The following is a 57671-nucleotide window of genomic DNA, read 5'->3' as shown; positions in this document are numbered from 1 at the left end:
CGATCGCTTGTTTATTCGTGCTGAAATGTGGGATTTGCTGCTGTCATGTCGCCAAAATTCACAGTTCCCCGGACATCCTGGGGAATTTATGGCTATGCTGAATGCGTTGGCTTTATTTGAGCGCCACGGACTAGAAATTGGTTCTGTAAATACACAATTCCCAGATTCTTGTTTGTGGGTGTTGTACCAGGGTGAGTTGCTGAGTTCTGAGGGTAAGTCTTTTACAGCGGGGCAAATTTCCGGGGAACTGAAACAGGGGACTTGGCAAGCGATACAACCCACCATTGCTTATATCCTTAAAAGTTCTCACTGGCAAAAGGCCGTGGAACATTGTCAAGGTCTAGGTTTTTTTCTTTCTGACTATGAACATCACCAGAGTTTAGCACCTGAAAATCACAGGGCAAAACCACGCCAACATTCTGGGGCTAGGGTTATACCTTTCCCCCAGCCAGGAGCAAAATCAACAGCCAGGGACAATCAACCACGCCCGTACTTTCCCAGCCCAAAGGTGCAAATGGGGCATTGGTGGAAGCGTTTGAGTAAAAGCTATCCTTTCTATGCTCAACAAAGTGCGACGGATTGTGGCTCGGCTTGCTTGGTGATGATTGGTAAGTATTGGGGTAAGCACTTTAGTGTTAATCGCTTGCGGGATATGACCAATGTTAACCGCAGTGGTGCATCTCTACGCGCTTTAGCCGCCGTGGGAGAAAACCTGGGTTTTGCTACTCGTCCTGTGAAGGCGACTTTTGATAAGTTGGCAGAACAATCTCTACCAGCGATCGCTCACTGGCAAGGTAATCATTTTATTGTTGTATATGAGATGACTAAGAAGCGGGTGATTGTGGGTGATCCTGCCATTGGTCAACGCAGTTTGACGAGAAGGGAATTTAATAGTGGTTGGACTGGTTATGCTTTGTTACTGCAACCCACAGAGCTACTGAAGGCTAGTGAGAATCAGAGTGCTAGTTTTTGGAAGTTTTTTGAGTTAGTCAAGCCTCATTATTGGGTATTGCTAGAAGTTTTTATTGCCAGTGTGTTGATGCAGGTATTTGGACTAGTAACCCCAGTGTTTACTCAGTTATTACTGGATCGAGTGCTGGTACAGCGCAGTATTCCCACTTTAAATGCTGTGGGTGTGGGGATGATTGTGTTTGGTTTGTTCGGTATTGCTATGAATGGAGTACGGCAATATCTGTTAGCTCATACAGCCCATCGTGTGAGTGTTTCTTTACTGGTGGGATTTATTAAACATACTTTCCGCTTACCTTTGGCTTATTTTGAGTCTCGTTATGTGGGAGATATTATTTCTCGCATTCAGGAAAACCAAAAAATTCAGCGTTTCTTAACTGGGGAAACTCTATCTATCATGCTGGATATGCTGACATTAGCAGTTTATCTGGGCATTATGTTTTGGTATAGCTGGCGTATGACTTTGTTTGTGTTGTTGACAGTGCCACCTTTTTTTATTTTGGCGCTGGCTAGCACCAACATTTTGCGGCGTATTTCTAGAGAAGTTTTTAATGCTGGAGCTAAGGAAAATAGTTACTTGATTGAATCTCTCACTGGTGTCCGCACGGTGCGTTCATTGGCTATTGAACAAACTGTACGCTGGCATTGGGAAGAACTACTGAATGATTTGGTGAAAAAAGGTTTTCATGCCCATGTGATTGGGAACCGTTTGCGAATTGTCAGTGGTATTATTCAAACTTTTGTCAATGCTGCTTTGATGTGGTTTGGAGCATGGCAAGTTATCCAAGGGGATTTGACTATGGGGCAGTTAGTTGCTTTTAATATGTTGGTGGGTAAGGTTTTGAGTCCTTTCCAACGGTTGTCAATGTTGTGGAATGGATTACAAGAAATTATTATTTCTACAGAAAGAATTAATGATGTTTTAGATGCAGAACCAGAAGAAAATTTGCTAGATAAACCCCGTAAGGTTTTGGGTAAATTGCAGGGGCATATTTGCTTTGAAAATGTCAGTTTTCGTTATCATCAGGAAAGTGAGAGTAATGTGTTGCAAAATATTAGTTTTGAGATTAAGCCTGAGCAAATGATCGCAGTGGTGGGGCGCAGTGGTTCGGGAAAAACAACTTTGACTAAGTTGATTCTGGGTTTATATCCACCAACGGAGGGCAAAATTTTGATTGATGGTTTTGATATTACTAATATTTCTTTGCGATCGCTGCGTTCTCAAATAGGTGTTGTTGATCAAGATACTTTTCTTTTTGGGGGGACGATTCGCGAAAATATAGCCATTGCTCACCCAGAGGCTTCTTTAGCAGAAATTACTCAAGCAGCACGATTAGCAGGGGCTGATGAATTTATTCAGCAATTGCCTATGGGTTATGAGTCCCAAATTGGTGAAAGTGGAGGAATGCTCTCTGGTGGACAACGGCAACGTTTAGCTATTGCTAGGGCTTTAATGGGTAACCCCCGGTTATTACTTTTTGATGAAGCTACTAGTCATTTAGATTCGGAATCAGAAAGGATTATTCAGAATAACTTAAAAAGTATTCTCCAAGGACGTACAAGTGTAATTATTGCTCATCGCTTATCTACAGTCCGTAATGCTGACGTAATTTTAGTTTTAGATCGGGGGGTATTAGTAGAAAGCGGGACTCATGAGGAATTAATTGCTAAAAAGGGACATTATTACTATCTGAATCAACAACAATTAGCTGAAGTAGTTTGATGTTATCAATAATTCTCCATTTATAAAACTCCAATTATGCCTCATACCTCTCCCAATTCTTCCTCTATACTTGTGAACCAAGAACAGGATGAGTATAAAAATTATATTCAACCTGGTGAAGAAACTACTAAATTTAATCAAACAATTTCAGAAAGTAATACGGAGGATTTATATTATGGTACTGAAGAATTACTAGATGGTTTACCTAGGGTCTGGACTCGCGGTGTGTTTTATACTCTGTTGGGCTTTGCATCTCTGGCTTTACCTTGGGCAAGTTTTTCTAGGGTGGATGAAACTGGTAGCGCCAGAGGACGTATAGAACCTAAAGGAGCAACTCAAAAGTTAGATTCCCAAGCGGGGGGAAGTGTTAAAGCTGTGAAGGTAGCAGAAGGGGACACTGTCACTAGGGGACAAGTGCTGGTAGAACTTGACTCTGATATTTTGCAAACTGAACTTCAGCAAGCTGAAGCTAAGTTGTCTGCATTGCTTAATCAAGCCGCGCAGTTTGATGTGCTGAAAACTCAATTACAGTTAACTATGAGTATTCAGAAACAACAAAATCAGTTTCAAGCTTTAGAAAAAATGTCCCAACTGAACCAGGCTAAACAAAACCTACGTTTTAAACAAAGTGTTTATGATCTGCAAAAGTTGGAAAAACAGGCACTAATTAAGCAAGTGCAGGAGCAGATTAAAATTGCTGAAAATGATTTACAGGCAGCCCAGGAGCGCTTGAGTATAGATTCCCGGCAAGTACAACGCTTTGAGCAACTTGTCAATGATGGTGCGGTTTCGGTTTATCAAGTTGAGCAATTGAAAAAAGAAGAACAAGAAAGCAGACGACTCTACACCAAGGCGGAATCTGATGTTCAACAAGCAAAGTTACGGTTAGCGGAAGAAACTAACCGCTATGAAGCAAAAATGAGTCAGTTACAGTCTGATATTGAACAAGCAAAACATCAAGTGCAAGGGGAACAAAATAGTTATCAAAGTTTACTACAGTCTGGTAAGTTGGCGCTACTTAAATATCAGGAACAACTCCAGGAACTAGAAACACAACTTACTAATTTACAAGCTAGTATCGCTCAAACTCAAAGCAAAATTACATCTTTAAATCTACAAATGCAGCAACGAGTGGTGCGATCGCCTGTTGATGGGATAATTTTTGAGTTACCAGTTAGTAAGCCGGGACAAGTGGTACAGGTTGGTCAGAGAATTGCCGATATTGCACCTAAAAATACCGAAATTGTCCTTAAAGCTCATATGCCCATTGAGGACAGTGGCTTTTTAAATGTGGGAATGCCGGTAAAAATTAAGTTTGATGCCTACTCATTCCAGGAATACGGCATTATACAAGGGAAAGTGACTCGTATTTCTCCCGATGCTAAGGTAACTCAAACACCCCAAGGAAATATGGAAACCTATGAGTTAGAAATTACTTTAGAACAGAAGTATATTGAAAGCGGTACAAAACGTATTCCTTTAACTCCAGGGCAAACAGCAAACGCGGAAGTTATTGTGCGTCAACGACGGGTAATTGATTTTGTTTTAGATCCGTTTAAGAAGTTGCAGGAAAATGGTTTAGAGCTTTAGTGATGGTTTATTAGTGAGATGAGCATGGGAGTTATATTATGTCTCAAATTTTGACTATTTCTGGTTCAGATATTATTCGCAATCTGAAATTATCTTCTCAAGTTCCTGGTATTGTGGAGGCGATCGCATCTCAAAAGATTATTGCCGAAGTAGCCCAGAAATCAGGAATTACAGTTACACCAGAGGAAATCCAGGAAGAAGGAGATAATTTACGTTTAGCTAAAAAGCTTGTCAAGGCTGAAGATACATTATCATGGCTAGAGAAACATTATCTTTCTATACCTGAGTTTGAGGAATCAATCTATAATAAAGTTTTAGCTCAGAAGTTAGCTCATTATTTATTTGCCCCTCAAGTTGAACGTTTTTTTTATCAACACCAACTAGATTATCTGGTTGCCATTACATATCAAGTGATTTTCGATGATAAAGACTTGGCTTTAGAACTGTTTTATGCTGTGCAGGAGGGAGAAGTTACTTTTCCAGAAATTGCTCGTCAATATATTCCTGAACCAGAATTTAGTGGTAATTATGGATATCAGGGAAGACAACATCGCAAAGATTTTCGCCCAGAAATTGCTGCTGCTATATTTGCAGCAACTCCGCCGCAGATTCTCAAGCCCATTGTTACTGTAAAAGGAGTTTATTTAATTTGGGTGGAGCAAATTATTCAACCCCAATTAGATGAGTCGATAACGGAAAAAATAATTACAGAATTATTCACTGCTTGGTTAAAGCAACAAATAGAGTGTCGTCAAATAGTTACTGAGCTAGATAAAGCACTACTCCCTTCTCACTAATTACTTAAATTTTTCTAGCACTTCTTAAACAGGTGAGATACAAATGTAAATGATCGTCTTGTAAGAATGTACCTTACTTGGGCAAAATTCGCTATAATCACCAACTAAAAAGGCACAGATAACAAGATATTAAGAATATCGCTTGGATGAATTTAAAATCATTCTAGCGATATATTTTTATTTGCATTTATACGTGCTTATGCTGGTTTTTTAGCTGAGAAAATATGGATTATTTTTAGAAATCATCTAATAAAAATCTAGTTAATTTATGATGGCATTTAGCTATTGTAGGGACATAACCAATCACAAACAATTGGTTATGGCAAAAGTTCTTCAAGATAACTACAACTTAGGAGAAAATCATGGTTATTTCTGATTTGAACATTTTAGAAGCTGTTGAAGGTTCTGCCATTGTTGGTGGTGGCGGTTTTAGCATCTTTAACGAGAAGTTTGAAAATATCGAGAGTGCGGTCAATGTCAATATAAATAAGGCACTTAACGTACAAGTTGACATCTTAGGCAACTTTGCTGATGCTCAAGCAGTAGCCCAAGCATACGGTAAAAACACTGATGCTGAAACTATAACCTTTGCAGAAGTAGAAGAAGGTGTTTATTCTGATGCGGCTTCCCGTTCCACAGCAGCAGCCTTCCCTGGATATGAATATGAAAACTACAATGCTTACTAAGGCATTGAGATAATTCTAGAGATAGAGAGTGACTAAAAGCCACTATCTATCTCTTTTACTGGCTCTAATCATAGTAGAAGTATAAGTGATGATTCAACAATATCTACGATTAGTGAATAAGTTTTTACTAATAGTTAGTCCGGTTTTAGCTGGTTCAGTGTTGCTGACTTCACCTAGTGAAGCTGCTACTTTTGCTTTATCTGAAGGAGAATTAATCTTTACTAACTTTAGTCAAAGTCCCAGGAGTACCTTGACTGATACTAATACTAATGCTTTGGTGGTTTCTGATGATAATAATGTATTTACTCAGGGTGAAGCCATAGCATTTTTCGGCGGTACTCCCACAGAGGCTTTAAATTTTTCTTCTAGTATTGCAAGGGGAGAAAATACAGCTTATTTAGGACTCGCTGAAAGTGAGGCTACAATTAAAGGGATTTTTGATATAAACCAAGACAGTATTTTTTCCTTTGATTTTGCCACTAATTTAAATTTAGCCACATCAGTAGATAGACCAGGAAGAGAAAGCGCCAGCGCCAGTGGTGGGTTATTTTTTGCTTTATTTGATGTTCAGGAAAATACCCTTTTAGACTATTTTAGTCTGGCGGGTGATTTAACTAAACAAGGTGATAATAACTTTGTTGGCTATGAAAATGAAGGTAATGTTATATTAAATCATGCAAAGACTGATTATGATTTTGTTGGTAATCAAAAGTTTGCCACTGCTGATGTTGACGGTTATGTAAAACGTTATTTTACTCACCCAACCACTCTAGCTTTAGTTCAGGTGAAGAGTAATGAAGTTATGGTTTCAACTCCTGAACCCTCAATCATAGTTGGTTTAATTGTTAGCACTGGTTTAATTGGTGTTGTGTTGAGACGTAATAAAAGTGTAATCGCTGATGGAAAATACAACCCATTTGATGTCAGTAGGTACACTAGCGGGGAAGATGCTGACATTACATAGTTTTGATGATTTGTATTAGTTTCTCTCTGGTAATAGAATCAAATAGTGAGAAATTGGAGCTTGATGGTTTAATGGTTAATAACACACTACTTCAATATTATGATCATCTGGGTCTAAAACAAATACTCCATAGTACTGTGAATAATAATAATGCGATCGCCAACTGGGTGAGCCATAATCTTTACCACCTACTTTAATGGCTGCTGCGTAAAAAGCGCTGACTTGATGGCAAGATTCCACTGTAAAAGCAACATGAACTTGTTGCGGTTTGTGTACTTCCCTATCAACGATCCAAAAGTCAGCTTTTCCATTTACAGCAGTTTTAACGTATTTAAACCACAGGCTGATATCTGTATTCTACCCCTGGCTCACGCTCCCTCGGCGATGGTCGCGCCTGGAGCGTGAGATATAAAAATATGGTTCATTGCTAGGAAGTTTTGTATCAATGGGGAGGAATTAAGTAGCGAAAACTTTACTCCCCTGGACTTGTTGACAACAAATTTATTTTTTCTGGGAACTGGTTATATTTCTAGCAGCAATTTCTTGACCCAAAACTTCTACAGCTTTGGCAAATTGGGGATCTGCTAGTGTGGCTAGTTTATCACGCTCATTTAACCATAATTCCTGGCGCTGCTCATCAGACAGATCCACGGTTACATCAGGATCAATGCCGTGTTTATTAATATCTTTACCATTGGGTGTGTGATATTTAGCAATTGTTACTGCTAGTCCTGAACCATCCTCTAAAGGACGCACTGATTGCACTAAACCTTTACCGAAAGTTTGAGAACCCACTATAACAGCCCGTTTATGGTCTTGCAAAGCTCCGGAAAGAATTTCACTAGCACTGGCTGATCCTTTGTCAACTAATACCACTAGGGGTTTATTAGTCAAAGCATTTCCCCTGGCTACTTCCCGTTCTTGTTCACCCTGGCGATCAATGGTGGAAACAATTGTACCTGAGTCCATCCACATACGAGCAATTTCCACACTGGAGTAGAGTAAACCACCGGGGTTACCACGTAAATCGAGGATATATCCAGCTACTCGTTTTCTTTCTAAGTCTTTAATGGCGCTCTGCATTTCTCCGCTAGCATTGGCACTGAATTGATTGAGGCGGATATAACCGAGTTTACCTGCTGGGGTTTGCCTTTCCGAATACTTGACTGGATGAATTTCAATGCGGGCCCGTGTGATTTGAAATTCCTTTACTTGACCGTCTCGTTCAATGATCAGGTTGACTTTTGTTCCTGGTTCACCACGAATCAGAGATACGGCCTGGTTAGTATCCATACCTTCAGTGCTTTGACCGTTGATTTTGATGATCACATCCTTGGCTAAAATGCCGGCTTTAAATGCCGGTGTATCATCAATTGGGGAAATGACCACAATTTGCTTTGTTTTTTCATCTTGACTGATGGTAATGCCAACACCTGTGAGTTCTCCAGAGGTGTCCACTTGCATATTTTTGAATTCTTCTGGGTCCATAAACCGGGTGTAGGGGTCATCTAGCTTGTCAAGCATTTCCCGGATGGATGTGTAGGCTTCTTCCCGACTACTGTAGGACTTGCTCAAGTACTCCTTCCGCACAGCTAGCCAGTCCACCTGATTAAAAGTACCGTCCACATATTGGCGCTGTACTATTTGCCAAACTTCGTCTACTAATTCTTTGGGACTTGCTTTAAATAAAGCCTGACCTCGGGAGTGAATGCCAAGACTAGTAACGGCAATCGTGGAAAGCGCCACTGCTGTAGCACCCAAAACAAGTCTACTTTTTGTAATCACCATAATGACAGCTGCGTCAGAGGGAGAGTTTATTGTCAGTATGCCCAATCTAACACAAGGTTGCACTGTCCAGACAAGGCACGTGTTACTAATTTCGTTAAAATACTCGACGATCCGGGGGATTGATATCTCCCCTGGTTGAAACACGGGGGATTCTAAACTGATATTGCTACGCGGTCATCAGACGCGCTAGGCAACGTTTACGATATGATTTAATAAATGATATTGTCTTGGGAGTGTCAACGCTCCCCTACTCATCTTGACTTAGATTATACTTAGCTTTGTGACTACTTGAATTTGCATCTTATGGTTTTTTCACCAAGTGGATGTTTTTTTTATTTTAACTGAACAAAAATGCTTTTAGAATACCCATCGCCTTTTGTTAAGGATACCACAGGATAAATCATAGCTTAGGGTTTCTCACGGTCTCACTATGTTTTGATAGCATTTTGATAGCAAATGGGGAATGGGATCAAGAAGTTTGTTGATTTGTGTTCCCTAGTCCCCATTTTTGTCTTAAGGTTCTATCCAACGTCCATCTGCTTTAATCAGGTTAATCAATTCTTCAACTCCTTGTGTTTCTGGGACTTTTTTAATTTCTTCCCGTCCACGATATAAGGAAATGTAACCTGGTGTTTTGCCAACGTAACCATAGTCAGCATCTGCCATTTCTCCTGGTCCGTTGACAATGCAGCCCATAACGGCTATATCTAAACCTGTGAGGTGTTTGGTGGCTTCTCGAACTTTATGTAAAACGTCCTCTAAATTGAATAAAGTACGTCCACAAGAAGGACAGGCGACATATTCCACCATTGTTTTCCGCAGTCCCAAGGCTTGGAGAATGCTGTAACAAACGGGAATTTCTTTTTCTGGTGCTTCTGTGAGTGATGCGCGAATTGTGTCGCCGATACCATCAGCGAGTAATGTGGCTATTCCAGCTGTGGATTTAATCCGCCCATATTCCCCATCACCGGCTTCTGTAACGCCTAAATGTAAGGGATAGTCCATGTCCAGTTCATCCATGCGCTTAACCATGAGGCGATAAGCGGCTAACATCACGGGTACTCGTGAGGCTTTCATGGAAATTACCAAGTTACGGAAATCTAAGGATTCACAAATGCGAATAAACTCTAGGGCTGATTCTACCATGCCCTCTGGGGTGTCACCGTAGGTAAATAGCATTCTTTCGGCCAGAGAACCATGATTTACGCCTATTCGCATGGCTTTACCTTGATCTCGCAAGGCAACTACTAAGGGTTCCAAAGTTACGCGGATTTTGTCGCCTATTTCTTCAAATTCGCTTTGACTATATTCGGTTCTGTTGGAGTTTGGTTTTTCAAATACATACAAACCGGGGTTAATCCGGACTTTTTCGATGTGTTTGGCAACTTCCAGAGCAATTTTCATGCCGTTGTGATGGACATCAGCTACAATCGGCACATCTCGGTAAGTTTTTATTAATTTTTGTTTAATTTCCGCCATTACTTTGGCGTGAGCCATGCTTGGTACTGTGACGCGGACTATTTCACAGCCAATTTCGTGTAAACGCCGAATGGCAGCTACGGAACCATCAACATCTAGGGTGTCCTCATTAATCATAGACTGTACTACCACTGGGTGGTTACCTCCAATGGTGACATTACCCACTTTGACGGGTCGGGTTTTACGCCGCTTAATTTGGGTGTCAAAGATGGGTTGATTTGCTGCGTTATCAATGGTTGTGGGAGTTGGCAGAGTTGGCATAACCAATGAGGGTAAGTTTGCTGTGGTGGAAATAAGCTGTTACGCATTTAATCTGTATAACCGTAGCGGGTAAGACTTGTACAGAGCGCTTAGTACTGAGCGTAGTCGAAGTATAGCCATAGTATGCCCGCACTACCTGTATTGATGAAATACAGGTTACTGGATTTAGCTGCTTAATAGCTTATTAGACTGAAAGTCTCTGTCTTTCAGATTGCCACACTCAGGGGATCTTTGAACCATTCTTTGGCTTTTAATATTTCTCAAAACTTTTGAATACGGAGATTGATATTTCGGTCAATGCTGTAAATAACTTTTGGGATCTTCGGCCACCCAACCTAAATCAGAGCCAGAACGCATTTCAAAATGAAGGTGTGATTGACTGATGGTAGGCTCTCCGGTAGTGCCTACAGTGCCGAGGATGTCGCCTTGATTAACTTTTTGACCGTGGGAAACCTGAATATCACTAAGATGGGCGTAACGGCTTTGAAGACCGCCACTGTGGTTAATGATGACTAACTTCCCATAAGTACCCTGTGGTTGAGCAAATACTATAATTCCTGGGGCGATCGCTTGTACAGGACTACCCACGGAGGCTAAAAAATCCACACCACTATGAAAAAACACTTCACCAGTGCTGGGGTGGATTTGCCAGCCATAGGGAAGTGCCACAGTTGCTAATGATTGCAGAGGATACCCAGCAATGGATATTGGTTGAGTATCCCTGGGGGTGGAAGATTTGGTAATCAGTCCATTTGCTGATCTGTTGACTTCGGGAATAAAGACAATTTTGGGGTCTGGTTGACAACCATTGATTTCAAAGAGTGCATCGGCGCGAATTTGATATTTTTTTGCTAGTTCTCGCCAAGTTTCTCCCCTAGCCACTTCTACTACAATTCCATCCTGGGGAGGAATTTGCAACTCACTACCAACAGCAAGGTTTCCGTTTCTGATGACAGGATTCATGTTGATTAGGGTTGTGGGTGTGAGATTGTAGCGCTGTGCAATGGTCGCCAAGGTTTCACCGGAATTAACTTGATGGCGTTGGAAGCGAGATAAAGCTGGTGTTGGACAGTTGGCTGCTGCATGGGCGCTATTGGAGTTGATGGGTGTGGATGTTAAACCCATAGCGGCAGCTAGGCTACACAGTAACAGTAGACGATGGGGAAGATTCATAGCTGAAAGTTCACAAAAGGCTAACTCTACATTTTAGTGGGGGAATGAGGTGGTGGCAGGAACTTAGTTCTTTAAGTTTATTTATATAGGGTTTCCTAAACACGGGAGATACAAGCATAAATGATCAAAATAACTTACCTGATTTGGGCAAAATTCGCTATATGTAAATTTATATGTAAATTTATATGTAAATTTATTTGTCCACTTTTCTTTTGCTTGATTACACTTAGGAATAAGCAACGGCACTGCTTTGTCTAAACGTAATCATTATGAATTTATCCTTAAAGCAACTAGCTATTTACCTGTCTTTAGCAACCATTGGTGGTGGTGCTGGTTTTTTGGCTAGTCGTTATCTTTTGCCAGACAATGGCTCGTTTCAAGAATTAAAAAATGTGATGGTAGCTTTGCCCCCGGAGTCTGTGGTTACTAATTCGGGGAGCGGATCAGTTGGCGTTACTGGGGTTGATAAACTGAATTTTATTGCTTCGGCAGTGCAGAAAGTTGGACCAGCAGTGGTACGCATCAATGCTACCCGTAAAGTTGCTAATCCCATTTCAGATGTTTTCAAACATCCATTGTTGCGGCGATTTTTTGGGGAGGATGAGCAACCAATTCCCAAAGAACGCATTGAGCGGGGTACTGGTTCCGGTTTTATTTTAAGTGAAAATGGTGAATTATTGACTAATGCTCATGTAGTAGGGGATACTGATACTGTGCAAGTGACTCTTAAAGATGGGCGAACTTTCGAGGGCCGGGTTGTGGGAGTTGACCCGATTACAGATGTGGCGGTGGTGAAAATTCCTGAAAATAAATTACCCACGGTTAAATTGGGTAATTCCCAAAATTTAATCCCCGGACAATGGGCGATCGCCATTGGCAATCCTTTAGGTTTAGATAATACTGTGACTATCGGCATTATTAGCGCCACTGGTCGCACCAGCGCTCAAGTGGGTGTGCCTCATAAGCGGGTCAGTTTTATCCAAACTGATGCAGCAATTAACCCTGGTAACTCTGGGGGTCCTTTGTTAAATGCCCAAGGTGAGGTGATTGGTGTTAACACTGCTATCCGGGCTGATGCTCAAGGATTGGGCTTTGCCATTCCCATTGAAACTGCTGCTCGCGTTGCTCAGGAACTATTTACCAATGGGCGGGCTGAACATCCTTTTTTGGGCATTGAAATGAAAGATTTATCTCCCACTATACAACGCCGGCTGAATCAAGAAAAAAACCTCAACATTCAGCAAACAACGGGTGTTGTGATTTCGGGGGTGATGGAAAATTCACCAGCTGAGGAGTCTGGGTTACTTCCTGGGGATGTAATTGAAAAAATTAATGGTAGACCCGTAAGAACATCTGCTTTAGTCCAGAAGCAGGTTGAATCTACCACCGTGGGAGATATCTTGAAAATTCAGATCAATCGGAATGGTCAAGTTAAAACTGTGAAAGTACAATCAAGTCCTTATGCAGTTGAGAATTAGCCAGATTTATTATCAGCTGTTACACATTTAATTAGTATAATCTTTACCTCGACTACGCTGAGTATGCCAGCACTAATTATGTTTATTAAATACAGATTTTTGGATTTAGCGGCACAATAGCTATAGCGATCGCTGTGCCAGTTGCGTAAGTCCTATAATAGCTGTGAGTACTGTCTCCAAATAAAATGTGATGGTGGAATTACTACGCAAGGGTCATAAAATATTACTGACTTCTATGTTGCTGGGGTTAATGGCTTTGCTAAGTGTGGCAAGGGCAGATGAAAAAGGTATAACTGGTCTGGGAAAAACCCCTGATATTGATTCCTCTGAGTTAACACCTTCTTATCGACCAGAACCACCACCTCCGGGTGTAGAACCTTTGCCAGATGAACGGGGAATTGAGGAGCGATCGCTAGAGGTAGATTATCGTGTTAATGATCTGTTAGGGGATTTTACAGGCAATCTCTGGGTGGGGTCTTGGCGGGGATTATCGCGAATTGACCCCAATACGGGTAAAATTTTAACTCGTGTTAGTTTACCAAGTGTAACAATTGGCGCATTGGCCCAAGATAAAGTGGGTCGCTTGTGGGTAGGAACCTATGAGGGACTGAAGCGAGTAGACATGGGGACGAGTGAAATTACAGCCCAAAATTTATTTTTGCCTTCTAAACGAGTGTTGTCATTGTTGGTTGATCAACGGGGTTATTTATGGGTAGGAACTGATAATGGTTTAGCTCTAATTAGTCCTGATCAAGGGTTGATCATGACAACGTTAAAAAAGTTGCCTGGTGTGAGTGCTAACGCCATGACTTTAGATGCTCAAGGTCATCTGTGGGTGGGGACTTTAGATGGACTGGTGCGGGTAAATACCGCCAGCGCCTTAATTATGAAGCGGATTAATGAGTTACCAGGAACAACAGTACAAACATTAGCCATTAGTCCAGAAGGTTTAATTTGGGCAGGAATGCCGAATAATTTGCTGGTGATTAATCCGAAAACTGGTGCAGTTTTGCGGTCTGTAACTCCACTGCGGGGGCGAAGTGTGACAGCAGTACGGTTTGCCCAAGATGGTAGTGTATGGGTAGGGACAAATAATGGTTTATTACGATTGAATCCATATACAGGGGCTGTATTAGACATAGTAGCCGGGCTACCTTCAACCCGAGTTCTTGCCCTTGCGCCTGATGTTGGCAATAAATTATGGATTGGTACTCGTGAAGGTCTGGCTTGGTTGATGCCCAATATGGAAGGTGCAAAACCCCATCTTGCTTTTAGTCGGGCGGTAAAGTGAAGGTGAGAGTCCGGGGACAGGGGGCTGTCGAATCCTCTTACAGCAAGTGGCAAGGTAGAGTACTGAGAATCCCCGATCCTTTAAGGCGGGGAGTGTCAAATATTTGTAGTTGGTTAACCGGGGATCTGTGTGAATATGGCAATTACTGCTCAACAGTTAATTCAATGGAAACAACAGGGGCGAGCTATCGTAGCATTAACGGCTTGGGATTATGCCATTGCCCAACTTATGGACGCTGCGGGGGTAGACTTAATTTTAGTGGGGGATTCTATGGCAGTTGTGTTAGGTTATAAAACAACGCTACCAGTTACCCTGGAGGAAATGTTGCATCATGCCAAGGCTGTGGGTCGTGCTGTTAAACAGGCTCTAGTGGTGGTTGATTTACCGTTTTTAAGTTATCAAGAAAGCATCTCACAAGCTATGCACTCGGCGGGCTTAGTGTTGAAGGAAACAGGCGCGCAAGCGGTGAAGTTAGAAGGGGGTTATCCGGCTATGGTGGAAACTATTGCCAGGTTGGTACAGGCGGGAATACCAGTTATGGGTCATGTGGGTTTGACTCCCCAATCAGTGCATCAACTGGGACTGAAACAACAGGGAAAAACTGAGGACTCAGCAGAGAGAATTTTTAACGAGGCCATGGCTTTGGAACAAGCAGGTGTGTTCTCTATAGTTTTAGAGCATATTCCGGCTGATCTAGCTATGGAAATTAGTAAAAAATTGACTATTCCCACCATTGGTATCGGTGCTGGTGTTCATTGTGATGGACAGGTGTTAGTGACTTCAGATGTGCTGGGTCTAACAGAAAAGCATCCACCATTTGCCAAAGTTTATACAAATATGCGAGAAGCAATTACTAAGGCGGTTAAAGATTATATTTCTGAAGTGCGCGATCGCCGTTTTCCCTAAACCCTAATTAAACCCTAATTAAATATACTGAATACCAGGAGTAGTTTCATAGTTTTAAAAGTTCACACTCCTCAAAAAAGGGCTTAAACACAGTGTGTTCACAAATATAAATAAAATAAATATTGTAGTGCGGGCATCTTCCCTACTGCATCAAGTTCTGGTAGGATTCGCTATGGACAATCTGGATTTATAAGAAAAAGAAGGGGTCATCTGGTAGAAGAAAATCCCGTGGTGTTTATGCTCGCAAGCACTTAGAAGTAACGCCAGCAGAGATGTTCCCTCTACTTCTATTGGACGTAAGTCCAGTACAAGCAAGAAAGGTTAGTGAAGCTTGAATCCCCAGGCTAAAGTCTGGGGGAGTGTCAATAAACTAAAAAGTCTTGTGCTGCAAAGACTGTAAATTGAAAATAAACGAAGTAATCATGTCTAAAGTTATCGTCTGTGATCCCATTGACCAAGCTGGAATTGACATTCTCACTCAAGTTGCTAGTGTAGATGTGAAAACAGGTCTGCAACCAGGAGAACTGATCGAAATTATTGGTGAATATGACGCGCTAATGATTCGCTCAGGTACGCGAGTCACACAAGAAATTATTGAAGCAGGGACGCAATTAAAAATCATCGGTCGCGCCGGCGTAGGAGTAGATAATGTAGATGTCCCCGCAGCCACCCGCAGAGGAATAGTGGTTGTTAACTCCCCAGAAGGTAACACTATCGCCGCGGCAGAACACGCGCTGGCCATGATTTTATCATTATCTCGTCACATTCCTGATGCTAATGCTTCGGTGAAACGGGGCGAGTGGGATCGTAAAACCTTTGTAGGCGCGGAAGTTTATAAAAAAACTCTTGGTGTAGTGGGTTTAGGTAAAATAGGTTCCCATGTGGCTACAGTAGCCAAAGCCATGGGGATGAAACTACTAGCCTATGACCCGTTTATCTCCACAGAACGAGCAGAACAACTAGGCTGTCAGTTAGTGGACATGGATTTGCTGATCCAGCAAGCGGACTACATTACCCTACACATCCCCAAAACACCAGAAACAACCCACCTAATTAACGCCACTACCCTGGCCAAAATGAAACCCACAGCCAGAATCATCAACTGCGCCCGTGGTGGTATCATTGATGAGTCAGCCTTAGCAGCAGCAATAAAAGAAGGGCGAATTAAGGGCGCAGCCTTGGATGTGTTCGAGTCAGAGCCACTGGGTGAATCTGAATTGCGATCGCTCGGTAAAGAAATAATCCTCACCCCCCATTTAGGAGCCTCAACAACAGAAGCACAGGTCAATGTAGCTATTGACGTAGCCGAACAAATTCGTGATGTTCTCCTAGGACTACCAGCACGTTCAGCAGTAAACATCCCTGGACTTGGACCAGACGTACTAGAAGAACTCAAGCCTTATATGCAGCTGGCGGAAACCCTGGGTAAGTTAGTGGGACAGCTAGCAGGGGGGAGAGTAGAATCCCTAAATGTGCGACTACAAGGCGAACTAGCAACCAACAAAAGTCAGCCCCTAGTTGTAGCCTCACTCAAGGGACTACTTTACCAAGCACTGCGGGAAAGGGTAAACTATGTTAATGCCAGCATAGAAGCTAAAGAGCGGGGCATTCGGGTGATTGAAACCCGCGACGCATCGGCTCGGGACTACGCCGGCTCATTGCGTCTGGAAGCCACAGGTACTTTAGGTACTCATTCTGTCACAGGGGCTTTGTTAGGGGAGAAAGAAATTCATTTAACCGATGTAGATGGATTCCCCATTAATGTACCTCCCAGTAAATATATGCTTTTTACCCTACACCGTGATATGCCAGGAATCATCGGCAAACTCGGCTCACTGTTAGGCAGTTTTAATGTCAACATTGCTAGTATGCAGGTAGGACGTAAAATTGTCCGTGGTGATGCGGTAATGGCTCTCAGTATTGATGATCCCTTACCCGAAGGTATTGTCACAGAAATCATTAAAGTACCTGGAATTAGGGACGCATACACGGTAACTTTATAAAAACCCTCCTAACAAGTGTAAAAAGTGCTGAGTAATTAACAAGGTTAGGAGTAACTGAATGGTGGTAAACTCGGAAATCTCTAACACTCAGCACTTAGGAGTAAGTAATAAAAATGGCAAACACTTGGTGGGAACTACAGATTTTATGTGAACCAGCGCTGGAAGATTTAATCTTTTGGCGACTGGAAAATTTTGGTTGTCGTGGTACAGCAAGTGAAAGTAAGGGTAAGTCCAGTTTAGTTAAAGGTTACTTACCGAAAATTAAAATACACTTACTAGATTTAGCGGCTCTGTCCCTGTGGTTGCGTCAAGATGCTCTTTGTGTGGGGTTGTCTGTTCCTACTTTAGATTGGGAATTAATTGACGAGGAGGATTGGGCCACCAGCTGGAAACAATACTGGAAACCCGAAAAAATAGGCGATCGCCTCTTGATTAATCCTGCTTGGCTACCCCCACCCAACACATCAGAACGGCTTGTAATTCGTCTTGATCCTGGTGTAGCTTTTGGTACGGGAAACCATCCCACTACCCAACTGTGTTTGGAATCCCTAGAAATGCGTTTAACTGGCTTACCATGGGATGGGGTGGATAACGGCAGTAAACATCAACCCCTGGTAATTGCTGATATTGGCTGTGGTTCTGGTATACTTTCAATAGCAGCATGGCTATTGGGTGCGAAAAAAGTCTACGCAGTGGATACTGACCCGTTAGCGGTGCAATCAACTTTAAGTAATCTTGTTTTAAACAACATTAGCCCAGAAAGCTTGGTAACAGCAGAAGGTAGTGTAGATATAGTTAGTAAACTGGTGCATGAGCCGGTAGATGGTATTGTCTGTAATATTTTGGCTGATGTAATTATTCAGGTGTTACCGGAAATGAACACCATCGTTAAACCAAGTACTTGGGGAATTTTTAGTGGTATTTTAGTGGAACAGTCTAAAGCTGTTGCGGATGTATTAGAACAAAACGGTTGGATTGTTGCTACCCTATGGAAAAAGAAAGAATGGTGTTGCTTAAATGTACGGCGTTCTTAGCTGAAAACGAACAAATAGGATATAGTAACTTGAATCAACCTTCTGCACCAGAAACCCAAGAGGTAAATTTAGACCGTTCGCTAACAGGATATGATTACTCATTACCAACCGAACTAATTGCTCAAAATCCTGTATTTCCCAGAGATAGCTCCCGCTTACTAGTAGTAAATTCCCCCACAACAGGGAAAGAAACCCCACCCTTAAACCACATTTTTCGAGACCTACCAAAGTTATTACACCCTAATGACTTATTGGTAATTAATGACACAAAAGTTATTCCAGCGCGGTTGTATGGTCGTAAAACCACTGGTGCGGAAATAGAAATTTTGCTTTTAGAAGAAAAAGGATATAATCGCTGGTTAGCCTTAGTTAAACCAGGAAAACGCTTTAAATTAGGAGCAAAAATATTTTTTGCCCCCAGGGGAAAGGGAATGAAGGAAGAGCAAAACTCTGAGCCACTCCCCCAAGAATTAATCGCCACAGTAGTAGAAACAGATGCAGCCACATCCGGGCGGGTATTAGAATTTCATGTTCCTGAAGGAAAACCCTTGGTAGAAATCTTAGATCAATTCGGTGAAATACCCCTACCTCCCTACATCACAACATCAACTGCGGCTGATGAACAGTATCAAACAGTTTATGCCCAAAACCCAGGAGCTATAGCCGCCCCCACAGCTGGATTACATTTCACCCCAGAACTACTGTCAAACTTGCAAAAAAGCGGTATTAATCAAGCCTACATTACTCTACACGTTGGCGTAGGCACTTTTCGCCCTGTGGAAATAGAAGATGTAAGTAGCCACCAGATGCACGAAGAATGGATCTCCGTTCCCTCAGCAACAGTAGAACAAATCCGCGCCACTAAAGCAGCTGGGGGTAGAATTATTGCCGTGGGTACAACGGTAGTCCGTGCCTTGGAAGCAGCAGCCCAAACCGACCAATTACAACCATTTTGTGGCAAAACAGACTTATTTATATATCCCCGTTACCAATGGCGGGTAATAGATGGTTTAATTACCAATTTTCACCTACCACGTTCTAGTTTACTGATGTTGGTGAGTGCGTTGATTGGTAGAGAACGTTTATTAAATATATACCAACAAGCGATCGCCTGGAAATATCGTTTTTATTCCTTCGGTGATGCCATGCTAATTCTTCCAGAAGCCAGAGAAGAATATATCAAAAATCAAGAAAAGCCGTCCTAGAAGGACGGGGCTTGTATCCCATTCTTTTGGTCAACAGCGAGCAAGATGCTCACACCACTAGGAAACTTGAACAATTACAATTCAAAAAATGCTCTTATAGCGAATTTTGCCCAAATGAGGTACATTCTTAGCAAGCAGGACTGGTGCTACAAGACGATTATTTACATTTGTATGTCACCTGTTTAACAAATGCTATAAATGTAACTGTGGTTGCGAACTTCAAAGAGATGTAAATGCAGAAGTCAATATTTAGCAGTAAATATTTAAATCTTGCCAAGCCAACTAGGGGAGGGGATCCCTGGAATCTCTACTCTGGTTGGTGAAAACCTGAATTCGAGCAAATTCTGACTTGAAGGCGGGGAGTGTCAAAGAGTTCTCAAAAACTACAGAATAGCAGCGAGCTAGATGCTCGCACTACCACTTATGTATAAACAGCATCGAATTCGCCAGAAATTTTCCTGGTTCCATGGAGCCATCAACAAGCAGCAGTATTTAGGAGTTCTGAGTACGGCTATGGCTTGTTTGTTGTGTGCTGCGCCTGCAATCATGCAATTATCAGAAAACAAGCTACTAGCAGAACAAGCAATTTCTCAGGATTTAAAAACAGCTAGTCTTTACCAGCAAGGAGTCACACGCTATAACCGTAATGATTTACAAGGGGCGGAGTCTGCCTTTCGTCTGGCTTTGCAGAGAGATCCTAACCTGGCTCTGGCAAGGCATTATTTAGGTAATATTCTCCTGATGCAAAATCGCCTAGATGTAGCAGTGCAAGAATATGGAGAGGCGGTGAGAATTAATCCTAATTTGGGTGAAACCTATTATAACTTGGGGTTAGCTTTGCACCGACAGGGACAAAAAGAAGCAGCCATCACCGCTTATAGACAAGCATTAGTTATCGACCCCAATAAAACAGCAACTCACTATAATTTAGGATTAGCATTATACGAACTAGGAAGAATTGAAGAAGCCATCGCTGCATACCAAGAAGCGATTAAATTAGATAGAAGTAACGCCAAGGCTCAATTTAACCTAGCCATCACCCGTCAGGGACAAGGAAAAATAGAAGAAGCCATTGCCGCTTATAAGCAAGTCATAGAAATTGATCCCAAAAATGATACAGCCTATAATAACCTGGGAAGTCTGAAAGTAATTCAAGGTGACCCGGAACAAGCCATAGCTGTATATCGCCAAGCCATTCGCCAAAATCCTGAAAATGCCTCCGCCTACTATAACTTAGGAGTGCTTTTATATAACCTTGGTGAACTGAAAAAAGCCAACCAATTATTAAACCGCGCCTACACAGCATACCAGTTGCAAGGGGAATTGCAGGAAGCCGAGAAAATTGAGAAATTAAAGCAGCAAATCACTGATTTAATTGCTGAACAAGAACTACAAGCCCTCCAAACACCTACTACGGAAGGGGAACTTATCACCCCTGGTCAGGTAGTTGTTGAGACCATTCCCAGTCGTGAGTCTGATTCTGGGGGTAAATAGTCCACTGTGAGGGAAGTTAGCTAGTTAGATCGGTGTGTTGTCACCTACCACAACTCAGGTAGAATTAGTTATTTCTTCCTTCCTGGTGAAATGGCAAATCCTCATTAATAGCTGCCATTTCTTCCTCTTCTAGTTGATTGACCTCTTGAATATAACGACAAAGAATTTGTTCTAAACGATTATTGTAAAAGCGGTGTAAACTGTGATTAGGCATAGCCGGAAAACCCCGACGTTTTTTGTGTCTTCCCCCGGCCCCAGGGTCGAAGCTTTGGATATTGTGAGCGATCGCCCACTCAATGGGTGTATAATAGCAAGCGTTGAAATGTAAACAATCTATTTCCTGAAAACTGCCCCAATAGCGTCCATATAAGCGATCGCCTTTAAACAAACAAAAGGACATACCTAGGGGTTGGCGTTGGTCTTGTTCTGTATATGCAGCAAAGAACAGTACTCGATGGCGATAATTACTATGTAACTGCTCAAAAAATTGCTTAGTCAGATATTTACTACCCCACCAGCCAAACTTATCACAAGTGTCAGCATAGAAATGATACATTAAAGAAAATAAAGACTGAGGAATAGCATCACCAGTCAATGGTTGTAGTCGTAAACCAACTTTTTCTATAGCTTTGCGTTCCCGCTTAATATTACGGCGCTGATTAGCATTGAATATTTTTAAATAATCATCAAAAGTTTTAAAAGCGAGATTTTCCCAAATGTAGCTGTGGTGTAACCAAGTGCTAAAACCTTGCCGTTCTAGCACTGCTCGCCATTGGGGATCAACATAAAGAAAATGACAACCAGAAACGCCATGCTTAATGCAGAAAGAATCTATTTCATGCAGCATTATGGCTGTAATTTCATTTTCATCTTCCCCCGGGGCAATTAAGAAGCGATAACCTTCAGCCGGGGTAAATGGTGTCATTCCCAGCAACTTTGGATAATACTGTACTCCTATGCGATGAGCTAATTCTGCCCATTGGTGATCAAAAACGAATTCACCATAACTATGTCCTTTTAAATAAAGTGGAGCCACCGCAATTAAACTCTGGTCTCGCCAAAGGGTTAAATGATTTGGTAACCAACCGGTTTTAGCTATAGCACTCTGGGACGTTTCCAGATGATTTAGCCAGTCCCACTCTAAAAAAGGGGTTTTGAGTGGCATTGCTAAAGCATCCCAGGCATCTTGGGGTACTTGTGCGATTTGGTTAGCCCAAAGGCTAGAGTAGCGAGGTTTGATGTGTTCCACCTGACTGATGACCAATGACTAATGAGCAATAACTATTAGCATAGGCTAATCCGCTCAAGGTTGCAGACGATAGTGAAGAAACACCTCTTGCTCAACTTGATGTACTTCCAAAAGTTGTAACTTAGGGGCTAATTGAGATAAAAATCCTACACCTCCTACTGGTGTGGGTGCAGAAGCACCACCTAAAATCAGTGGACAAACTGTGAGCCAGAGTTCATCAATTAAATTTGATTGGAGCAGAGCAGCTACTAATTCACCACCTCCCAATACAGCTAAACGTGTTATGTGTAGAGAAACCATGTGTTGCAAAGCAGTAGATGTATCAACATTTCCCGTTGGTGCGTCAAAAACCATAATATGATTAAATTTTGGGGGAGACTTATCTGCCAGTGTTAACCCCGTTGAATCAAGTTTCTGTTCCCGTTTTTGCCAAGAACGCGCCCCCATTGTTGTTGTTAGCAACCAACGTTCTATAGGCTGTTGAAAAAACTTAATTTCCGGATCGAGGTCAGCAGATTGCGTAATGACTATATGAACTGGCTGGGGGGACTTACCCGCTTTGATTCGATGTTGCAGCAGCATTGGTTGTGATACAGTAAGTGTCGTACCGTAGGCGCGAAGAGTTCCAGCACCTAGTAAAACGGCATCAGAAGCAGCAATTTGTTTTTCCAGGTGGGCTTTATCAGCCCCTGAACCAAACCGGGCAGGCGATCGCCTAAAATCTGCTATTTTGCCATCGGCACTCATGGCTAAAACCACTGTGGTATAAGGACGATGTTGCATAATTTGGTTAGTGGGATAGTCTTGAGATTTTGGTTGTCAGTGGATTGAATGGAAAAAAATATTTCCCTGTAAGCTACTATTAACAAAAAAAACTAAGCAGCAATCTCAGCGGCTCTAACCTTCAGGCATTGTAATCTGTTGTATGATTTTATTTTTTCATGATCAATTATCTATCCACTCTTCAATTCCAGCCGCGATAGTCCTATATTTTTAAAGTGTATCCATATGCAACACCGGTTACTTTCACATCTACCCCATATGAACTTTGGTATAGCTGATTCCCGGTATATTTTCAATATTTACCACTTTTGCCACTTGACAAAAACACCCGATTACACTTAGCAGAATATCTCTGGGAGCTATTCTAATTGCATATCGTTACATTTGTGGTTTACAGATGCGAAGTGAGATACTCAATGGCTAAGGCTCGTCAATCATCCTTTCGACGTATTTTATTAACAAGAATTTTACTTGTTTTTGTCCCTGTGTTATTGCTAGGGGAGGTTGTGGCCTTGAATAAAGCAAGGTCCAGCCTATTGAAAACTGCGCGTCAAAATCTCACAGAAAGCGCTATTTTAAAAGGTGAAAAAATTACCACTGCCATTGCCACCCTCAAAACTCTTTTACTAACTGTAAGTCAAACAACAGTTACTCAATCTGGTTCGTCTTCAGAAGTAGAACAATATCTCACTAGTCTTGCCAAAAAATTGCCCACCCAGGTAGAGTGCCTGGAATTAACTGATCTGCAAAGCCGTAAAATCATCGCTAGTAGCTGTGGTAAGCAAGAAATTAGCGAAAGTAGATTAGTTATTTCTGAAAAAGAAAAAATTGATATCAAAACAATCTTACCTGCCCAGGCTGGAACCACAGGTAAAAAAAATACAGACAATCAATTGCAATTGCTGCTATCTGCCCCAGTGTATAATCGCACTGGGGAACTGCTATATGTATTGAGTATTCAATCAGGACTATACAAACAGACGAAAAATCAGCCAGGATCTTTAACAGGATCTACTCTAGTAATTGCTGAAAATGGCATGATTTTGGTACACCCATCACCAGAGTTAGTGGGCAGTAATATTCAACAAGACCCAGATGCCCTGCCACTGCGACAAATTGTTAAAAATGCCATGGCTGGAAAAAGTAACTCAATAAATTTACTTTCTCAACAAGGGCAAGAATTAATAGTTGGTTATACGGCTATTGCTAACCCTACTACACAAGAACAAGGGCAAAAATGGATAGTGTTAGCTGTGACAACTGTAGATAATGCTTTACTAGGTTTAGAAGAAATTAAACTAATTCTCATAGTTCTCACAGTTGGTTTGATTGGTGCTAGTTTGTTGGCATCTTTATATTTAGCTCCTTATTTAGCCGTTCCCTTAGAACAGCTGCGAGACTATGCTTTGAATCTTCATAGCCACCATGCTGCCCAACCTGTACCCCGCAACTTCAAAATTCGCGAGTTTAACCAACTAGCCCAGGCAATTGACCAAATGGTTGAGAGACTCAAAGCCTGGGCAGAAGAACTAGAAATTGCTTGGAAAGAGGCAAAAACCGCTAACCACGTTAAAAGTCAGTTTTTAGCCACCACTTCACATGAATTGAGAAATCCACTTAATGTGATTATTAACTGTGTGCGTGTGGTTCATGATGGGTTGTGCGATAGTCGGGAAGAAGAAATAGATTTTCTGAAACGTGCTGATGAAACAGCTATTCACTTGCTGGGTATTATTAACGATTTACTTGATATTTCCAAAATTGAAGCAGGTAAACTTTCGGTAGTGACAACACCTATTGATCTACGACAAATACTGCTGGAAGTGATTAATTTACAATCAGTTAATGTGCAAAATAAAGGTTTGCAGTTAAAAACTGACTTAGGTACTAACTTGATTCCCGTAAAAGCAGATCCAGCTAAATTAAAGCAGGTACTAATTAATATTATTGGTAATGCCACTAAGTTTACCGACGAGGGAAGCATCACTATTGCTACAGCTGTTTCAAAATATAATCATGACAAATTGCAAGTGGTTGTCAGCATCACAGACACAGGTTTAGGTATAGAACCCGCCCAGCAGCACAAACTATTTCGCCCCTTCGTGATGCTAGATGGGGGTGCAACACGCAAGGTAGAAGGTACAGGACTAGGACTAGCGATTTCCCGAAATTTAATTGAACTGATGGGAGGTAGCATTACTTTAGAAAGTGCAGGTATAAACCAAGGCACTACAGTCAAGATTACCATGCCCATGATTGATAGCTACTTATTAAATCGTCGAGAAGTTGCTGCTGAAGAAGAAATGCTGGAAGAGGGATGTGATACTGTGCGACCTAAAGGGACGCAGATTCTACATTCATCTTCAAAACTTGCTCAACCAGGCTTACGCCAAGAGTAGAAACCAAAAAAAGCCGTCCTATAAGGACCAGGTTCTAATCCCATTCTGTTGATCATAAAATTACTGTTTCGCCCCTTTGATGGAGAGATGCACTCAGACCAGACAGAATCTTTACTAAGGTAGTGCCTACCCAACCAGATGAGATGTTTGGGGCGGTGTTCTCAATAATACTGAGAATAAAGTAATGGCAAACTCGCTGCAATGGCTCCCCTGGGGTAAATTCCAGCACTTCTGGTTTTTGATTCACAGGTAAAAACTGATTTCCTTGACGTTGAAACTCACCATGTAAAAGGGTGAGGGGTGATGAAGGTGACATTTCATCGAAAATTAAGCAACCACGGCTACCCACTATTGCCAGTCTTCGCTGTTTATCAGGATTTCCCCAGCACAGGTGAATATATGCCTCAAACCCGTTAGGATATGTCAGTGTTACCCAAACTAAATCTGCCAAACCTGATGGGGGGTGTGTTAGTTCCCTATTCTCTACCGTCTGTAACCACACGGTCCCCTTAGCCTGTACTTTTAAAGGTATTGCACTCAGCCAGTGGTTAAAAATGGCAATATCATGAATGGCTAAATCCCACAAAGCATCAACATCTTGCCTCACTGGTCCTAAATGAGTTCTTGCTGCATAGCCATAGCGTAAATTACCCAGTGTACCCGCCTTAACTACAGTTTGCCCTTGCTGAACGGCTGGATGAAATAAATAAGTATGGTCAACCATGAGGATTAAACGCCGTTTTTCTGCCAGTTGGCAAAGTTCTAGACATTCTACCGGGTCTAGAGTTAGGGGTTTTTCTGCCAAAACATGGTATCCCTGGTTGAGGGCTTGCTTAATTAAAGTATAGTGGGTGGTTGCTGGGGTGGCGATGGCTACGGCTGTCAGTTCTGATATTTGCTGTAAGGCTGACCATTGAGTAGTTAATAATATGTTTTCTTCTAAGTTAAACTGCTGCTTTACCCCGGCCAGTCTTTGTGGTTGGGGGTCTACTACTGCCACTACAGTCACTTGGGGATGTGCTAAAAAATTCCGCAATAAATGTACTCCCCAGCGTCCTACACCAATAACGGCAATTTTCATAAAATGATTGATTAACTAGTTGGGTTGATATCCTGATGATTTTAATTGGGGAGGTTGTCTAAAAATATTAATCTTAGGGGTTATTTTGTTGAGAAATTCCTAGAAATGCCACTTTAGCTGCGGCTTGTTCAGCAGCCTTGATTGAGCGTCCTTTACCTTCGCCTAGTTTGTTTTCATGCAGCCAAACCTCAGCAGCAAAACGCTCTTGATTTTGGTTAGTGGGATGAACTTCAGTAATGCGATATTCAGGCAAAACTTTAAATTGTGCCTGTGTCCATTCTTGTAGGGCGGCTTTGTAGTTAAGTCTGGCGGGATCGCGGCGAATTTCGTCCGCTAGCTTTTTCATGTGAAAATCTAGCCAAGGGCGAATTAACTCCAAATTGTTGGTGCTGAGGTAAAGGGCACCCAGAACAGCCTCAAAAGCATCTGCTAGTCTTGATTCCTGCCCAATTTGATCACTTGTAGCACTGCCAGCTACCAGTAAGTATAAGTCAAAACCATATTCTCTCGCCAGTTGAGCGAGGATGCGATCGCTAACCAATACAGAACGAATGGCGGCAAAATCCCCCACTGGACAATCAGGATATGTTTCCCACAACACCACTGCTGCCGCTAGTCTGACCACTGCATCACCGACAAATTCTAACTGTTCATAATTTGCCGACTCAGAAACAGTAGGATGAGTTAGTGCTAAATCCAACAGTTCCCATTTGATGGGTAAACCTGTTGGCAAACCTAACTTTCTGACTAAGTTTTCGAGTTGTCGCTGACGACGTGGATAAACAAGTGTCATTAAGAAAGAGGGGATATAGTGAAATGCGATCGCTGAGAGAGGGGAGAGAGTCGGACATAAGCCGGGTTCTGTTCTCAGAGAGTGTTTAAAACACCTTTGAGGGCAGTTATCTATCTGGGACGTTTGTTACCAAACGCCTCTAGCGGCTCTATTTTACGAAACTGGTAAAAGACCAACCGTAGTTTCTTGTGGCCTTGCTCCCAACCGGGGTTTACCGAGCCACAACCTCTCGGTTGTGCTGGTGCGCTCTTACCGCACCTTTGCACCCTTACCATTTTTCAGTCAAAGCGACTGGAAAATGGCGGTATTTTTCTGTGGCACTATCCTCGCGATCGCTCGCACTGGGCGTTACCCAGCAAGTCTGGTCTTTAGGGAGCCCGGACTTTCCTCAAACCAGTCACCTTGACTGATCTGCAACCGCCTGCGCCTACTCTCTCCCTAACTCCAGTGTAATCCGGGATGGCGTGATGTGTCTGGTTTTGATTAATTAGTTTTAATTCCAAGGCAGAGCATAAGTCCAGGGTAATTTCCTAATGGTGAAGGGACAGTTGATGATGCACATGGGGGGGATATTAACGCCGGGGGCTAGACCTACCCGTACTTCAGAGATGCGTAGCACTAGCTGTAGTGAAAATTCCAACTTTTTCCTGCCGTTCATAAAGTCGTTATACAATTTCTTTTGTCCCTTGCTTAATCCGCTAATGTTAATGATTGGTTTTGTGGCTGAGTAAGTCCCGGTTGCTTGATCACGCTGAAAAACATCTTCTGCGGTGACGGTTTCGGAAAGGGTTTTTTGAGGTGCAATCAAACTAGGGCTTTGGGGCACTGCTAAGTCGCGGGTTAAGTCTGGTGATTTGCGAATTACCCGGCGTGATTGCTTACTATGTTCCACTACTAAAGAGCTATTGTCCCAATCAACGTATATAGCGATATCCTCAGATTTATTTTGAATACTCAGGGCTAATTCTTTGAGATCGTCCACCGGATATGAAGATTGGAATTTAAAAGCAATACCTATTTTGTCTTGGAGGTTTTGAGCTTTGAGTTGTTCATCAACCACTGCTTTTTTAAATTCAAACTTAATCTGATCGTCGATGGATTCGATCATCCGATTAAAGACGTAGGAAACCCCAATAATATAAAGGGTCAAAATTACTAAGTTTTGGTCGCCATTCCTCATAAATCAGAATATTCACTCTTGGTAATAATTTTGTGTACTTGTTTGATTTTGTCAAATTTAACATCAGTATATGACTTCTGATTATATCATATCATGTCCGGTAAATCACTGAAAATCAAAGGAAGGGCTAGCCATCAATTACGAAAAGAGTTTCCAGAGTTACTCAAGCTACCAACTCTAGGGACACCCAGATACTTTGTATCGACTGCTGGGAATATCAGTACAGAATCGGTAAAACGATATATTGAACAACAGCGCGATTGAAAACATCACAGAGGCGTAAAGGCATTAAGGCAGCTTTCATCCCTTGCCTAAAGTAGGGAATACGGGGCTACGCACCTGTTACTCAAGGGTTTTCAGCCTGCTTTCTTGATAAAAAAACAGTTTGCCGTGAGTAGGCAAACTGCCGACGAAATGTTTACATGAGCAAGCCACATGAGCAAACCACATGAGCAAGCCACATGAGCAAGCAGGGATTAGAACATACCCATGCCGCCCATGCCGCCCATACCGCCCATACCGCCCATACCGCCCATATCAGGGGCAGGACCTGCGGGTTTCTTCTCTGGTTTTTCCACCACAATGGCTTCAGTGGTAATGACCATGCCTGCAATAGAACCGGCATTTTGTAAAGCTGAACGCACTACTTTGGCGGGATCGATAATGCCAGCTGCAATTAAATCCTCAAATTTTCCAGTAGCGGCATTGTAACCAATGTTGAAATCGCTTTCCTTGACTTGAGACACAATCACAGAACCTTCATCACCAGCATTATCTGCTATTTGACGTAAAGGAGCTTCTAATGACCTTCTGACGATATCTGCCCCGATTTTCTCCTCTTCGTGAAGGCTGTCTTTGATTGCGTCTATTTTGCTAATCAAGTTAATCAAAGTTGTTCCACCACCGGGAACTATACCTTCTTCCACAGCAGCTTTAGTGGCGTTGAGCGCGTCTTCAATCCGCAGTTTGCGGTCTTTGAGTTCGGTTTCTGTAGCAGCACCCACTTTAATGACTGCCACTCCACCTGCTAACTTGGCAATGCGTTCTTGTAGTTTTTCTTTATCGTAATCTGAGTCAGTTTCTGCCAATTGCTTACGAATTTGAGCAATGCGAGTTTGTACCTGTGGTTTGGTGTCACCAAGTGCCACAATGGTGGTGTTTTCCTTGTCAAGGGTGATTTTGCGGGCGGTTCCTAGCATTTCTACCGTAGCAGTATCTAGGCTTAAACCAATTTCCTCAGAAATCATCTGTCCGTTGGTAAGGATAGCAATGTCTTGTAACAATGCTTTGCGGCGATCGCCAAATCCTGGTGCTTTAATGGCAGCTACAGCTAGAACACCCCGTGCTTTGTTGACCACCAAAGTTGCCAAAGCGTCTCCTTCTACGTCTTCAGCAATAATCAGCAAGGGTTGACCGAGACGGGCAACTTTTTCTAAAATTGGCACTAAATCCTGAATGCTGCTGATTTTTTTATCGGTAATCAGGATCCGAGGATTGTCAAACTCTACTAACTGCCGGTCATTATTGGTGATGAAGTAGGGAGAGATGTAACCCCTGTCAATTTGCATCCCTTCCACTACTTCCAGTTCCGTGGTCAGAGATTTGGACTCTTCAACAGTGATCACACCGTCTTTGGTGACTCTTTCCATAGCCTCGGAAATCATCGCTCCCACTTCTTCATCATTACCGGAGGAAACAGTGGCTACTTGAGCGATCGCACTGCCTTGTACTGGCTTGGCTGCTGTGGCAATTTCTTTTACCAGTGCTTCAACAGTTTTATCGATGCCGCGCTTTAAGCTAATGGGGTTAGTACCCGCAGCGACGTTTTTTAACCCTTCTTTAATCATGGCCTGTGCCAAAACTGTGGCGGTGGTGGTACCATCCCCGGCAATGTCCTTGGTTTTGGATGCTACTTCTTGAATTAGTCTTGCACCTGTGTTTTCTAAGGGGTCTTCTAATTCAACTTCTTTGGCAACGGTGATACCGTCATTGACGATTTGGGGTGCGCCAAATTTTTTTTCTAAAAGGACGTTACGACCTCTCGGACCCAAGGTGATTTTCACCGCGTCAGCTATGGCGTTAATGCCTTTCTCTAGCGCTCGCCGTGACTCTTCATCAAATGAAATAATCTTGGTCATGATTTATCTCTCTAGCGGTTCCATTAGACAATAATTTAGCACTCACCAGACCAGAGTGCTAATATGCCAAACAGCTTAGATTATAAATGCAAATCAAAAAATTGATTAATATTACAGTTGATACTCATATTAGGACACTAGCAGTAATGTTTGGATTGGGGGATGAATCTATACAACTTTCTTAAGTCCCTCGGCATTGCCGACCCTCGCGGTTCCGGCTGGTTGGCAGTAGTGCTGACATTTATTTTGGCTTGGCTTGTGACGTGGCGTTTGATTCCCACAGTACGCAAGTTTGCCTTGCGGGTAGGTTGGGCTGACCAACCTAATGCTCGACGACTTAACCATGAACCTTTGCCCAATGCTGGCGGTTTAGCTATTTATGCAGGAGTGATTGCCGCAGTGGTACTAGCTACCCTTTTACGACCTATCGCTCTGCAAAACGTATTGGCTCAAGTGCTAACCATTCTACTAGGAGGTTCCATCTTAGTGCTGGTGGGTTTTATTGATGATCAGTTCGGTTTACCGCCTTCTGTTCGCTTGTGGGCGCAGGTTGTCACAGCATTGTTGCTGTATGCTAACGGCATCAGCATTGAAGTTGGTCTTCACACGCCCATTGACTCCCTTTTGTCCATGTCGCTGACAACACTTTGGGTAGTGGGTATCACTAACGCCATTAATTTAATGGATGGTATGGATGGATTAGCGGGGGGGGTGAGTTTTATTACTGCTATGAGTTTGTTGGGGGTTGCAGCCCAATTTCCTAATCGAGCAGCAGCTATTTTAGTTTTGGCAGCTTTAGGGGGTGGAGCCTTGGGCTTTTTGCGTCATAACTTCCACCCCTCACGGATTATCATGGGCGACGCAGGTGCATACTTTTTTGGTTATGTGCTTGGTGCAACTAGTATTTTAGGGAACCTCCAACAAAATACGATTTTTGCTCTGGTTCCCACAGTATTATTTCTGGTCTTGCCTGTGGTAGATACTACTCAGGTATTTATCCGCAGGTTATTGGCTGGGAAAAACCCTCTCAGTACCCCCGGTAAAGACCACCTACACCACCGTTTATTGGCTTGGGGATTTTCTCAGCCGCTTGCTGCTTTTACTCTTTGGTCAATCACTCTAGTTTTTAATTTGCTGGCCATGAGAATACAAGGTGTGAATTTGGTGGTGATTATTTCCACTGCCATTAGTATCTTTTTGTTGTTGGGCTTTACTGTTTGGCACAGAACCTTGAATAATTCTTAGTTAATTCTTAGTTACATTACCATGCCACCATCAACATTAAACACTTGTCCTGTGATGTAGGCCGCAGCAGGATCGGCAGCGAGGAATCGCACCATCCCGGCTACTTCTTGCGGTTGCCCGTAACGACCTAGAGGGATAAATTTGATAATATCTTCGCTGTGGCTAAGATTGCTGGTCATGTCTGTGGCGATGAAACCGGGAGCAACAGCATTGACTGTGATACCGCGAGAGGCTAGTTCTTTGGCGACGGTTTTAGTAAAGCCAATCACTCCTGCTTTAGCGGCGCTGTAGTTGGCTTGACCAGGGTTACCCATTTGTCCGGCAACGGAGGTAATATTTATAATCCGTCCAGAACGTTGTTTGAGCATGATTTTACTGGCGGCACGTGTGCATAAGAAAACACCTGTCAAATTGATATCAATTACTGCTTGCCAATCTTCTGGCTTCATGCGTAAAAGTAGGGTGTCGCGGGTAATACCTGCGTTATTGACCAAAATATCAAGGCGCTGGAACTTTTCCATCACGGCTTTCACCAGTGTATCTACCTGATCACCTTGGGATACATCGGCTTGTAGGGCGATCGCTTGACCTCCTGCGGCAGTAATTTCTGTAACTACGGTGTCAGCCGCGCCGCTAGAACTAGCATAATTAACCACTATAACCGCTCCTTGGGATGCTAGTTCAAAAGCGATCGCCCGTCCGATGCCCCGTGAAGCACCTGTAATAACTGCAACTTGTCCCCGCAAACTTTCCATAAATTATTCCTCATGTGTTCAAATAACCGCGCTAATCATGGTCTACAGTTAAGCATTTTAGATTTACTGTCCTTCCTGATTCACACATCTATCCCTTGGGGAATAGTGGAAAATTTAGCAACAATAAAAACAAAATGATGATATGCCGATTTTTTCAACTACACATTAACATTAAAAGCAAGCAATAAAAATTTGGTGGGTGTCACATGGCGACCAAAAAACAATTCAACAGTTTTGAAGAAATGTTATCTAGTTCCGATCTACCGGTGTTAGTGGATTTTTATGCTGATTGGTGTGGTCCTTGTCAGATGATGGTACCAATCTTAGAGCAAGTTAACACCCAACTACAAAATCAATTGCGTATTGTAAAAATTGACACTGAAAAGTATCAGGGACTAGCAAGTCAGTACCAAATTAACGCCTTGCCGACATTGGTACTATTTAAGCAGGGTCAACCAATACAACGAATTGAGGGAGTGGTGCAAGCAAAACAACTGGTAGAACATCTTAAAAATTTCATATGAACTACCCAACTCTCAGCCGTTAAACCTCCAAACATAAAAATTGGGTAAATCTCCCCATCAAAAAACGGGGGCTTTTACCCTACCGGGAACAGCTATCTATTGACGAAGATAGAAATGTAGGATGGCCGTTAATCCCCACCAGCAACTATGGAATATTTATATTACCTGGCCAACGCCAGCCTCACCATGAGGATTGTACAACATCTCCACGCCAGACCTGAGATACCAGTTTCTTTCGTCACTGTGATTCATCAAATTGATGGCTGGGTTGTGAGGATAAAATTTAAAAAGCAAGTTTCCCCCCAAGAAGATGGGAACTTTCGGGCTTTTCTCAATGAATTAGGAATTAGCTATGCGCCACCCATGCGGGTACAAATGGCACTTTGGAGTTTAGAAGCAGGACAACCATCAGTGGAAGTTATGCGTCGCTACCAAGTGGCGATCGTTTCCCATGGTAGCCCAGAGAGGGAAGAAATAGAAACATTCCGACAACAATTTGTCCGGGGGTTGGGTTACTGTCCAGAAACATTGGCGTAACTCGGCTTTGTTCAAGCCATGCAATTATCAGCCATCAATTAAATCGCGTTGTATGGCATAAACGCATCAGTCAAAAGCTGCTGGTAGATATTCTTGCAGATCAAATTGGTATCCATCTGCGGATAAACTAGCTAAGGGTGGTGGAGTCCATGTCAGCTGAGTAGGCTGTTTTGATATTGGCTGATAGTACACAAGAGCAACATCAAAGCGACATGGGTAGTGGGTTTTTTCAGGATACTGAGCTAGAAATATTGTGGCGGTTTGCCAGATTTTTGCCTGCTTTTGTGGTGTGATGGCACCTTTACCCCCTAGATCCCAATTTCTTTGACTACGGGTTTTCACTTCAATAAATGCTATTGGGGGTAATTGGTTAACCAGGAGATTTGTTTCATTGTCTAGCTGTTTTTCATCAAGCTGGGCAATAATGTCTATTTCTCCCCAACGGCTGGAAAAGCGACGGTGCAAAATACTCCAGCCTGTGGACTGTAACCATTGTGTTACCAGGTCTTCTCCCAACTTACCAGTATTTAGACATTTCATAAAAATTTATAAATATTTAATTTCATACTTAAATGATAAAACTATGATGTGGTGCGCCCTGTTTTACATCATTCTTTAGGTAAACTATTTTTGAGATAAAAAGGAGGGGAGTTTACCATTGGTTAAAAATATGACCAATATATTGAGTGTATTGCTTTGCCTAGTAGTAGGCATCACAGTAGTTTTGGGGTATGCGCCCGTAGCCCTATCCCTGGAATATAACAAAGAAATTTTGACCGAGGCTGACTTTTCTGGACGTGATTTAACAGACTCTAGTTTTACCAAAGCTAATCTCCGCCAGAGTAACTTTAGCTATGCTAATTTGCGGGGTGTGAGCTTTTTTGCGGCTAATTTAGAGTCGGCAAATTTACAAGGTGCTGATCTCTCATTCGCCACTTTAGACTCAGCTAGACTTATCAAGGCTAATTTAACCAACGCAATTTTGGAGGGTGCTTTTGCTGCTAATGCTCGGTTTGATGCCGCAGTTATTGATGGAGCAGATTTTACTGATGTTCTTCTGCGTCCCGATGAGGAAACAAAATTATGTAAACTGGCTAAGGGTACTAATCCCACTACCGGGCGAGATACCAGGGATACTTTGTTTTGTCCCTAGGGAACTACTCGGTTAATTTTTTTAACCGGGGAGAGGGAAATGATTCCTCCCTCTTTCTCATTCTGTTTTCAAAAATTCAAACTGGATGGCCTGGTGATATGAGATCATTATAGAGCGTCAATATGTCAAAAGACGATTCATGCGATTTTAATAAAATGACACAAGATCAGAAGTTAACCGTCGTGATTACGGGCGCTTCCTCTGGGGTGGGTTTGCAAGCGGCGAGAGCGCTTTCCCAAAAGGGGTGGCACGTGGTAATGGCCTGTCGCAATTTATCCAAAGCAGAAAACGCTGCTAAATCTTTGGGAATGTCGCCTGAGAGTTATACAGTCTTACATATAGATTTAGCTTCTTTAGAAAGTGTTCGGCAGTTTGTCCAGGATTTTAGAGCCACTGGCAAGTCTTTGGATGCTTTGGTCTGCAATGGGGCGATTTATATGCCTTTAATTAAGGAACCATTGCGAAGCCCAGAAGGATATGAGTTGACTGTGGCCACAAATCACCTTGGTCATTTTCTTCTGTGTAATCTCCTTTTGGAAGACCTGAAAAATTCACGAATGGCTACCCCGGGTAAGGTATTAGAGCCGAGGTTGGTGATTTTGGGAACTGTCACCCACAACCCCAAGGAGTTGGGAGGGAAAATTCCCCCCCGTCCAGATTTAGGGGATTTGAAGGGTTTTACCACAGGATTTAAAGAGCCGATGGCCATGATTGATGGTAAGAAATTTGAACCTGTCAAGGCTTATAAAGATAGCAAGGTTTGTAATGTGTTGACTATGAGAGAGCTACATCGCCGCTATCACCAATCACACGGTATCACTTTTAGCTCTCTTTATCCTGGTTGTGTAGCTACCACTGCTTTATTTAGAAACCACTATCCCTTGTTTCAGAAAATTTTTCCCCTTTTCCAAAAGTATATTACCGGGGGCTTTGTGTCTGAAGAAGAGGCTGGCGATCGCGTGGCCGAAGTTGTCAGCGATGGTGCATACAGCCAATCTGGGGCTTATTGGAGTTGGGGAAACAGACAAAGGAAAAATGGTAAGTCCTTTGTTCAAGAGGTTTCTCATGAAGCCAGTGATGATAATAAAGCTGAACTTCTGTGGGAGTTGAGCGCCAAGTTAGTGGGATTGGCGTAATAGTTAAATTTACAACAGTTACCTTAGTTCCGCAATTCGTGTCAAAACCTCACCCCCAGCCCCTTTCCTCACAGGAGAGGGGCGTTTTAATATTTCACATACTCACCCACAAAATGCTTTTTTTTTACATAATTTTGGAAAAATTACGAGGGGGTAAAGGTTGATAAAAATTGTGATTTTCACTACAAAATGATATTTAACCCAAATTTAACCTAACGTTAACCTTCTCTTAACCCAAAAAAAATTAGATGATGATATTGTGGTTTGGTGTCAAAAAAAACCTTAATTTGAAAGGGCAGTCATATGTCGTTAGCCACAAAAAACACAGCCACATCATTACTACAAATCCTCAGCGAAAGAGCAGAAAGTCAACCACAGCAACAAGCTTATATATTTCTCCAAGATGGAGAAACAGAAACGGGTAGTCTAACCTACCAAGAGCTGCACCAACAGGCTATCAACATAGCCAGCCATCTCCAATGTTGGCAAGGAGAACGGGCATTATTGCTCTATCCATCCGGATTAGAATTTATCACAGCCTTCTTTGGCTGCTTGTATGCTGGGGTGGTAGCAGTACCCGTGTATCCTCCCAAGCGCAACCAGAAACTATCTCGGTTACTCTCCATTGCCCAAGATGCCCAGGCAAAAATCGCACTCACCACAGCCTCAATCCTGGGTAACATAGACAATCAGTGGCAACAATCACCACAATTAGCCCCATTAAATCTAATCGCCACAGATACATTAACTGGTCACAATGCCCAGTTTGACACACAACCAATCACACCCCAAACCTTAGCCTTTTTACAATACACATCCGGCTCCACAGGCACACCCAAAGGAGTGATGGTCACCCACGGCAACATCATCCATAACGAGGAGCTAATTAAAACCGCCTTTGGTAATACTCAAGAGAGTATCTATGTATGTTGGTTGCCATTATTTCATGACATGGGACTGATAGGAAACCTTTTACAAACAATGTACGTAGGGATTCCCAGTATTCTCATGCCCCCAGAAGCGTTTATCCAAAAACCCCTCCGTTGGTTGCAAGCCATCTCTAAATATAGAGCCACCACCAGTGGCGGACCCAACTTTGCCTATGATTTATGCACCAAAAAAATTCAGCCAGAAGAACTAGCACATCTAGACTTAAGCAGTTGGGAACTAGCCTTCAACGGATCTGAACCAGTCAGAGCTGAAACCCTCAGACAATTTAGTGAAAAATTTGCCAAATGTGGGTTTAACCACAGAGCCTTTTATCCATGCTATGGCATGGCAGAGATTACCGTATTTGCCACAGGAGGAGACAAACAGCAACAGCCAGTCATCAAGCAAATAAAAGCCACAGAGCTAGAAAAAAACCTAGCAGTACAGGCAGAAACATTATCGACAGACAGTAGAGAAATAGTAGGATGTGGTCATCCCCACCAAGACACAAACATCATCATAGTCAACCCAGAATCACTAACAGAAAATCAACCAGGAGAAATAGGAGAAATTTGGGTATCCAGCCCCAGCGTAGCCGCCGGATATTGGCAACGCCCCCAAGCCACAGCCGAAACCTTTTCAGCAGTTCTCCCAGATAACCAAGCAACAGCCTACCTAAGAACAGGAGATCTAGGATTTATCAGCGCCGGAGAATTATTCATCACCGGAAGACTCAAAGACCTGATCATCATCAGAGGGCGGAATCATTATCCCCAAGACATAGAAATAACAGTAGAAAAATCCCACCCAGCACTGAGAGCTAATAGTGGAGCCGCCTTCACAGTAGAAACAGAGGGAGAACAGAAACTAGTAGTAGTGCAAGAAATAGAGCGCACCCACCTGCGCCACCTCAACAAAGACGAAATAGTAGAAGCAATTAATCAAGCAGTAGCAACAGAACACGAACTAGCCATAGACAGCATAGTATTCCTCAAACCAGGAAGCATAGCCAAAACCTCCAGTGGCAAAATTCAGCGCCGGGCTTGTCAACAAATGTTTTTAGCCGGAACCTGGACAGAACTAGCCCACAAGCGATTATCAGTAGCTTCAGTGCCAGATATTGGTCAAACCTTAAAAAAAGAACAGGAAAAAACAAACATCAATATTGTAAACACAACCCCCACAGTGAAACCAAACCAAGAGATGCCAATGTCCCTAGACCCTAAGCAGACCCATGCCGAAGATTTGCTCGCTTGGTTACGGGAGTACGCCCGTGATCGCATCAATTCGCGCCAAATTGATGAACGCCGCAGCATTCCACCTCAAATAGTACTGGATTTTGGCCGTCAAAAGATATTTGGAATGCATATTTCCCCGGAATACAACGGACTAGGTTTACTCCATCAAGACTCACTGCGAGTGATAGCGCAACTGGCAGCCATTGATCTCACCCTGGCCGTCTTGGTGGCGCAATCCGTTTATCTGGGTATTTGGCCGATTCAAAAGTTTGCTGATCGCCACATACAAGCAGAGTTGCTACCTTTACTCGCTACAGGACAGCAATTAGCTTGTTTTGCACTTACTGAACCAGTAGCTGGCTCTAATCCGCGCGCCATTAGAACACAAGCCGTCCCCAATGCTCTCGGGGGTTGGGGGATTCGGGGCAAAAAAATTTGGATTGGTAATGCAGCTTGGGCGGGAACCATGAACTTGTTCACCCAAGTTGTGGATGGTAATGGTCTTACTTGCGGCATTACCGGCTTTGTCCTCCCTCGCCATTCCCCAGGAGTGCGAATTATTGGCGAGACCCTAACAATGGGACTGCGGGGAATGGTCCAAAATACCCTTGAGCTTGAGGATGTCCAGGTTCAACCCCACCAAATTCTGGGACATTTAGGTCATGGTTTAGAAGTAGCCAAGGATGCGTTTCAAGTTGAACGTGTGGGTGTTGGTGCCATGAGTGTTGGTGGGATGAAACGTTGCTTGCAACTGATGCATCGATATACCTCCCGTCGTTCCGTTAGTACCGGACTGCTGTTGCATAACCCAGTGACCCTGTTGAAAATGAGTGAGTTTGCAGCAGCCACAACAGCGATGGAAATTCTAATTAATCAGACCGCAATCTGGCTAGATCGTGGTATGAACTTGCCGGAGGAGGTGTCGATTCTTTGTAAGGTGGCAGGATCAGAACTGCTTTGGCAGACCGCCGACGGGCTAGTGCAACTGCTAGGAGGACGGGGCTACGACGAAAATAATCTGGTGCCGCAAATTCTCCGAGATGCTCGCATTTTGCGCATTGGTGGAGGTCCATCCGAGACCCTGACCTTATACGTGGGGGCAAGTATCTTGAATTATAAAGGCAAGCTATTTGAGTTTCTCAGAGTAACTTTGCAAAACCCAACATTAGCAGACTGGTTGGCTGGCATAATGGAACAAATTCAAGGCCGCTGCTTGAAGGCTCCAGCTGTACTGGCTGATCAACAGACAGCGTTGCAATGGGGTTATAGTCTAGCAGGAGAAATTGGCTTACAAACACTGATGTTGGCCATCATTCAATTTGCCACTGCTGCCCATCCCTCTCCTCATGAGTTGCAGGTGCAGGAATGGCTACGGCTACGCTTGGAACAAACGGTCTCTAATGTTTTAAAGGGACAACCAGCAGAAACAGCATTGCTCAACCCTAAACATCTCACAGAATTAGTTAACGGTTGGCAAACGTCCATCGGGGATGTGGAACAGTCCCTCCACCTGCAAGAAAATACTTTCGATGAAATGTTGAAGATTCAACCTCACCCGACAGTTGATAGTTTGGTCTTTAGTTCATCCCACATTAGGTCTACTGATACTGACGCAATTAATCATGATGAAGGCACTAAAGAATTATTCAACACTTCTGATTATCAAGCTTCAGAGAATCATCTTATCCATGATGTTAATCACGTGAGAAACGTAATCAAAGACACCATTGCCAAACAATTGAACATAAATGCTCAGTCAGTTAAATCTGATGCTACTTTTATTAGCTATGGGATAGATTCACTGATGGCTATAGAGTTGACACACAGTTTGGAAAAGCGCATAGGTCAGCCCTTAGAACCTACCCTAATTTGGAATCATCCCACCATTGAATTACTAGCACAATACCTAACCCAAGTTCAAGAATAGTAATGGAGGAGCGAAACGAGATTGGACTTTTCATCTTGGCGAAACTTCTGGGGGCATGAAAGCTTATAAGGAGGAGGATCGCTACAGTTTCTCATGGTTCCTATGAACTTTTCTAATCCGGGTGATAGTGTGAATCATAGTTTAAAAATATCAAAGCAAGTCTGTAATTGAGAATTGTCGCTGGCGGTCTACTTCTTGTAGCCGCATTTTTTCATGGTAAAAAGATTGATAATATGATTGCCATTTTTCTGGTTCGGCTTGTGGATCTGTTTGTTGCCAAAGTTCTAAAAAGTAACGATAGCGCTTCTCTCGCAATACTCTTTCCATACAAGCGATCGCCGCTTGAACTACTTGGGGTGTCCTCAGCATTTCTTTTTTACTGGTTTCATTGACATGAAATACATGGGACAATGATTCTATGCTTTCTGATGATTCTAAATATCTATCTTGCAAACTTGATACTAAATCTACTGCCTCAGATGTTGATTCTAAAATTTTCTGCCACAATAATCTATGGTGGGAAAGGCTAAATTCTAAATCTCGTTCTTCTAAAGTGTTTAAAATAGTTTGACGTTGTTCAGGACAATGTAAGTAAATTTTTAGCAGTAAGGCTTCTGCTGATTCTAAAAGACTACGCTCCCCTGTGACTGAAGACTGGGGTTTTCTATTAACTGGTTTTTTCTTAATTGTTAACGGCTGAGAATACCTAACAGTAGTTGGTGTAAGTTGAGTTAATAAATTTTCTACTCTCAAGGGTATGAGTCGCGCATCACCTAAACTAAGGATTTCGGCACAATGAGAAACGTAATAATTCCGTGCATCGCTATTATCTATATTTTTGAGTAATTTAACAAGCTGCTGACTAACTTGTTGAAAATCGCTAGCTTGTTTTAAATCACGTTCTTGAATAATTTGGTCAATCTGCCAGTTTAGCCACAAAGGAGCATTTGCCAATAATTTTAGATAGTCTTCTGATGTATGAGTGTGCAAGTATTCATCAGCATCTTTGCCATGGGGTATATTAAGAATCTTGAGTTTAACTTCTCCTTTGTATGCTAAGTTGGCAATTTCGCCAATGGCTCTTTCTGCGGCGATATAACCGGCTTTGTCAGCATCAAAGTTGAGGATCAGTTCTTTTGATTCTGTGTAGCGTAAAACTAACTTTACTTGTTCAATGCTTAAAGCGGTTCCCAGAGAAGCTACACCATTAGTAATACCCGCAGCATGGAGGGCGATCGCGTCAAAATATCCCTCTACCACTATGGCTTGGTCAAGTTGAGAAATCCCTGTTTTGGCTTGATCCAGAGCAAACAATGTTTTACTTTTACTAAAAAGTTCAGTTTCTGGTGAGTTTAAATATTTCGGTTGCTCTTCAGATAAAGTTCTACCACCAAAGGCAATGACTCTCCCTTGAACATCGCGAATAGGAATCATCAAGCGATCGCGGAACACGTCATAATAACCGCCTTCTTCCTTACGTGGTTTAACCAGTCCGGCTTTTTCCACTAATTGCACAGGGTAATGTTTATCTTCCACAAGATAGCGGTGCAGAGTTTCCCAACCTGCGGGAGCATAGCCTAATCCAAACTGCTGAATTGTTTCTTCTTGGATTTGGCGGTTATTTTGTAAATATTCATATGCTTTTTTGCCTTGGTTTTGTCTAAGAGCGTGCTGATAAAACTGTGTTGCAGAACCCAGAACCTGATATAACTGTTCCCGCAAAGAAACTTGACGCTGTAATTCTTGGCGTTGTTCTGGTGCGAGGGTTTGTATAGGTACTTGGTAACGTCTCGCCAAATCCAACACTACTTCTGCAAAAGACTGTTTTCCCAATTCCATTAAAAACTTAATAGTATTTCCTCCCGCTTGACAGCCAAAGCAATAGTACATTTGCTTAGACTGACTGACTGTGAAACTGGGGGTTTTTTCATCATGGAAGGGACACAAACCCACAAAATCCTTACCACGCTTGCGTAAAACCACGTGTTCGGAGACAATATCTACAATATCAGCGCGCTGTTTAATTTCCTCAATTGTGTCCGGGTGTAAGTGGGGAATTTGCATTTTAGTTCATTAGGTCGTAGTTATCACTACTTTAAATCTACTAACTCAGAGTTATTATATTCTTGCTTCCAAGGTAATAATCATGTATAAAATTTATTGAGCTTAGTTTTTAGAGCAAATACTGACTATGGGACGTATTTTTATTTCGGCTGCTCACGGAGGTAGAGAAATCGGAGGTCTTGACCCAGGCTCCATAGCAGGTGGTACAAGCGAAGCTAGAGAAATGATTCTGTTGCGAGATTTGATTGTAACAGAATTAAGGGCGCGGAGTTTTGATGTTTTGGCAGTTCCGGATGATCTCAGCAGCGCCGAGACTATTGCTTGGATTAATTCCCGTGGTCGTCGGGTTGATGTGTCCTTAGAAATTCATGCTGATACTGCGACCAGTCCTGGGGTGCGGGGTGCAAGTGTCTACTACATTGCCAATAACCTAGAGCGTAAGACTAATGGGGAATTGGTGTTAATGGGGCTGTTGCGCCGTGTAACTCAGTTACCACATCGAGGAGTCAAGCCAGATACAGATAGCGGTTTAGGGAGTTTGGCATTCTGTCGCCGACTTACCATTCCTTCTTTGTTAATGCAAGTAGGCTTTCTTAGTAATCCAGAAGATCGCTCTTTGCTGCAAAGTCGCCGTCGTGATTTTGCTGTGGGAATTGCTGATGGTCTAGCATCTTGGAGTCGGGTAATTGATCCTACTGCGCCCAGTCCTATTCAACCCACCTATCCAGGAATTAATATCAATATCAATGGGCAAAAATATGCTGAACAAGGAATATTAGTTAACGGTAATTCTTACATTCCCATTGATTTAGTTGATCAGTTACGGATTGATTTATCAAAATCACCCAATGTCAACCGCATTAGTTACCGGAGAATAGTTTATGTAAAGGCCGTGGATCTGAGAGATTTTAATGTTTCTATCGGTTGGGAAACAACAACCCGTACAATTACTTTACGCTCAATTTTATCAATATGTGTTGATAAACTTGACAAAATTATGTCACGGGGTAATACATCAGAAGTAGAGTTACAATTATTTCTGAGAAACAATAATGAAAGCGCTTTGCTGAATTTTCCTGATATCCCGAAACTATATCGAGAAGAAGGGAACGCAGAGGGGGTCAACTATGATATTGCTTTCTGCCAAATGTGTTTAGAAACCGGATTTTTACGGTTTGGTGGGGATGTCATACCTCAGCAAAATAATTTTGCTGGTTTAGGTTCTATTGGTGGTGGTGCGGAAACTGCATCTTTTCCCAGTGCTAGAATTGGCGTTAGAGCGCATATTCAACATTTAAAGGCCTATGCTAGTTTAGAACCTTTGGTTAATGAAGTTGTAGACCCACGATTTCGCTTTATCACCCGTGGAATTGCGCCATCAATATATCAGCTTTCGGGGCGCTGGTCAGTTGATCTAGACTATGGTGTAAAAATCTTAGCAATGATGAAACGATTGTATGAGTCAGCACGACTTTTATAATTTGATTTGTCATGGGGTAACCCGCTTCCTTTAGGAGGTGACCTTGCTCAACCATACCATGCAGTAGCAGTAATGAGCATCTTCGGGCTAATTCTGGTGCTGCATTTATACCTTATTCTTGCATGGTTTTTTGAGATACACAATGGCTCACAGGATTAAATAGCTGTGCCAATTTGGTTGATCATCCTGGTTATTCCGTTCAGGAATTAACAACCGCCAGCTTTTACCCTCTCGCTGAACTTGTAGATACACCTCAAAAGGTTGTTGTAGTTGTGTCAACTGTCTTTTTGGTAGATGAAAAATTAAGTCATAGGTTCCCCGGACGCGGAAAGCTGGCAAATTTTCAATAGTTAAGGGTTGTTCCTGGCGAATTTTTAGGCGTTTGATTTCAAAGCTTTGGAAATCTAGATCCAGTTTTTGGTTGAGTTGCTGCTGAGTTTGCTCTACCTGGAGTGTGAGGGCTTTTTCAACTAACTCATTATTGGGTAGCAGTCCAAGAGTTCCACAAGCTGTTAATAACACCAGCAAAACCACCATCACCAAAAGCCGCATCATATGTTTTTGACTTACCAATTACCAGCGACAGTGTACAACACAATTCTGGTTTTTGCTGAAAACTCTGGGTACTTAGGGTAAAATTAGAATTGTTCCACACCGGGAAATTTTTTCATAGTGGTATTTGCTGCTTCACCACAAGTCCGGGGGGTAGGGAATATCTTATCAGGATTTGCCAAGCCCTTGGGATTAAAAACTTGGCGTACCCATTGCATACTTTCTAAATCAGCATTGCTAAACATATCTGGCATATAGCATTTTTTATCTGCACCAATGCCATGTTCTCCAGAAATGCTACCACCTACCTTAACACAAAGCTTGAGAATTTCTCCACCAACTTCCTCAACTTTTTCTAACGCTCCTGGTACGGCATTATCAAACAGAATTAATGGGTGGAGATTACCATCCCCAGCATGAAATACATTGGCAATTTTATAGCCAAACTTTTGACTAAGCGACTCAATTTCTTGTAAAACATAGGGTAATTGAGTCCGGGGAATTACACCATCTTGTACATAATAATCTGGGCTTAAATGTCCAGCCGCAGCAAAAGCAGCTTTACGACCTTTCCAGAGTTTTAATCGTGTTTCTGGGTCACTGGCAGAAGTTACATTACGCGCTCCATTCTTTTTACAAATTTCCGCTACCCGTTGTTTATTTACCTGTACTTCCACATCTAAGCCATCAATTTCTACTAATAAAATGGCTTGAGCATCCCGGGGATAGCAATTTGTGGCCACAACATCCTCAACTGCATTGATACTAATGTTGTCCATCATTTCCATACCACCGGGAATAATACCCGCACTGATGATATCAGAAACACTTGCCCCAGCCGCTTCCACGCTGGTAAAATCTGCTAGTAAAACACAAATTGATTCCGCACTTTTAAGAATCCGCAAGGTAATTTCTGTAGCGATACCCAAAGTACCTTCAGAACCAACAAACACACCCGTTAAATCATAACCAGGCATTTCCGGTACTTGTCCACCTAAATCGAGAATTTCTCCTTCTGCGGTGACAATTTTTAAACCTAAGACGTGGTTAGTGGTGACACCGTACTTGAGACAATGCACGCCACCAGAATTTTCGGCAATGTTACCGCCAATGGAGCAGATAATTTGGCTGGAGGGGTCTGGTGCATAATAAAACCCAGCACCACTAACAGTTTGTGTTACCCAGCTGTTGATTACTCCTGGCTGTACGACAATGCGCTGATTATCTAAATCAACCTTGAGGATTTGTCGCATTAATGATGTGACAATTAACACTGAGTTTTCTAAAGGCAAAGCGCCGCCAGATAAACCAGTCCCAGAACCACGGGCGATAAAGGTTACAGAGTATTTGTTACATATTTTGACTATTTGGGCAATTTGTTCTGTGGTTCTGGGTAGTAGTACCACAGCCGGACGTTGACGATAACTGGTTAAACCATCGCACTCATAGGTAATGAGTTCTTCTCGGCGTTTTATTACGCCTTTTTGCCCAAGTACAGCCTCAAATGCTTTAATAATAGGTTTCCAGTTGTCTTGCTTTTTTTCTCGGGTAAGCATAGTTTTTTATAATGGGGGGGTAAATGTTGACATATTATTTAAGATTATAATTATTTCTGGGGTACATTTAATTTTTTAAAAATGTATTTAAAAATGTATTTAAAAATGTACATTTGTGATATGGTCATAGAGACTTGGTAGAGATGGTTATGCAGCATCTCTACACATTTTTGGTAAATTCTTCCACACGCTGCCAAACTTTGGCTAACAAATCAGGATCATCTGCGTCAAACCACTCAATTTGTGGATATGCCTTAAACCAAGTGCGCTGTCGCTTGGCAAATTGTCGCGTATGCAAAACTGTTAATTCTTTTGCTGACTCTAAGGAAATTTCATCGGCTAAATATTGCTTGATTTCTTGATATCCCAAGGTATTCAACAAAGGTAAGTCAGCACCGTATTTTTGACAAAGATACTCAACTTCAGCCACCAAACCATCAGCTATCATGTGTTCGGTCCGCCTCTGAATGCGTAACCTTAACTTTTCTACGTCGCAATCTAAACCGATTTGCAAAATAGGATAATCTGGTGGGTTCTCTCCTTGTTGCTGAGAAATTGGGGAGCCTGTAATGTAGTATACTTCCAATGCGCGTAAGGTTCGCACAATATCATGAGGGTGAATTTTCTGGGCGGCGATGGCATCTACTTGTTGTAGTATGGCATATAGGGTAGTTTGTCCCAAAGATTCCAGGTGCGATCGCAATTTTTGATCTGGTGGAACTCTGGGAATTTTCATTCCTTGAACAATAGAGCGTATGTACAATCCTGTACCTCCGACTAATAGCAATGGGGCAACAGGAAGAGTTTTAATTAAGTTTTGAGCTTGTTCCTGATAGTCTGCTACTGTCATGATGTCAGTAGGGCGGCAGATATCTATTAAATAATGTGGTACTAATTTTTGTTCTGCTGATGTTGGTTTTGCTGTACCAATATCAAATTCTCGGTAAACTTGACGGGAGTCAGCACTGAGGATGACAGAACTTAGCCCCATAGCCAAACTCAAGGCCAAGCCTGACTTACCAGTGGCTGTGGCACCACAAATGACGATTAATTTAGTCATTAGTCATTGGTCATTGGTCGTTGGTGAACATTTTTCATAGTGGCGACTCTCCAGTAAAGCTTTTGTGATAAAATCTTAAGACTTTTCTGAAAACTTTTCTCTGAGTTTTTTATGGAAGAATTTCAGCCCCGGTATTAATTTAATTTTTCGTAATTTTTCGGAAATTTTACAGCCATAAATTCCCAAAAACTTATGGGGCTATATCCCTTATATAAACTTATCATAAAATTAGTCTATATTCGCCATTAAGCCTTTTGTGCTATAATTTTGGTGTGTTTTAACTTTTTTGTTGTTAGGCGAGTTTAAACCCACGCATCAGGAGAATTTTCATGACGAGCAGTTACAGTGCCGATCAGATTCAAGTTCTGGAAGGTCTGGAAGCCGTCCGCAAACGGCCAGGGATGTACATCGGTACTACAGGTCCGCGAGGACTCCACCATTTAGTTTATGAGGTGGTAGATAACTCTGTTGATGAAGCTTTAGCGGGTCACTGTACCCACATAGAAGTGGATATCAATGCTGATGGTTCCGTGACTGTCACAGATGATGGTCGGGGTATTCCTACGGATATTCACTCACGAACAGGTAAATCAGCTTTAGAAACTGTGCTAACGGTATTACACGCGGGGGGTAAGTTTGGCGGTGGTGGCTACAAAGTTTCAGGAGGGTTGCACGGGGTTGGTATTTCTGTGGTTAACGCTCTTTCAGAAGTGGTGGAAGTGACGGTTTGGCGAGATAAAAAGGTTCATGTCCAGCGCTATGAACGAGGTATACCAGTGACTGAACTGGAAACAAAACCTGAAGAGCAGGGGAGAACCGGAACTTCTGTTAGGTTTAAGCCAGATGCCGAAATCTTCACTAATGGCACAGAGTTTGATTACATCACTTTAGCAGGTCGCTTGCGGGAGTTGGCTTATCTAAATGCAGGGGTCAAAATTACTTTTAGCGATCACCGTTTAGAACTGCTCAAAAGCGATACACCGAGGGTAGAAACCTACGAATATAAAGGTGGGATAAAAGAGTATATTGCTTACATGAACCGGGAGAAACAACCACTGCACGAAGAAATTATTTATGTCCAGGGGGAACGGAATAATGTGCAAGTAGAGGTTTCTTTGCAGTGGTGTACTGACGCTTACACAGATAATGTACTAGGTTTTGCTAATAATATTCGTACCGTTGACGGTGGTACTCACCTGGAAGGTTTGAAGACGGTTCTGACCCGGACATTAAACGCCATCGCTCGCAAGCGCAATAAAATCAAAGAGCATGAATCTAACCTCAGTGGGGAACACGTCCGGGAAGGTTTAACAGCAGTAATTTCTGTGAAAGTCCCAGACCCAGAATTTGAAGGACAAACCAAAACCAAACTAGGTAATACAGAAGTTCGGGGTATTGTTGATTCCTTAGTGGGAGAAGTTCTGACTGAGTATTTAGAATTTCATCCCGGTGTGGCTGATTCGATTTTAGATAAAGCTATTCAAGCTTTTAAAGCCGCAGAAGCAGCCCGTCATGCACGGGAGTTAGTACGACGGAAATCTGTGCTGGAATCTTCGCCATTACCTGGTAAATTGGCAGATTGCAGTTCTCGTGATCCCGCAGAGTCGGAAATTTTTATTGTGGAGGGTGACTCAGCAGGTGGGAGTGCGAAACAAGGACGCGATCGCCGTACCCAAGCTATCCTGCCTCTACGTGGTAAAATCCTGAACATTGAGAAGACTGACGACGCTAAAATCTACAAAAATAATGAAGTCCAGTCGTTAATAACAGCCCTGGGCTTGGGTGTAAAAGGGGAGGAATTTGACTCTAGCCAACTGCGCTATCACCGCATCGTGATTATGACTGATGCTGACGTAGATGGAGCGCATATCCGGACACTTTTGTTAACTTTCTTTTATCGGTATCAGCGATCGCTGATTGAGGAGGGTTTTATATATATTGCTTGTCCGCCACTATTTAAATTAGAACGGGGGCGGAATCATGAGTATTGCTATAGCGAACGGGAATTACAACAAAAAATCGCTGATTTCCCCAGTAATGCCAACTACACTATCCAACGCTTCAAAGGTTTGGGCGAAATGATGCCACAACAACTGTGGGACACAACCATGAACCCAGAAACTCGTAAAATGAAGCAAGTAGAAATTGAAGATGCGGCAGAAGCTGATCGTATTTTCACAATTTTAATGGGCGATCGGGTTGCACCCAGACGGGAATTCATCGAAACCTACGGTTCTAAACTCAATTTAACAGATTTGGATATCTAAATCTTGTGTAAATATCCAGCTAAACGGGAATTTAGATATAGCATTGATTAAACACGTGGGATACAATTCTTGTAGCGCTCAGTATAAGTAGGAGTCCTGGTTGCTAATAAGGATGTACCTCACTTGGGCAAAATTCGCTATAAAATGCAAATGGGATTAGAAGCTCGTCCTTCTAGGACGGCTTTTTTTTTGGAGGCGATCGCTGTCCCAGTTGCGTAAACCCCCTATTATAGCATTTCTTAAACAGGTGAAATGTCAGTCACTTGGGCAAAATTCGCTCTTATTTAGGCTGTATCATCTGAATATTTTTCCTAATTGGGCTAACATCTGTAATTTTGAATGTTAAATTTTAGTAGGATTGATTAAAATATTTGTGTATACAATAAAAACAGTTTGTCAACTTTCATAGGGTTGAAACCTCAGCAGTGCGCTAATGTGTGAATAAGACCAATTAGCCAAACCTTAATTGTTTGCCATTGGGTCTATTCCGCCACGTCCTCAACTCCCTAGTTTGGGCATTGGGCAAAAATAAAGTTAAATTTCTGGAAAGCATCATGTTTCTTGCTGTATTTACCGTGTAATAAACTGGTTGCAAATCTAAAGATTGAGCTATTTATCAAGGAAATGTAAAGATGGACGGATTAATATTTCTCGCTGAAGTTAACATTAACAAAAGAGTGTCTAATTAAATAATGTTGCAAATCATACACAAAATGATGTAAATGCGGGTGTATTTTCCTGGGAATGACAAGATAACGCCACTAGGATGCTAAAAACTTTGAGGAAATAGGGGTATAACTACAATTTTGTGGTGATTTACCTTACCTTGGCGGGTGGCATCATGATTAATACACAAAAATAGTGCAATTTTTGTGAAACAGGCTACAATCGGAAAAGTCTTCATCGGAAAATATGCCAAAATTCATATTACATTCATAGTTGATATGGAATGGTGGATTTTTGGGATAGACACAAGTCAGCAGTAGCTGGGACTTTGCAAACACAGTCCACCATCCTCTTATAGAGGAGCAAAACTGCCGAAAAAATTTCCGGTAAATCAGCCTAAAACCCGATTTTCGGTATTTAACTGGCTCAATTGAAAGAGCAGTAAACACATCTTGAGTAATTGATTCTGCAAGGAGCATGAGGAACGCGGCATGAACCAGGCTAACAACGTACTCGAAAGCATATATCAGCCTGACCTAGAAATAATAAATCAGCCTGATCTCGAGTTAGAACTCTTAGTCGAAGAAGAAGAAGAAGAAGAAGAGGACTTGCTGATTAACGATGATGGCGAAGAAGAGTTTTTAGAGCCTCAGTCTGATGAGGACGAAACAAAGTCTGGAAAAGCCGCTAAATCACGTCGTCGGGCGCAAAGCAAGAAAAAGCACTACACCGAAGACTCGATTCGCCTTTATTTACAAGAAATTGGTCGGATTCGCTTATTAAGGGCGGACGAAGAAATCGAATTGGCGCGGAAAATCGCCGATTTGCTGGAATTAGAAAAGGTGCGGGATAGGCTGCTGAACGAGTTGGAACGGGAACCTAAAGATAAAGAATGGGCTGAAGCTGTACAATTGCCAGAGCGAGCATTTCGTTATCGCCTGTATACTGGTCGCAGGGCAAAAGATAAAATGGTACAGTCGAACCTGCGTCTTGTGGTGTCAATTGCCAAGAAATACATGAATCGTGGTTTGTCATTCCAAGACTTAATTCAGGAAGGTAGCCTGGGTTTGATTCGCGCCGCAGAAAAGTTTGACCACGAAAAAGGTTATAAGTTTTCTACATACGCTACATGGTGGATTCGTCAAGCAATCACTCGCGCGATCGCTGATCAATCTCGTACTATCCGCCTCCCTGTTCACCTTTATGAAACCATTTCACGGATCAAAAAAACTACTAAGCTGCTATCGCAAGAGATGGGTCGCAAACCCACAGAAGAAGAAATTGCCACTCGCATGGAAATTACCATTGAGAAGTTGCGGTTTATTGCTAAATCTGCTCAATTGCCCATTTCACTAGAAACGCCCATCGGAAAAGAAGAAGATTCTCGATTGGGCGATTTTATTGAGTCTGACGGTGAAACTCCAGAGGATCAGGTTGCCAAAACTTTGCTGCGTGAGGATTTAGAAAAAGTCCTGGATAGCCTCAGTCCTCGTGAACGTGATGTCCTCAGACTCCGGTATGGTTTGGATGACGGTCGGATGAAGACCCTGGAGGAAATTGGGCAGATTTTCAATGTCACTCGTGAACGGATTCGTCAAATTGAGGCGAAAGCACTCCGTAAGTTACGCCATCCAAATCGCAACAGCGTTCTGAAGGAGTATATTCGCTAGTAACTGGTAATTAAAGAATAACAAGCAAATAAAAAAATTTGGTAGCGGTGTAATCGCTACCATTTTCTTTGGTTTCTATGTATCTATTGTGTGTAATCTAAATTACATAATGCCCCAAAAATGCAGGAACCCTTGACCGGAAAATAGCTCAATTAGCGCAGCTGCTAAAAAGCCAATCATTGCCAAGCGACCGTTCCAGATTTCGGCTTGGGGTGTGAAGCCCCAGCGCCAAGCGTTGCGATCTTCAGTTACAGGAGCATTCACGTTAGTTGCGTTAGTCATGGTTAGCACTCCAAACTAGATTTACAAAGTATTATTGCTTTATGTAAACTAATATAACAAATGTTTTGCAAAATGCAAGGTTTATTTATAATCTTGATTTGGATTTAGCATTGATAAAGCTAAAAACCTCACACGTCTAATTCGTGAGAGGCTACCATCAGTTGTAATTTTGTTTGTTGCTCCTGATTAGATTCCCGCTTCCCGGACAAAAATCTAATGACTAACGACTATTGCCATAATTCTTTCATCTCGGTTGAGATGAAGAATGCTTTTTCCTTGACTATCCCTACCCAAAATTGGCACTGTGTCTACAGGTAGCCTTACAACACGTTCTTTATTGGTAACTAGTACCACTTCAGCAGAGGCCATGGCCTGAACCATACCAGCTAAATTATCGGTTTTGCTGGCAAATTTCAGCGATTGTGTGCCTAAGTTACCCCGATCAGCCTGTTTTAAATCACTCACAGACAGACGTTTGGCATATCCTTCCTCAGTAACTAGCAACAAGTTATTGTCACCGGTTACGCTGACACAGCCTACCATTTGTTGATGTTTCAACAGGCGGAATGCTTGCAAGCCCATGGCTGTCCGCCCCATGATGGGGAGTTGTTGATCATCTGGGGCGAACTTTAATAAGCGCCCGCCGGAACTTGCTAAAATCAGATGATCTTGGGGAGTGGTTAACTGGGTAAATAACAATTCATCGTCTTCTTTGAGTTTCAAAATCGTAATTCCCCGACGGGTCAAGTTGGTCAGTTCTCCCAGAGATAGGCGCTTAATTCGCCCCTGCTTGGTTAATAGAACCATCTGCTTGATTGACAAATTTTCTGGTAGGATCAGACGACTAACCACCGATTCTTGAGCGCCTTGGGCTGTACTACTGAGCATAGTAATCAATGGTTTTCCCCGTGGAGAACGTCCACTGGTGGGGGGAATGTCTCCTACATTTACAGGGTAAACTTTGCCACTATTAGTAATTAACAGCAATTCTTTATCTGTTGTGGTTAAGTGGCTTTGGATCATGAAGTCGTGATCAGATAGATTGTTTTCAGGTTGGGATTTTTTTCCCGATGGCTGAAGGCGACGTACATATCCCCGGTGGCTAAATTCTAAAACTACTTCTTCTACTAATTCAGCAGATGGTGATTTTTGCTGACCTGTTTCGGCTGCTTTGTTGTCGGCTAATTTTTGACTACTGAGAGTTAAGAGCTTTGTCCTCCTGGGGTTGTTGTATTTGCGCTTGAGCGATCGCAAATCTTTTTTGAGTGTTTTGAGTAGTTCTCGGCGATCGCTGAGTAATCTTTGCAATAAACTAATTTGGGCGCTGAGTTGGTCAAATTCTTGCTGTAGGTTATGCTGTTCTAAACTTGTGAGTCGGCGCAATGGCATGGACAGTATAGCGTCTCCTTGTTCCTCGGTCAAATCCAGACGGCTACAAAGGTTAATTTTGGCTGTACTACCATCAGCAGCTTGGCGTAAAATTTCAATTACTTGATCCAGTTGAGATAGTGCTTTTAGCAACCCCGATACTATATGCAGCCGACTTTCTGCCTTATTTAACTCATAACTGTAGCGACGGTTGAGGGTTTGTTCGCGGAATGTCAAAAACTCTTGTAACATTTGCCGCAAATTTAGCTGGCGCGGTTGTCCATTTACTAATGCTAATAGGATAGCCCCAAAGGTAGTTTGTAAGGCAGTTTGGTGATATAAGTTGTGCAGGACTTCTTGGGGGTTAGCATCACGTTTGAGTTCAATTACTACCCGCATTCCTTCGCGATCGCTTTCGTCCCGCAGATCAGAAATTCCTTGGAGACGGCCTTGATTGACTAAATCTGCTACTTTCTCAATCCAGCCGGACTTATTCACTTGATAAGGCAATTCGGTAATAATAATTGCTGTGCGTCGCTTACTACCTTTGGCTGGTATAATTTCTTCTATCTTAGCTACACCCCGCAGGACAATTCCACCTTTACCACTGGTGTATGCTTCCCGGATTCCTGAGTTACCGACTATTTCTCCCCCGGTGGGAAAGTCAGGTCCTGGGATGAATTCCCATAATTTTTCGTCTGACAATTCTGGTTGGTCAATTAAAGCAATCAAGCCATCAACTAATTCTCCTAAGTTGTGGGGAGGAATATTAGTAGCCATACCCACAGCAATACCGGAACAGCCATTGAGCAGTAAAAACGGCAATTGAGCGGGAAGTACAGTGGGTTCTTGCTGGGAATTATCAAAGTTACCGATAAAATCCACCGTTTCATCGCCAATTTCTGCCAACATTCCTTCATGGCTGATGGGGGCGAGACGTGTTTCTGTGTAGCGCATGGCTGCTGGGGGGTCATTATCGACACTGCCAAAGTTGCCATGTCCTGCCAATAGGGGATAGCGGCTAGAAAACTCCTGCACTAATCTTACTAAGGCATCATAAACTGCTTGGTCACCGTGGGGATGGTATTTACCCAGCACATCTCCTACTACACGGGCGCACTTACGATAGGGTCTATCGGGGGTTAGACCTAGTTCGTGCATGGCATATAATATCCGCCGATGCACGGGCTTTAAGCCATCACGCACGTCTGGTAAGGCTCGCCCCACAATCACACTCATGGCATATTCTAAGTAAGATTGCTGCATTTCTGTGTGCAGGGCTGTTGTGATTACCTGTCCTGTGGGGATAAGGTTTAACTGTTTTGCCATGAGTTTTTTCCCTGAAATTTAATTACACAAATGTGGCTCGACTGGAATACTGAAGTAAATACAGCATAAGGGATAAAATGAGGTTTCTCACACAATGTAGTGGTATTATCCTTGATGAAGGGTCTGCAATTTGATAATTAAAAAGGAGTTAGACACCTGTTTTACTCTGGTTGTCTTTTCTTTTTCCTCTCTAAATAAATTTCTCATGAGAACTGTTTTGATTGTTGAGGATGATCTGATTAACGCTCGGGTTTTTTCTAAAATTTTGACCAAGCGGGGTGGATTGGATGTGAAACATACGGAAAATGTGGAAGAGGTGATAAAAATCGCCCATTCAGGAGAAGCAGACCTGATTTTAATGGATGTTTCTCTCTCCAGAAGCGTTTACCAAGGTCAGTCTGTTGATGGTATCAAAATTACACAAATATTAAAGTCAAATCCAAAAACGGCTAACTTACCTGTTATTCTGGTGACTGCACACGCCATGGAAGGCGATCGCGAGAACTTTCTCACCCAAAGCGGCGCTGATGGCTACATCTCTAAGCCTGTTGTTGATCATCAACAGTTTGTTAACCAAATCATTGCTCTTCTCCCTTGAGATATCCGCTCACAACCTACGCCACCCAACAGGAACTATTCGCTTGAGCGAATAGTTCCTGTTTTAGATAGTATATATGTACTATAAAATTGTGTGTTGCACAAGTGGCCTGATAATTTGGGATTTTGGAGTAATTTTACGGCATTCTTCAACAGGAATGAGCAATTAGCGCCTTAGCTGATTAGTTTTCCTGTTGCTGTAAAGCCGCTTGAATGGGTGGCAATTGTAAGAATTTTTTTGTATCAGATAGTAATCGTTCACCCCAGAGATTTTCTTTGAGGAAATCTAAATTACCATAGCGTTGATCAATGCGGAGGGCAGTTTCTCCCATGGATAGAGCTTGTTGGCCATTGCCTTGATTGTACAATGCCACTGCCAATGCTAATAATGGTTCTGCGGCTTGTTTATCGATGTTAACAGAAGTTCGCCACTGTTGAATGGCACTTTTTACCTCGCCCTGTTCGTATTGGACTAAACCGATGTTATTTATGGCTGGCCAGAATTTTTGATCTAGGGAAAAGGATTTATTGTACTGAGCGATCGCTTCTGACAATCGACCTAACATATAGTAAGCATTGCCTAAGTCAAACCATCCTTCTGGTTTATCTGGTTGTAACTTTAAACCGGCTTGGTAATGGGCTACTGCTGCTTGGTAATTTTGCTGCTGAAAATTAGCCGAACCCAAAGCAAACACAATGTCTGGATTTTGGGGATTGAGGGATTGTGCTTTTTTTAAGGCCACCATAGCCGCATCAAAATCTTTGGTTTGTAAATGCAAACCACCTAACAGAAACCAGACTCTATGATTATTAGGAGCCAGCTGACTGGCCAATATAGCCCTTGGTAGAGCCAACTCAAACTGCTGAAATTGTCCCAGTTGAGCCGCTTCTTGAGCCAAACTCAACCCCTGTTTTTCTAAATTTTCTGCATCTAGTTGCAGTGTAGGTGGTATCAGTGCCTGTGCGTGAACTGCTTTGGGCATACTCCACAAACCACAGACCAATAGAAAAGAAATCAAAGTTATATTTTTAGGCACACTACCGCCTCTTAGCCACAATTCAAGGATTCTTCCAGTTAGCTTATACTATCTCTACTGGAGAAGAAAGGCAAATTTGACCCTACAAGGCAAGTACAGTATTTTTGAGTTAAATTAACTACCCTACTCCAGGGGCGGGAGATGCTCCCACTAGCAAAATTAGCCTCTCAGGTGAAGACGTAAACCACGACAAAAAGGTAATATAAAGAAAGATTAAGCAACTATAAACTGTTTAGTTCATAGGCATCAGTGATATTAGTAGGCTACTGTTCATGCTTCCACAAATAGAATTTCCCCTGATTGGCAAAGTTAAATATCCATTACGCTGGGCAGTTGGGTTAATAGCTGTGGGTTCTTTGGCTGTGGGTACAACTATTACCTATAACTTAGTCAGTCAGAGAACTCGTGAAGACAATATTACTGAGTTAACTGTTCCTGTAGAAGCAGAAAATGTAACTTTACGGATTACTGCCAGTGGTAAGGTTGTGCCAATGCAAAGTGTGAATATTAGTCCGAAAAATCCCGGTGTACTAGCTAAGTTATATGTAGAACAGGGGGATACTGTGGAGCAGGGGCAAGTTCTCGCCAGAATGGATGTGGGGGATATACCGGCGCAAATCCGCCAGAGTCAGGCTAATTTAGCCCAGGCACAGGCACAATTACATCAAGCCCGTGGGGGGAATCGCCCTCAAGAAATTGCCCAAGCTAAGGCGCGTTTAACCCAGGCACAGGCGCAGTTAGATCAAGCCCGTGGGGGGAATCGCCCTCAAGAAATTGCCCAAGCCAAGGCGGTAGTGGATTCAGCCCAAGCACAAGTCAACCTGACTCAATCCCAGGTAAGGCGCTATGGGGAATTAACCAAACAAGGGGCAGTTTCTCCAGAGCAGTTAGAACGGTATATTAATGAAGATAAAAGGGCAAAAGCAAGTTTAGTAGAAGCACAAAAACGACTGTCACTATTAGAAAGTGGTAGCCGCAATGAGGAAATTGTGGTTAGGGAAGCCGCTGTCACTGAGGCCCAAGCTGCGTTGGTATTGTTGGAAAATGGCAGTCGTCCGGAAGAAATTACCCGACTTGAAGCAGTGGTAAAGGGGGCTAAAGCTCAAGTGGAAGTGGCAGAAGTGAGGTTACGAGATACCGTAATTCGTGCGCCTTTTGGGGGAATTGTTACCCAGAAATACGCTAATGTGGGTGCTTTTGTTACTCCCACAACTTCCGCTTCTGCTAGTGCGTCGGCTACTTCTAGTTCTATTGTGGCTGTAGCCCAGGGTTTAGAAGTGCTGGCCCAAGTTCCAGAAGTGGATATTGGCAGAATAAAACAGGGACAACAGGTGGAAATTGTGGCTGATGCTTATCCTGAGCAAGTATTTAAGGGGAATGTGCGCTTGATTGCTCCTGAAGCTGTGGTGGAACAAGGTGTGACATCTTTTCAGGTGCGGGTGGCTCTGGGTACGGGTACAGATAAACTGCGCTCTGGCTTAAATGTGGATCTGACTTTTTTGGGCGATCGCCTCAGTGATGCTATGGTGTTACCTACAGTGGCAATTGTTACGGAACAGGGAAAAACCGGGGTATTGATAGCAGATGAAAAAAATAAACCCCTGTTTCGTGAAGTTACCATTGGGGCGCAAGTTGAAGACAAAACTCAAATTTTACAGGGTGTGGAACCGGGCGATCGCGTGTTTGTTAACCCACCGCGAGATTACATTATTCAAAAAGCGAAAGAGGAGAAGCAGGAATAATGATACAAAGAAATTATATAGGACTTACGCATTGACAAAAAACATGATCTATGATCTCCAGATCATGCGATCGCCTACGGCACTGGCGAAGC

At 42.6% G+C, this 57671-nt stretch carries 43 protein-coding genes, 1 other RNA gene and 1 pseudogene (1 of these 45 running past the window's edge); 25 read left to right on the top strand and 20 right to left on the bottom strand.

From position 1 onward, the window contains the following. From NWP17_RS15450 to NWP17_RS15430, 5 genes are all read left to right on the top strand, one after another. Positions 1 to 2692 carry the 3' portion of a peptidase domain-containing ABC transporter gene (locus NWP17_RS15450; RefSeq protein ID WP_280655763.1) on the top strand. It extends 374 nt beyond the left edge of the window, so 2692 of the gene's 3066 nt are visible here — the last part of the coding sequence; its start codon lies off the left edge, out of view; it ends in the stop codon at positions 2690 to 2692. Positions 2693 to 2728: 36 nt separating this feature from the next. Continuing rightward, complete coding sequence (locus NWP17_RS15445) at positions 2729 to 4282, top strand: beta-barrel domain-containing protein (protein ID WP_280655762.1); 1554 nt, start codon at positions 2729 to 2731, stop codon at positions 4280 to 4282. A 38-nt stretch (positions 4283 to 4320) separates the two neighbouring features. Then, positions 4321 to 5079 (top strand): peptidylprolyl isomerase, encoded by a 759-nt coding sequence (locus NWP17_RS15440; protein ID WP_280655761.1) that lies wholly within the window; start codon positions 4321 to 4323, stop codon positions 5077 to 5079. 362 nt (positions 5080 to 5441) lie between these two features. After that, a complete protein-coding gene (locus NWP17_RS15435; protein ID WP_280655760.1) occupies positions 5442 to 5765 on the top strand; it encodes a hypothetical protein in 324 nt (107 codons plus the stop codon). An 88-nt stretch (positions 5766 to 5853) separates the two neighbouring features. Then, positions 5854 to 6729, top strand: a complete 876-nt coding sequence (locus NWP17_RS15430) for a PEP-CTERM sorting domain-containing protein (protein WP_280655759.1) — start codon at positions 5854 to 5856, stop codon at positions 6727 to 6729. Positions 6730 to 6804: 75 nt separating this feature from the next. Here NWP17_RS15430 and NWP17_RS15425 read toward each other — a convergent pair whose 3' ends face one another. The 4 genes from NWP17_RS15425 to NWP17_RS15410 all read right to left on the bottom strand — a co-directional run bounded on the left by NWP17_RS15425 (position 6805) and on the right by NWP17_RS15410 (position 11430). Further along, a complete protein-coding gene (locus tag NWP17_RS15425; RefSeq protein ID WP_280655758.1) occupies positions 6805 to 6969 on the bottom strand; it encodes a VOC family protein in 165 nt (54 codons plus the stop codon). A gap of 261 nt (positions 6970 to 7230) precedes the next feature. Further along, on the bottom strand, positions 7231 to 8517 hold the full coding sequence (ctpC, locus tag NWP17_RS15420; protein WP_280655757.1) for a carboxyl-terminal processing protease CtpC: 1287 nt from the start codon (positions 8515 to 8517) through the stop codon (positions 7231 to 7233). A 513-nt stretch (positions 8518 to 9030) separates the two neighbouring features. Next, a complete protein-coding gene (gene ispG / locus NWP17_RS15415) occupies positions 9031 to 10257 on the bottom strand; it encodes a (E)-4-hydroxy-3-methylbut-2-enyl-diphosphate synthase (RefSeq protein ID WP_280655756.1) in 1227 nt (408 codons plus the stop codon). Between the two features lie 294 nt (positions 10258 to 10551). Next, positions 10552 to 11430 carry a peptidoglycan DD-metalloendopeptidase family protein gene (locus NWP17_RS15410; protein ID WP_280655755.1) on the bottom strand — a complete coding sequence of 293 codons (879 nt, stop codon included), beginning with the start codon at positions 11428 to 11430 and terminating at the stop codon, positions 10552 to 10554. 269 nt (positions 11431 to 11699) lie between these two features. On the opposite strand from NWP17_RS15410, the gene NWP17_RS15405 reads away from it, so the two are divergent. The 7 genes from NWP17_RS15405 to NWP17_RS15375 all read left to right on the top strand — a co-directional run bounded on the left by NWP17_RS15405 (position 11700) and on the right by NWP17_RS15375 (position 20841). Beyond that, positions 11700 to 12908 carry an HhoA/HhoB/HtrA family serine endopeptidase gene (locus NWP17_RS15405; RefSeq protein ID WP_280655754.1) on the top strand — a complete coding sequence of 403 codons (1209 nt, stop codon included), beginning with the start codon at positions 11700 to 11702 and terminating at the stop codon, positions 12906 to 12908. A gap of 190 nt (positions 12909 to 13098) precedes the next feature. Beyond that, a complete protein-coding gene (locus NWP17_RS15400) occupies positions 13099 to 14199 on the top strand; it encodes a ligand-binding sensor domain-containing protein (protein ID WP_280655753.1) in 1101 nt (366 codons plus the stop codon). A gap of 135 nt (positions 14200 to 14334) precedes the next feature. After that, positions 14335 to 15105 (top strand): 3-methyl-2-oxobutanoate hydroxymethyltransferase, encoded by a 771-nt coding sequence (gene panB, locus NWP17_RS15395; protein ID WP_280655752.1) that lies wholly within the window; start codon positions 14335 to 14337, stop codon positions 15103 to 15105. A gap of 422 nt (positions 15106 to 15527) precedes the next feature. Next, on the top strand, positions 15528 to 17108 hold the full coding sequence (gene serA, locus NWP17_RS15390; RefSeq protein ID WP_280655751.1) for a phosphoglycerate dehydrogenase: 1581 nt from the start codon (positions 15528 to 15530) through the stop codon (positions 17106 to 17108). Positions 17109 to 17221: 113 nt separating this feature from the next. Continuing rightward, positions 17222 to 18142: a 50S ribosomal protein L11 methyltransferase gene (gene prmA, locus NWP17_RS15385; RefSeq protein ID WP_280655750.1), complete on the top strand. Its 921-nt coding sequence runs from the start codon at positions 17222 to 17224 to the stop codon at positions 18140 to 18142. Beyond that, complete coding sequence (gene queA / locus NWP17_RS15380; RefSeq protein ID WP_280655749.1) at positions 18097 to 19347, top strand: tRNA preQ1(34) S-adenosylmethionine ribosyltransferase-isomerase QueA; 1251 nt, start codon at positions 18097 to 18099, stop codon at positions 19345 to 19347. The genes prmA and queA overlap by 46 nt, the downstream gene beginning before the upstream one ends. A 423-nt stretch (positions 19348 to 19770) precedes the next feature. Beyond that, complete coding sequence (locus NWP17_RS15375) at positions 19771 to 20841, top strand: tetratricopeptide repeat protein (RefSeq protein WP_280655748.1); 1071 nt, start codon at positions 19771 to 19773, stop codon at positions 20839 to 20841. 64 nt (positions 20842 to 20905) lie between these two features. Here the strand turns inward: NWP17_RS15375 and NWP17_RS15370 are convergent, their stop codons facing one another. After that, a complete protein-coding gene (locus NWP17_RS15370) occupies positions 20906 to 22090 on the bottom strand; it encodes a GNAT family N-acetyltransferase (protein ID WP_280655747.1) in 1185 nt (394 codons plus the stop codon). A gap of 54 nt (positions 22091 to 22144) precedes the next feature. Next, positions 22145 to 22876, bottom strand: coding sequence for a RibD family protein (locus tag NWP17_RS15365; protein ID WP_280655770.1), 732 nt, complete (start codon positions 22874 to 22876; stop codon positions 22145 to 22147). Between the two features lie 413 nt (positions 22877 to 23289). On the opposite strand from NWP17_RS15365, the gene NWP17_RS15360 reads away from it, so the two are divergent. Next, complete coding sequence (locus NWP17_RS15360) at positions 23290 to 25272, top strand: sensor histidine kinase (protein ID WP_280655746.1); 1983 nt, start codon at positions 23290 to 23292, stop codon at positions 25270 to 25272. Positions 25273 to 25324: 52 nt separating this feature from the next. Here NWP17_RS15360 and NWP17_RS15355 read toward each other — a convergent pair whose 3' ends face one another. The 4 genes from NWP17_RS15355 to NWP17_RS15340 all read right to left on the bottom strand — a co-directional run bounded on the left by NWP17_RS15355 (position 25325) and on the right by NWP17_RS15340 (position 28326). After that, on the bottom strand, positions 25325 to 26353 hold the full coding sequence (locus NWP17_RS15355; RefSeq protein ID WP_280655745.1) for a Gfo/Idh/MocA family protein: 1029 nt from the start codon (positions 26351 to 26353) through the stop codon (positions 25325 to 25327). Between the two features lie 73 nt (positions 26354 to 26426). Beyond that, positions 26427 to 27146: a ribonuclease III gene (gene rnc / locus NWP17_RS15350; RefSeq protein ID WP_280655744.1), complete on the bottom strand. Its 720-nt coding sequence runs from the start codon at positions 27144 to 27146 to the stop codon at positions 26427 to 26429. Between the two features lie 42 nt (positions 27147 to 27188). Continuing rightward, positions 27189 to 27580, bottom strand: an RNA gene (rnpB, locus tag NWP17_RS15345) — RNase P RNA component class A. A 59-nt stretch (positions 27581 to 27639) separates the two neighbouring features. Next, complete coding sequence (locus NWP17_RS15340) at positions 27640 to 28326, bottom strand: hypothetical protein (protein ID WP_280655743.1); 687 nt, start codon at positions 28324 to 28326, stop codon at positions 27640 to 27642. 117 nt (positions 28327 to 28443) lie between these two features. On the opposite strand from NWP17_RS15340, the pseudogene NWP17_RS15335 reads away from it, so the two are divergent. After that, positions 28444 to 28590: pseudogene (locus tag NWP17_RS15335) on the top strand (transposase); the annotation flags it as partial. A 212-nt stretch (positions 28591 to 28802) separates the two neighbouring features. Here NWP17_RS15335 and groL read toward each other — a convergent pair. Continuing rightward, entirely contained in the window at positions 28803 to 30464 is a 1662-nt protein-coding gene (gene groL / locus NWP17_RS15330) for a chaperonin GroEL (protein ID WP_280655742.1), read from the bottom strand. A 162-nt stretch (positions 30465 to 30626) separates the two neighbouring features. Here groL and NWP17_RS15325 point away from each other — a divergent pair, with 162 nt between their 5' ends. After that, a complete protein-coding gene (locus NWP17_RS15325) occupies positions 30627 to 31709 on the top strand; it encodes an MraY family glycosyltransferase (RefSeq protein WP_280655741.1) in 1083 nt (360 codons plus the stop codon). Between the two features lie 11 nt (positions 31710 to 31720). On the opposite strand, the gene fabG is transcribed toward NWP17_RS15325, so the two are convergent. Continuing rightward, complete coding sequence (fabG, locus tag NWP17_RS15320; RefSeq protein ID WP_280655740.1) at positions 31721 to 32464, bottom strand: 3-oxoacyl-[acyl-carrier-protein] reductase; 744 nt, start codon at positions 32462 to 32464, stop codon at positions 31721 to 31723. 206 nt (positions 32465 to 32670) lie between these two features. Between fabG and trxA the strand changes: the two genes are divergently transcribed. Together trxA and NWP17_RS15310 are read left to right on the top strand one after the other, a co-directional pair. Next, complete coding sequence (trxA, locus tag NWP17_RS15315; protein WP_280655739.1) at positions 32671 to 32988, top strand: thioredoxin; 318 nt, start codon at positions 32671 to 32673, stop codon at positions 32986 to 32988. Positions 32989 to 33135: 147 nt separating this feature from the next. After that, complete coding sequence (locus NWP17_RS15310) at positions 33136 to 33525, top strand: hypothetical protein (RefSeq protein ID WP_280655738.1); 390 nt, start codon at positions 33136 to 33138, stop codon at positions 33523 to 33525. A 66-nt stretch (positions 33526 to 33591) separates the two neighbouring features. Here the strand turns inward: NWP17_RS15310 and NWP17_RS15305 are convergent, their stop codons facing one another. Beyond that, a complete protein-coding gene (locus NWP17_RS15305) occupies positions 33592 to 34065 on the bottom strand; it encodes a YraN family protein (RefSeq protein ID WP_280655737.1) in 474 nt (157 codons plus the stop codon). 130 nt (positions 34066 to 34195) lie between these two features. On the opposite strand from NWP17_RS15305, the gene NWP17_RS15300 reads away from it, so the two are divergent. The 3 genes from NWP17_RS15300 (at position 34196) to NWP17_RS15290 (ending at position 39909) form a co-directional block, all read left to right on the top strand. Further along, positions 34196 to 34678, top strand: a complete 483-nt coding sequence (locus NWP17_RS15300) for a pentapeptide repeat-containing protein (RefSeq protein WP_280655736.1) — start codon at positions 34196 to 34198, stop codon at positions 34676 to 34678. 155 nt (positions 34679 to 34833) lie between these two features. Next, a complete protein-coding gene (locus NWP17_RS15295) occupies positions 34834 to 35814 on the top strand; it encodes a protochlorophyllide reductase (RefSeq protein ID WP_280655735.1) in 981 nt (326 codons plus the stop codon). Positions 35815 to 36117: 303 nt separating this feature from the next. Then, a complete protein-coding gene (locus NWP17_RS15290; RefSeq protein WP_280655734.1) occupies positions 36118 to 39909 on the top strand; it encodes an AMP-binding protein in 3792 nt (1263 codons plus the stop codon). Positions 39910 to 40059: 150 nt separating this feature from the next. Here the strand turns inward: NWP17_RS15290 and dnaG are convergent, their stop codons facing one another. Next, complete coding sequence (dnaG, locus tag NWP17_RS15285) at positions 40060 to 41973, bottom strand: DNA primase (RefSeq protein WP_280655733.1); 1914 nt, start codon at positions 41971 to 41973, stop codon at positions 40060 to 40062. A 127-nt stretch (positions 41974 to 42100) separates the two neighbouring features. Here dnaG and tftA point away from each other — a divergent pair, with 127 nt between their 5' ends. After that, entirely contained in the window at positions 42101 to 43453 is a 1353-nt protein-coding gene (tftA, locus tag NWP17_RS15280; protein ID WP_280655732.1) for a hormogonium tapered terminus morphoprotein TftA, read from the top strand. Positions 43454 to 43600: 147 nt separating this feature from the next. On the opposite strand, the gene NWP17_RS15275 is transcribed toward tftA, so the two are convergent. The 3 genes from NWP17_RS15275 to miaA form a co-directional block, all read right to left on the bottom strand. Then, on the bottom strand, positions 43601 to 44008 hold the full coding sequence (locus NWP17_RS15275) for a hypothetical protein (protein WP_280655731.1): 408 nt from the start codon (positions 44006 to 44008) through the stop codon (positions 43601 to 43603). A gap of 83 nt (positions 44009 to 44091) precedes the next feature. Then, complete coding sequence (gene glcD / locus NWP17_RS15270; RefSeq protein WP_280655730.1) at positions 44092 to 45561, bottom strand: glycolate oxidase subunit GlcD; 1470 nt, start codon at positions 45559 to 45561, stop codon at positions 44092 to 44094. A gap of 160 nt (positions 45562 to 45721) precedes the next feature. Continuing rightward, positions 45722 to 46621, bottom strand: coding sequence for a tRNA (adenosine(37)-N6)-dimethylallyltransferase MiaA (gene miaA, locus NWP17_RS15265; protein WP_280655729.1), 900 nt, complete (start codon positions 46619 to 46621; stop codon positions 45722 to 45724). A 329-nt stretch (positions 46622 to 46950) separates the two neighbouring features. Between miaA and gyrB the strand changes: the two genes are divergently transcribed. Both gyrB and rpoD read left to right on the top strand, forming a co-directional pair. Beyond that, positions 46951 to 48888, top strand: coding sequence for a DNA topoisomerase (ATP-hydrolyzing) subunit B (gene gyrB, locus NWP17_RS15260; protein WP_280655728.1), 1938 nt, complete (start codon positions 46951 to 46953; stop codon positions 48886 to 48888). A 1157-nt stretch (positions 48889 to 50045) separates the two neighbouring features. Next, positions 50046 to 51224, top strand: a complete 1179-nt coding sequence (rpoD, locus tag NWP17_RS15255; RefSeq protein ID WP_280655727.1) for an RNA polymerase sigma factor RpoD — start codon at positions 50046 to 50048, stop codon at positions 51222 to 51224. Positions 51225 to 51326: 102 nt separating this feature from the next. On the opposite strand, the gene NWP17_RS15250 is transcribed toward rpoD, so the two are convergent. Both NWP17_RS15250 and gyrA read right to left on the bottom strand, forming a co-directional pair. Beyond that, positions 51327 to 51506: a chlorophyll a/b-binding protein gene (locus tag NWP17_RS15250; protein ID WP_280655726.1), complete on the bottom strand. Its 180-nt coding sequence runs from the start codon at positions 51504 to 51506 to the stop codon at positions 51327 to 51329. Positions 51507 to 51719: 213 nt separating this feature from the next. Next, on the bottom strand, positions 51720 to 54203 hold the full coding sequence (gene gyrA, locus NWP17_RS15245) for a DNA gyrase subunit A (protein WP_280655725.1): 2484 nt from the start codon (positions 54201 to 54203) through the stop codon (positions 51720 to 51722). A gap of 205 nt (positions 54204 to 54408) precedes the next feature. Here gyrA and NWP17_RS15240 point away from each other — a divergent pair, with 205 nt between their 5' ends. Next, a complete protein-coding gene (locus NWP17_RS15240; RefSeq protein ID WP_280655724.1) occupies positions 54409 to 54801 on the top strand; it encodes a response regulator in 393 nt (130 codons plus the stop codon). A 181-nt stretch (positions 54802 to 54982) separates the two neighbouring features. Here the strand turns inward: NWP17_RS15240 and NWP17_RS15235 are convergent, their stop codons facing one another. Then, positions 54983 to 55837 carry a tetratricopeptide repeat protein gene (locus NWP17_RS15235; protein ID WP_425332673.1) on the bottom strand — a complete coding sequence of 285 codons (855 nt, stop codon included), beginning with the start codon at positions 55835 to 55837 and terminating at the stop codon, positions 54983 to 54985. A gap of 272 nt (positions 55838 to 56109) precedes the next feature. Between NWP17_RS15235 and NWP17_RS15230 the strand changes: the two genes are divergently transcribed. Then, the gene (locus tag NWP17_RS15230) at positions 56110 to 57579 is read left to right on the top strand and encodes an efflux RND transporter periplasmic adaptor subunit (RefSeq protein WP_280655722.1); all 1470 of its coding nucleotides are present in this window, start codon (positions 56110 to 56112) and stop codon (positions 57577 to 57579) included. The last annotated feature ends 92 nt before the right edge of the window (positions 57580 to 57671 follow it).

This window comes from Chrysosporum bergii ANA360D (assembly GCF_029891735.1).
Classification (GTDB): Bacteria; Cyanobacteriota; Cyanobacteriia; order Cyanobacteriales; family Nostocaceae; genus Umezakia; species Umezakia bergii.
This window is presented reverse-complemented; position numbering and strand designations above follow the sequence as displayed.

Bases quoted from the DNA above. Each gene is read 5' to 3' on its own strand.
- groL (WP_280655742.1), bottom strand. From the start codon at position 30,464: ATGACCAAGATTATTTCATTTGATGAAGAGTCACGGCGAGCGCTAGAG.
- prmA (WP_280655750.1), top strand. From the start codon at position 17,222: ATGGCAAACACTTGGTGGGAACTACAGATTTTATGTGAACCAGCGCTG.
- NWP17_RS15400 (WP_280655753.1), top strand. From the start codon at position 13,099: ATGGTGGAATTACTACGCAAGGGTCATAAAATATTACTGACTTCTATG.
- gyrA (WP_280655725.1), bottom strand. From the start codon at position 54,203: ATGGCAAAACAGTTAAACCTTATCCCCACAGGACAGGTAATCACAACA.
- fabG (WP_280655740.1), bottom strand. From the start codon at position 32,464: ATGGAAAGTTTGCGGGGACAAGTTGCAGTTATTACAGGTGCTTCACGG.
- NWP17_RS15275 (WP_280655731.1), bottom strand. From the start codon at position 44,008: ATGATGCGGCTTTTGGTGATGGTGGTTTTGCTGGTGTTATTAACAGCT.
- NWP17_RS15440 (WP_280655761.1), top strand. From the start codon at position 4,321: ATGTCTCAAATTTTGACTATTTCTGGTTCAGATATTATTCGCAATCTG.
- glcD (WP_280655730.1), bottom strand. From the start codon at position 45,561: ATGCTTACCCGAGAAAAAAAGCAAGACAACTGGAAACCTATTATTAAA.
- NWP17_RS15445 (WP_280655762.1), top strand. From the start codon at position 2,729: ATGCCTCATACCTCTCCCAATTCTTCCTCTATACTTGTGAACCAAGAA.
- tftA (WP_280655732.1), top strand. From the start codon at position 42,101: ATGGGACGTATTTTTATTTCGGCTGCTCACGGAGGTAGAGAAATCGGA.
- serA (WP_280655751.1), top strand. From the start codon at position 15,528: ATGTCTAAAGTTATCGTCTGTGATCCCATTGACCAAGCTGGAATTGAC.
- NWP17_RS15240 (WP_280655724.1), top strand. From the start codon at position 54,409: ATGAGAACTGTTTTGATTGTTGAGGATGATCTGATTAACGCTCGGGTT.
- ctpC (WP_280655757.1), bottom strand. From the start codon at position 8,517: ATGGTGATTACAAAAAGTAGACTTGTTTTGGGTGCTACAGCAGTGGCG.
- queA (WP_280655749.1), top strand. From the start codon at position 18,097: ATGGAAAAAGAAAGAATGGTGTTGCTTAAATGTACGGCGTTCTTAGCT.
- NWP17_RS15295 (WP_280655735.1), top strand. From the start codon at position 34,834: ATGACACAAGATCAGAAGTTAACCGTCGTGATTACGGGCGCTTCCTCT.
- NWP17_RS15435 (WP_280655760.1), top strand. From the start codon at position 5,442: ATGGTTATTTCTGATTTGAACATTTTAGAAGCTGTTGAAGGTTCTGCC.
- gyrB (WP_280655728.1), top strand. From the start codon at position 46,951: ATGACGAGCAGTTACAGTGCCGATCAGATTCAAGTTCTGGAAGGTCTG.
- NWP17_RS15290 (WP_280655734.1), top strand. From the start codon at position 36,118: ATGTCGTTAGCCACAAAAAACACAGCCACATCATTACTACAAATCCTC.
- NWP17_RS15340 (WP_280655743.1), bottom strand. From the start codon at position 28,326: ATGAGGAATGGCGACCAAAACTTAGTAATTTTGACCCTTTATATTATT.
- NWP17_RS15305 (WP_280655737.1), bottom strand. From the start codon at position 34,065: ATGAAATGTCTAAATACTGGTAAGTTGGGAGAAGACCTGGTAACACAA.
- NWP17_RS15430 (WP_280655759.1), top strand. From the start codon at position 5,854: ATGATTCAACAATATCTACGATTAGTGAATAAGTTTTTACTAATAGTT.
- NWP17_RS15375 (WP_280655748.1), top strand. From the start codon at position 19,771: ATGTATAAACAGCATCGAATTCGCCAGAAATTTTCCTGGTTCCATGGA.
- NWP17_RS15410 (WP_280655755.1), bottom strand. From the start codon at position 11,430: ATGAATCTTCCCCATCGTCTACTGTTACTGTGTAGCCTAGCTGCCGCT.
- NWP17_RS15355 (WP_280655745.1), bottom strand. From the start codon at position 26,353: ATGAAAATTGCCGTTATTGGTGTAGGACGCTGGGGAGTACATTTATTG.
- miaA (WP_280655729.1), bottom strand. From the start codon at position 46,621: ATGACTAAATTAATCGTCATTTGTGGTGCCACAGCCACTGGTAAGTCA.
- rnc (WP_280655744.1), bottom strand. From the start codon at position 27,146: ATGACACTTGTTTATCCACGTCGTCAGCGACAACTCGAAAACTTAGTC.
- NWP17_RS15300 (WP_280655736.1), top strand. From the start codon at position 34,196: ATGACCAATATATTGAGTGTATTGCTTTGCCTAGTAGTAGGCATCACA.
- NWP17_RS15405 (WP_280655754.1), top strand. From the start codon at position 11,700: ATGAATTTATCCTTAAAGCAACTAGCTATTTACCTGTCTTTAGCAACC.
- trxA (WP_280655739.1), top strand. From the start codon at position 32,671: ATGGCGACCAAAAAACAATTCAACAGTTTTGAAGAAATGTTATCTAGT.
- ispG (WP_280655756.1), bottom strand. From the start codon at position 10,257: ATGCCAACTCTGCCAACTCCCACAACCATTGATAACGCAGCAAATCAA.
- dnaG (WP_280655733.1), bottom strand. From the start codon at position 41,973: ATGCAAATTCCCCACTTACACCCGGACACAATTGAGGAAATTAAACAG.
- NWP17_RS15360 (WP_280655746.1), top strand. From the start codon at position 23,290: ATGGCTAAGGCTCGTCAATCATCCTTTCGACGTATTTTATTAACAAGA.
- rpoD (WP_280655727.1), top strand. From the start codon at position 50,046: ATGAACCAGGCTAACAACGTACTCGAAAGCATATATCAGCCTGACCTA.
- NWP17_RS15230 (WP_280655722.1), top strand. From the start codon at position 56,110: ATGCTTCCACAAATAGAATTTCCCCTGATTGGCAAAGTTAAATATCCA.
- NWP17_RS15310 (WP_280655738.1), top strand. From the start codon at position 33,136: ATGGAATATTTATATTACCTGGCCAACGCCAGCCTCACCATGAGGATT.
- NWP17_RS15250 (WP_280655726.1), bottom strand. From the start codon at position 51,506: ATGACTAACGCAACTAACGTGAATGCTCCTGTAACTGAAGATCGCAAC.
- panB (WP_280655752.1), top strand. From the start codon at position 14,335: ATGGCAATTACTGCTCAACAGTTAATTCAATGGAAACAACAGGGGCGA.
- NWP17_RS15325 (WP_280655741.1), top strand. From the start codon at position 30,627: ATGAATCTATACAACTTTCTTAAGTCCCTCGGCATTGCCGACCCTCGC.